Source organism: Streptomyces sp. NPDC005374 (assembly GCF_042872225.1).
Taxonomy (GTDB): domain Bacteria; phylum Actinomycetota; class Actinomycetes; order Streptomycetales; family Streptomycetaceae; genus Streptomyces.
In genome coordinates this window covers 1-56,363 of sequence record NZ_JBIAKA010000016.1, presented here as the reverse complement: position 1 = coordinate 56,363, position 56,363 = coordinate 1, and the positions used below count along the sequence as shown (strand labels likewise).

Annotated in this window: 53 protein-coding genes (1 of these 53 running past the window's edge); 22 read left to right on the top strand and 31 right to left on the bottom strand. The window is 71.3% G+C overall.

Going from position 1 to position 56,363, the window contains the following annotated elements; all coding sequences use genetic code 11:
- Positions 1-939, top strand: partial view of a CocE/NonD family hydrolase gene (locus ACFYRX_RS34095; protein WP_389108271.1) — the 3' portion only. It extends 627 nt beyond the left edge of the window; only the last 939 of its 1,566 coding nucleotides appear in the window; its start codon lies off the left edge, out of view; its stop codon occupies positions 937-939.
- A 170-nt stretch (positions 940-1,109) separates the two neighbouring features.
- On the opposite strand, the gene ACFYRX_RS34090 is transcribed toward ACFYRX_RS34095, so the two are convergent.
- From ACFYRX_RS34090 to ACFYRX_RS34045, 10 genes are all read right to left on the bottom strand, one after another.
- The gene (locus ACFYRX_RS34090; protein ID WP_389108268.1) at positions 1,110-1,856 is read right to left on the bottom strand and encodes an amino acid ABC transporter ATP-binding protein; all 747 of its coding nucleotides are present in this window, start codon (positions 1,854-1,856) and stop codon (positions 1,110-1,112) included.
- Positions 1,857-1,982: 126 nt separating this feature from the next.
- Positions 1,983-2,390, bottom strand: a complete 408-nt coding sequence (locus ACFYRX_RS34085; RefSeq protein ID WP_389108265.1) for a DUF6278 family protein — start codon at positions 2,388-2,390, stop codon at positions 1,983-1,985.
- A gap of 660 nt (positions 2,391-3,050) precedes the next feature.
- On the bottom strand, positions 3,051-3,830 hold the full coding sequence (locus tag ACFYRX_RS34080) for an exodeoxyribonuclease III (RefSeq protein WP_389108262.1): 780 nt from the start codon (positions 3,828-3,830) through the stop codon (positions 3,051-3,053).
- Between the two features lie 30 nt (positions 3,831-3,860).
- Positions 3,861-4,496, bottom strand: coding sequence for an MBL fold metallo-hydrolase (locus ACFYRX_RS34075; protein WP_389108259.1), 636 nt, complete (start codon positions 4,494-4,496; stop codon positions 3,861-3,863).
- 33 nt (positions 4,497-4,529) lie between these two features.
- Positions 4,530-5,831 (bottom strand): 4-carboxymuconolactone decarboxylase, encoded by a 1,302-nt coding sequence (pcaC, locus tag ACFYRX_RS34070; protein WP_389108258.1) that lies wholly within the window; start codon positions 5,829-5,831, stop codon positions 4,530-4,532.
- A gap of 153 nt (positions 5,832-5,984) precedes the next feature.
- The gene (locus ACFYRX_RS34065) at positions 5,985-7,982 is read right to left on the bottom strand and encodes an SWIM zinc finger family protein (protein WP_389108256.1); all 1,998 of its coding nucleotides are present in this window, start codon (positions 7,980-7,982) and stop codon (positions 5,985-5,987) included.
- 650 nt (positions 7,983-8,632) lie between these two features.
- On the bottom strand, positions 8,633-11,488 hold the full coding sequence (locus tag ACFYRX_RS34060) for a DEAD/DEAH box helicase (RefSeq protein ID WP_389108253.1): 2,856 nt from the start codon (positions 11,486-11,488) through the stop codon (positions 8,633-8,635).
- A gap of 110 nt (positions 11,489-11,598) precedes the next feature.
- On the bottom strand, positions 11,599-12,183 hold the full coding sequence (locus ACFYRX_RS34055) for a sugar kinase (protein ID WP_389108251.1): 585 nt from the start codon (positions 12,181-12,183) through the stop codon (positions 11,599-11,601).
- Complete coding sequence (locus ACFYRX_RS34050) at positions 12,180-13,328, bottom strand: ROK family glucokinase (protein WP_389108246.1); 1,149 nt, start codon at positions 13,326-13,328, stop codon at positions 12,180-12,182. Before ACFYRX_RS34050 ends, ACFYRX_RS34055 begins: the two co-directional genes overlap by 4 nt.
- A 119-nt stretch (positions 13,329-13,447) precedes the next feature.
- A complete protein-coding gene (locus ACFYRX_RS34045; protein ID WP_389108243.1) occupies positions 13,448-14,185 on the bottom strand; it encodes a GntR family transcriptional regulator in 738 nt (245 codons plus the stop codon).
- Between the two features lie 130 nt (positions 14,186-14,315).
- On the opposite strand from ACFYRX_RS34045, the gene ACFYRX_RS34040 reads away from it, so the two are divergent.
- Positions 14,316-15,338 (top strand): Gfo/Idh/MocA family oxidoreductase, encoded by a 1,023-nt coding sequence (locus ACFYRX_RS34040; RefSeq protein ID WP_389108240.1) that lies wholly within the window; start codon positions 14,316-14,318, stop codon positions 15,336-15,338.
- Positions 15,339-15,372: 34 nt separating this feature from the next.
- Here the strand turns inward: ACFYRX_RS34040 and ACFYRX_RS34035 are convergent, their stop codons facing one another.
- The 3 genes from ACFYRX_RS34035 to ACFYRX_RS34025 form a co-directional block, all read right to left on the bottom strand.
- Complete coding sequence (locus ACFYRX_RS34035; protein ID WP_389108237.1) at positions 15,373-16,560, bottom strand: cytochrome P450; 1,188 nt, start codon at positions 16,558-16,560, stop codon at positions 15,373-15,375.
- 41 nt (positions 16,561-16,601) lie between these two features.
- Positions 16,602-17,291 carry a response regulator gene (locus ACFYRX_RS34030; RefSeq protein ID WP_389108234.1) on the bottom strand — a complete coding sequence of 230 codons (690 nt, stop codon included), beginning with the start codon at positions 17,289-17,291 and terminating at the stop codon, positions 16,602-16,604.
- 85 nt (positions 17,292-17,376) lie between these two features.
- Positions 17,377-18,636 carry a sensor histidine kinase gene (locus ACFYRX_RS34025; protein WP_389108232.1) on the bottom strand — a complete coding sequence of 420 codons (1,260 nt, stop codon included), beginning with the start codon at positions 18,634-18,636 and terminating at the stop codon, positions 17,377-17,379.
- Positions 18,637-18,805: 169 nt separating this feature from the next.
- On the opposite strand from ACFYRX_RS34025, the gene ACFYRX_RS34020 reads away from it, so the two are divergent.
- Positions 18,806-19,009: a hypothetical protein gene (locus ACFYRX_RS34020; protein WP_389108229.1), complete on the top strand. Its 204-nt coding sequence runs from the start codon at positions 18,806-18,808 to the stop codon at positions 19,007-19,009.
- Here ACFYRX_RS34020 and ACFYRX_RS34015 read toward each other — a convergent pair.
- Positions 18,993-19,379 carry a ribonuclease domain-containing protein gene (locus ACFYRX_RS34015; RefSeq protein ID WP_389108226.1) on the bottom strand — a complete coding sequence of 129 codons (387 nt, stop codon included), beginning with the start codon at positions 19,377-19,379 and terminating at the stop codon, positions 18,993-18,995. The two genes, ACFYRX_RS34020 and ACFYRX_RS34015, sit on opposite strands and share 17 nt — an antisense overlap.
- A 121-nt stretch (positions 19,380-19,500) precedes the next feature.
- Positions 19,501-19,962 (bottom strand): hypothetical protein, encoded by a 462-nt coding sequence (locus ACFYRX_RS34010; RefSeq protein WP_389108223.1) that lies wholly within the window; start codon positions 19,960-19,962, stop codon positions 19,501-19,503.
- A 183-nt stretch (positions 19,963-20,145) separates the two neighbouring features.
- On the opposite strand from ACFYRX_RS34010, the gene ACFYRX_RS34005 reads away from it, so the two are divergent.
- On the top strand, positions 20,146-20,901 hold the full coding sequence (locus tag ACFYRX_RS34005; RefSeq protein ID WP_389108713.1) for a 3-oxoacyl-ACP reductase family protein: 756 nt from the start codon (positions 20,146-20,148) through the stop codon (positions 20,899-20,901).
- Positions 20,902-21,083: 182 nt separating this feature from the next.
- Here ACFYRX_RS34005 and alc read toward each other — a convergent pair whose 3' ends face one another.
- Entirely contained in the window at positions 21,084-22,208 is a 1,125-nt protein-coding gene (gene alc, locus ACFYRX_RS34000; protein WP_389108220.1) for an allantoicase, read from the bottom strand.
- A gap of 38 nt (positions 22,209-22,246) precedes the next feature.
- Entirely contained in the window at positions 22,247-23,587 is a 1,341-nt protein-coding gene (gene allB / locus ACFYRX_RS33995) for an allantoinase AllB (protein WP_389108217.1), read from the bottom strand.
- Positions 23,588-23,836: 249 nt separating this feature from the next.
- Between allB and ACFYRX_RS33990 the strand changes: the two genes are divergently transcribed.
- Together ACFYRX_RS33990 and ACFYRX_RS33985 are read left to right on the top strand one after the other, a co-directional pair.
- On the top strand, positions 23,837-24,631 hold the full coding sequence (locus ACFYRX_RS33990) for an IclR family transcriptional regulator (protein WP_389108214.1): 795 nt from the start codon (positions 23,837-23,839) through the stop codon (positions 24,629-24,631).
- Positions 24,628-25,323 (top strand): DUF6304 family protein, encoded by a 696-nt coding sequence (locus ACFYRX_RS33985; RefSeq protein WP_389108211.1) that lies wholly within the window; start codon positions 24,628-24,630, stop codon positions 25,321-25,323. Before ACFYRX_RS33990 ends, ACFYRX_RS33985 begins: the two co-directional genes overlap by 4 nt.
- A 3-nt stretch (positions 25,324-25,326) precedes the next feature.
- Here ACFYRX_RS33985 and ACFYRX_RS33980 read toward each other — a convergent pair whose 3' ends face one another.
- Positions 25,327-25,638, bottom strand: coding sequence for a DUF5955 family protein (locus tag ACFYRX_RS33980; protein ID WP_389108208.1), 312 nt, complete (start codon positions 25,636-25,638; stop codon positions 25,327-25,329).
- Between the two features lie 178 nt (positions 25,639-25,816).
- On the opposite strand from ACFYRX_RS33980, the gene ACFYRX_RS33975 reads away from it, so the two are divergent.
- Together ACFYRX_RS33975 and aceB are read left to right on the top strand one after the other, a co-directional pair.
- On the top strand, positions 25,817-26,416 hold the full coding sequence (locus tag ACFYRX_RS33975) for an NTP transferase domain-containing protein (protein ID WP_389108205.1): 600 nt from the start codon (positions 25,817-25,819) through the stop codon (positions 26,414-26,416).
- A 184-nt stretch (positions 26,417-26,600) separates the two neighbouring features.
- Complete coding sequence (aceB, locus tag ACFYRX_RS33970; RefSeq protein ID WP_389108202.1) at positions 26,601-28,226, top strand: malate synthase A; 1,626 nt, start codon at positions 26,601-26,603, stop codon at positions 28,224-28,226.
- Here aceB and ACFYRX_RS33965 read toward each other — a convergent pair.
- The 3 genes from ACFYRX_RS33965 to ACFYRX_RS33955 all read right to left on the bottom strand — a co-directional run bounded on the left by ACFYRX_RS33965 (position 28,216) and on the right by ACFYRX_RS33955 (position 31,160).
- A complete protein-coding gene (locus ACFYRX_RS33965; RefSeq protein ID WP_389108199.1) occupies positions 28,216-28,506 on the bottom strand; it encodes a SelT/SelW/SelH family protein in 291 nt (96 codons plus the stop codon). The two genes, aceB and ACFYRX_RS33965, sit on opposite strands and share 11 nt — an antisense overlap.
- Positions 28,503-29,408, bottom strand: coding sequence for a HipA family kinase (locus ACFYRX_RS33960; protein WP_389108711.1), 906 nt, complete (start codon positions 29,406-29,408; stop codon positions 28,503-28,505). Before ACFYRX_RS33960 ends, ACFYRX_RS33965 begins: the two co-directional genes overlap by 4 nt.
- A gap of 222 nt (positions 29,409-29,630) precedes the next feature.
- Positions 29,631-31,160, bottom strand: coding sequence for an IucA/IucC family protein (locus ACFYRX_RS33955; RefSeq protein WP_389108195.1), 1,530 nt, complete (start codon positions 31,158-31,160; stop codon positions 29,631-29,633).
- A 92-nt stretch (positions 31,161-31,252) separates the two neighbouring features.
- On the opposite strand from ACFYRX_RS33955, the gene ACFYRX_RS33950 reads away from it, so the two are divergent.
- From ACFYRX_RS33950 to ACFYRX_RS33940, 3 genes are read left to right on the top strand one after another with little or no spacing between them, the layout of a single operon-like run.
- Positions 31,253-32,740: an IucA/IucC family protein gene (locus ACFYRX_RS33950; protein ID WP_389108192.1), complete on the top strand. Its 1,488-nt coding sequence runs from the start codon at positions 31,253-31,255 to the stop codon at positions 32,738-32,740.
- Between the two features lie 45 nt (positions 32,741-32,785).
- Positions 32,786-34,051 (top strand): VWA domain-containing protein, encoded by a 1,266-nt coding sequence (locus tag ACFYRX_RS33945; protein WP_389108190.1) that lies wholly within the window; start codon positions 32,786-32,788, stop codon positions 34,049-34,051.
- A complete protein-coding gene (locus ACFYRX_RS33940; RefSeq protein ID WP_389108187.1) occupies positions 34,051-34,866 on the top strand; it encodes a hypothetical protein in 816 nt (271 codons plus the stop codon). The genes ACFYRX_RS33945 and ACFYRX_RS33940 overlap by 1 nt, the downstream gene beginning before the upstream one ends.
- A gap of 49 nt (positions 34,867-34,915) precedes the next feature.
- On the opposite strand, the gene ACFYRX_RS33935 is transcribed toward ACFYRX_RS33940, so the two are convergent.
- Positions 34,916-35,542: a winged helix-turn-helix transcriptional regulator gene (locus ACFYRX_RS33935; protein ID WP_389108184.1), complete on the bottom strand. Its 627-nt coding sequence runs from the start codon at positions 35,540-35,542 to the stop codon at positions 34,916-34,918.
- An 87-nt stretch (positions 35,543-35,629) separates the two neighbouring features.
- Between ACFYRX_RS33935 and ACFYRX_RS33930 the strand changes: the two genes are divergently transcribed.
- The 5 genes from ACFYRX_RS33930 (at position 35,630) to ACFYRX_RS33910 (ending at position 41,079) form a co-directional block, all read left to right on the top strand.
- A complete protein-coding gene (locus ACFYRX_RS33930) occupies positions 35,630-36,838 on the top strand; it encodes a pyridoxal phosphate-dependent aminotransferase (RefSeq protein WP_389108182.1) in 1,209 nt (402 codons plus the stop codon).
- Between the two features lie 163 nt (positions 36,839-37,001).
- Positions 37,002-39,263: a hypothetical protein gene (locus ACFYRX_RS33925; protein ID WP_389108179.1), complete on the top strand. Its 2,262-nt coding sequence runs from the start codon at positions 37,002-37,004 to the stop codon at positions 39,261-39,263.
- 12 nt (positions 39,264-39,275) lie between these two features.
- The gene (locus ACFYRX_RS33920; RefSeq protein WP_389108176.1) at positions 39,276-39,668 is read left to right on the top strand and encodes a hypothetical protein; all 393 of its coding nucleotides are present in this window, start codon (positions 39,276-39,278) and stop codon (positions 39,666-39,668) included.
- Positions 39,669-39,795: 127 nt separating this feature from the next.
- Positions 39,796-40,437 carry a hypothetical protein gene (locus ACFYRX_RS33915; protein ID WP_389108174.1) on the top strand — a complete coding sequence of 214 codons (642 nt, stop codon included), beginning with the start codon at positions 39,796-39,798 and terminating at the stop codon, positions 40,435-40,437.
- 219 nt (positions 40,438-40,656) lie between these two features.
- Entirely contained in the window at positions 40,657-41,079 is a 423-nt protein-coding gene (locus tag ACFYRX_RS33910) for an acyl-CoA thioesterase (RefSeq protein ID WP_389108171.1), read from the top strand.
- A 1-nt stretch (position 41,080) separates the two neighbouring features.
- Here ACFYRX_RS33910 and ACFYRX_RS33905 read toward each other — a convergent pair whose 3' ends face one another.
- Positions 41,081-41,476, bottom strand: coding sequence for a winged helix-turn-helix transcriptional regulator (locus tag ACFYRX_RS33905; RefSeq protein ID WP_389108168.1), 396 nt, complete (start codon positions 41,474-41,476; stop codon positions 41,081-41,083).
- Positions 41,477-41,587: 111 nt separating this feature from the next.
- Here ACFYRX_RS33905 and ACFYRX_RS33900 point away from each other — a divergent pair, with 111 nt between their 5' ends.
- From ACFYRX_RS33900 to ACFYRX_RS33890, 3 genes are all read left to right on the top strand, one after another.
- Positions 41,588-43,033 carry an MFS transporter gene (locus ACFYRX_RS33900; RefSeq protein ID WP_389108165.1) on the top strand — a complete coding sequence of 482 codons (1,446 nt, stop codon included), beginning with the start codon at positions 41,588-41,590 and terminating at the stop codon, positions 43,031-43,033.
- A gap of 75 nt (positions 43,034-43,108) precedes the next feature.
- Positions 43,109-43,816, top strand: a complete 708-nt coding sequence (locus ACFYRX_RS33895) for a 2-phosphosulfolactate phosphatase (protein WP_389108162.1) — start codon at positions 43,109-43,111, stop codon at positions 43,814-43,816.
- A gap of 120 nt (positions 43,817-43,936) precedes the next feature.
- A complete protein-coding gene (locus ACFYRX_RS33890) occupies positions 43,937-44,743 on the top strand; it encodes a chitosanase (protein WP_389108160.1) in 807 nt (268 codons plus the stop codon).
- Positions 44,744-44,898: 155 nt separating this feature from the next.
- On the opposite strand, the gene ACFYRX_RS33885 is transcribed toward ACFYRX_RS33890, so the two are convergent.
- The 6 genes from ACFYRX_RS33885 to ACFYRX_RS33860 all read right to left on the bottom strand — a co-directional run bounded on the left by ACFYRX_RS33885 (position 44,899) and on the right by ACFYRX_RS33860 (position 48,850).
- On the bottom strand, positions 44,899-46,278 hold the full coding sequence (locus ACFYRX_RS33885) for an 8-oxoguanine deaminase (protein WP_389108158.1): 1,380 nt from the start codon (positions 46,276-46,278) through the stop codon (positions 44,899-44,901).
- A gap of 41 nt (positions 46,279-46,319) precedes the next feature.
- The gene (gene pucL, locus ACFYRX_RS33880) at positions 46,320-47,249 is read right to left on the bottom strand and encodes a factor-independent urate hydroxylase (protein WP_389108155.1); all 930 of its coding nucleotides are present in this window, start codon (positions 47,247-47,249) and stop codon (positions 46,320-46,322) included.
- A 4-nt stretch (positions 47,250-47,253) separates the two neighbouring features.
- Positions 47,254-47,643: a hydroxyisourate hydrolase gene (gene uraH / locus ACFYRX_RS33875; protein WP_389108152.1), complete on the bottom strand. Its 390-nt coding sequence runs from the start codon at positions 47,641-47,643 to the stop codon at positions 47,254-47,256.
- Positions 47,640-48,158 (bottom strand): 2-oxo-4-hydroxy-4-carboxy-5-ureidoimidazoline decarboxylase, encoded by a 519-nt coding sequence (uraD, locus tag ACFYRX_RS33870; RefSeq protein WP_389108149.1) that lies wholly within the window; start codon positions 48,156-48,158, stop codon positions 47,640-47,642. Before uraD ends, uraH begins: the two co-directional genes overlap by 4 nt.
- Positions 48,159-48,242: 84 nt before the next feature.
- Complete coding sequence (locus ACFYRX_RS33865; protein WP_356590518.1) at positions 48,243-48,551, bottom strand: helix-turn-helix domain-containing protein; 309 nt, start codon at positions 48,549-48,551, stop codon at positions 48,243-48,245.
- A gap of 47 nt (positions 48,552-48,598) precedes the next feature.
- Entirely contained in the window at positions 48,599-48,850 is a 252-nt protein-coding gene (locus tag ACFYRX_RS33860) for a hypothetical protein (RefSeq protein ID WP_389108147.1), read from the bottom strand.
- A gap of 139 nt (positions 48,851-48,989) precedes the next feature.
- On the opposite strand from ACFYRX_RS33860, the gene ACFYRX_RS33855 reads away from it, so the two are divergent.
- Positions 48,990-49,811 carry a TIM barrel protein gene (locus ACFYRX_RS33855; RefSeq protein WP_389108144.1) on the top strand — a complete coding sequence of 274 codons (822 nt, stop codon included), beginning with the start codon at positions 48,990-48,992 and terminating at the stop codon, positions 49,809-49,811.
- Positions 49,812-49,837: 26 nt separating this feature from the next.
- Positions 49,838-50,728, top strand: a complete 891-nt coding sequence (locus tag ACFYRX_RS33850) for a 2-hydroxy-3-oxopropionate reductase (protein WP_389108142.1) — start codon at positions 49,838-49,840, stop codon at positions 50,726-50,728.
- A gap of 669 nt (positions 50,729-51,397) precedes the next feature.
- On the opposite strand, the gene gcl is transcribed toward ACFYRX_RS33850, so the two are convergent.
- Positions 51,398-53,182: a glyoxylate carboligase gene (gcl, locus tag ACFYRX_RS33845; protein WP_389108139.1), complete on the bottom strand. Its 1,785-nt coding sequence runs from the start codon at positions 53,180-53,182 to the stop codon at positions 51,398-51,400.
- Positions 53,183-53,347: 165 nt separating this feature from the next.
- Here gcl and ACFYRX_RS33840 point away from each other — a divergent pair, with 165 nt between their 5' ends.
- Positions 53,348-54,031, top strand: coding sequence for a hypothetical protein (locus ACFYRX_RS33840; protein ID WP_389108708.1), 684 nt, complete (start codon positions 53,348-53,350; stop codon positions 54,029-54,031).
- Positions 54,032-54,681: 650 nt separating this feature from the next.
- Here ACFYRX_RS33840 and ACFYRX_RS33835 read toward each other — a convergent pair.
- The gene (locus ACFYRX_RS33835) at positions 54,682-56,268 is read right to left on the bottom strand and encodes an AMP-binding protein (protein ID WP_389108136.1); all 1,587 of its coding nucleotides are present in this window, start codon (positions 56,266-56,268) and stop codon (positions 54,682-54,684) included.
- Between the last annotated feature and the right edge of the window lie 95 nt (positions 56,269-56,363).

Sequence of the window (56,363 nt, the reverse complement as noted above, 5' to 3'; positions counted from 1 at the left end):
ATCTTCGACAACTTCTATGCGTCGAACCTGTCGAAGGAACAGGACATGATCAATTGGGGGAAGAAACGTTCGGCCGCCACATACGTGGACCAGCTGAACAAGAACGGCGCCGCGGTCATGATGGCCAACGCCTGGGGCGACACGGTCTTCGCGCCCAACCAGTACGCGGACTTCTACGAGAAGCTGACCGGCCCGAAGAGACTGGAACTACGCCCCGGCGACCACGCCACGGCCGAGCTGACCGGCCTGTTCGGCCTGCCCAACGATGTGTGGACCGACACCGGGCGCTGGTTCGACCACTACCTCAAGGGCGACGACAACGGGATCGACCGCGAGGAGCCGGTCCAGCTCAAGTCCCGTTCCACGGGCGGCTACGAGGGCTACCCGGACTGGAAGTCCGTCGGCGCCACGCGGAAGAAGATCGCCCTCTCGGGAACGACCACGATCCACACCAACGTCGACTCGGGCGCGGACGGCGGGATCGTCTTCCTGTCCAGCATCCTCGACCAGATCGCCCAGGCTCCCCCGGTCGCCTCGATCCCCCTGCTGCCCCGCCGCTGGGCCGCCGTATGGCAGTCGGAGAAGTACACGAGCGCCCAACAGGTGCGCGGCACCACGACGTTGCACACGACGGTGACTCCCACCAAGGAGAGCGGCACCCTCGTCGCCTACCTGTACGACGTGGGGCCGCTCGGCCTCGGCAAGCTGGTCTCCAACGCGCCGTACACCTTCCACGGACAGACACCCGGGAAGCCCTTCGGCGTCGGCCTGGACCTGTTCTCCACGGCCTATGACGTCCCGGCGGGGCACCGTCTGGCCCTGGTGGTCGACACGGTCGACCCGCTCTACATCGAGCACAACCCGTCCGGCGCTCAGCTGACCTTCTCCTCGCCGGCGAACGACCCGTCGTACGTGTCGATTCCGCTGCGCGAGCAGTGATCTCCGGCCGGCGCCGGGCGGGTATGGCTCTGTTGACCGCTGCCCCTACGGTTCAAGGGCCGTGGGGGGACCCACACCCGGCAGCGGCACCCCTGGGGGCTCGGTCGCCGTCACCGTGGGGGTGAGCGGACCATCGTAGTCGAGGCTCGAAGGCATGGCCGTGGCTCCTCTCAGTGCTTGAGGATCTTGGAGAGGAAGTCCCTGGCGCGCTCGCTGTCCGGGCTGGTGAAGAAGTCGTCGGGGGCGCGGTCCTCGACGATCCGGCCGTCGGCCATGAACACCACGCGATGGGCGGCCGAGCGGGCGAAGCCCATCTCGTGGGTGACGACGACCATGGTCATACCCTCGCGGGCCAGTTGACGCATGACCTCCAGGACCTCGTTGATCATCTCCGGGTCGAGGGCCGAGGTCGGCTCGTCGAACAGCAGGGCCTTGGGCTCCATGGCGAGGGCGCGGGCGATGGCCACACGCTGCTGCTGACCACCGGACAGCTGGGCGGGGTACTTGTCGGCCTGGTCGGCGAGGCCCACCCGGTCCAGGAGTTCACGCGAACGCCGGTCGGCCTCGTCCTTCCTGCGCTTGCGGACTTTGACCTGCGCCAGCGAGACGTTCTGCAGCACCGTCCTGTGCGCGAACAGATTGAAGGACTGGAACACCATGCCGACCTCGGCACGGAGTCGCGCGAGGGCCTTGCCCTCCTCGGGCAGCGGCTGCCCGTCGAGCGTGATGGAACCGGACTTGATGGTCTCCAGACGGTTGATCGTCCTGCAGAGCGTGGACTTGCCCGACCCCGAAGGGCCGATGACCACGACCACCTCCCCCTTGCCGACGGTGAGGTCGATGTCCTGCAGGACATGCAGCTCCCCGTAGTACTTGTTGACGTCACGCAGTTCGATCAACGGATCGACGACGGCCATGCCCAGCCCTACTCAATCTCAGCTGTGTCGTGGTCGCCGCAACCTATCGAGGCAAGATCGCACGCGGAGAACGACACGCACTTTTCGGGCATTAGCCGTATTTACGCCGAAGCGGCGGCCAGGGATTCACTCCTCGGCCACCTCCGCGTACAGCTGGGACAGCTCCGGCACCCCGCTCGCGGCCCATTCGTGACCGGAGGCCACGACGTCGAACTCACGGCCGGATTCGAGCCGGATCACCGGCTGGCCGTCCGACCGCAGGTCCCAGGCCGCCCCGGGCACGGTGCGCACGATGACCGTGCCGAGATAGAGCCCGGCGTCGTTGCCGAGCCAGAGCAGGATCTCCTCGTCGTCCCGCCAGCCCGGCACCAGTTGGTCGAGTGCCTCCAACGAGGTCGCCGTGTCGTCGAGTCGAACGCCCGAACGGGACGCATGGGAGCGCAAGAGCTCACATTCGGCGAGGAGTTCGGCGATGCCTTCGGGGTCGCGGGCTCCGGGCTTCTCACTCCAACCGCCCAGAAAAGGGATCTTCATACGCCCAGCGTGTCACTCACCCGGCCGCATGCACCACAGGCGCGCGGGCCGTCGTTTCCGGTCGACTTCGCGCCTGGCGCGTTGACCTGCCGCCGATGCCTTCTTGGCTCCACGATGCGCATTTCGTCGCTCACGAGATGGAGGATCCGTCTGTGCGCCGGTATGTCTGGGTCGATCCGGTGATCCTCTCCCTGCTCGCAGCACGGTCTCCGGTGAGCGGCTGGAACCACGGTGAGCAGGCGGACCTCGACGGCTCGGGCGCCTCGCCGTCGCCGCCTGGACGGCGGGGCGCATCCTCAACCATGCAAGCGGCAGCGCCGACTTGGCCGGACCGGCGGGCAGTCGCTCACGACAACGTCCGGACTGCCGGTCAGGGCGTGCGCGTGAGCGGTGGCGGAGACGCGCTCGCTTTTCCGGTGGCGTGCGTGAACATTCCCACGGGTCAACTCGCCGGAACGGCACGGCCGTACGTCGTGACGGTGCCGGTGGTCCGGGACCGCGAGGTGGCGTCGGTACGGCTGCCGGAGGCGGACGGGCCGCATGTGTTCGCGCCGGCCGTGCGGCTTCGACAGCGGGGACCGTCCGCAGCCGGGAGACACCGGTCCTGCCGCGCTGGCGGAGTCTGTGGTCCCGGCGCTGCCGTGAGGCGCGCGGGGGCGTCTAGACGTCCAGGTCGACCACGACCGGCGCGTGGTCGGAGGCGCCCTTGCCCTTGCGCTCCTCCCGGTCGACGTACGAGTCGGTGACGGCCTTCGCGAACGGTTCGTTGCCGTACACCAGGTCGATGCGCATGCCGCGGTTCTTGGGGAAGCCGAGCTGGCGGTAGTCCCAGTACGTGAACGGGTGGTCGTACTTGAGGGGCCGCGGGACCACGTCCGACAGGCCCGCCTCGCGCAGGGCGGACAGGGCGGCGCGCTCGGCCGGGGTGACATGGGTGAGGCCCTCGAAGGCGGCCACGTCGTAGACGTCGTCGTCCGTCGGCGCCACGTTGTAGTCGCCCAGGACCGCGAAGGGGCGGCTGCCCGCGGCGTCGCCCGCGACGGCGGCCCTGAGCGCCTCGAACCACTGGAGCTTGTACGCGTAGTGCGGGTGGTCGACCTCGCGGCCGTTGGGTACGTACACCGACCAGACCCGCACCGGGCCGCAGGTCGCGGAGATCGCACGAGGCTCCGGGGCGCCGTCGTAACCGGGGTCGCCGGGCAGGCCCTTGACGACGTCCTCCAGGCCCACCCGGGAGATCACCGCCACGCCGTTCCACCGGCCGGTCGCGTTCACCGCCGCCTCGTATCCCGCGTCGCGCAACTGGTCGAACGGGAACTGGTCCTCGGCGATCTTGGCCTCCTGGAGGCACAGCACATCGGTGCCGGTGCTCTCCAGCCAGGCCAGCAGCCTCGGCAGACGAGCGGTGATCGAGTTGACGTTCCAGGTCGCGATGCGCATGCCTGACAACCTACCCGGCGGCACTGACACTCACAGTGCCGTGCTCTCCCCCGGCGCGAGACGCAGGTGCTCCGCGCCGCCGAGGGCGCCGATCTGGTTGTCGTAGATCGGGCGGGCGAGGTCGGTGAGGAGGGCGTCGTGGATGTCGTAGGCGCGCTGGGGCCTGACCTCGCGGACGTAGTCGATGACCTCGGAGATCTTGCTCCAGGGGGCCATGACGGGCAGCATCAGCGTCTCGACGGCGTGGTCGGGGACGGTGAGGGCGTCGCCGGGGTGGAAGACCCTGCCGCCGTCGACGAGGTAGCCGACGTTGGTGATGCGCGGGATGTCCGGGTGGATCACGGCGTGCAGTTCGCCGTGGACCTGGACGTCGAAGCCGGCGGCGGTGAAGGTGTCGCCGTGGCCGACGGTGTGCACGCGGCCCGGGAAGGCGGCCGAGATCTTCTCCGCGACCGAGTGCAGCGTCCAGATCTCGGCGGCCGGGTTGGCGTCCAGAGCGGCGCGCAACCGGTCCTCGCTGAAGTGGTCGGGGTGCTCGTGCGTGACAAGGATCGCGTCGGCGCCGAGGGCTGCGTCCTCCTCGCTGAAGGCCCCGGGGTCCAGGACGAGCGTCTGTCCGTCCTTCTCCAGGCGGACACAGGCGTGCGACATCTTCGTGAGCTTCATGGGTCCATCCTGCCTCCGGGCCGGGCGGCGGGCTCAGTCGGTGGGGGTGGTCTCCTCGCGGATGACCTGCTGGGCCACCTTGAACGCGCTGTTGGCCGCCGGGACACCGCAGTACACGGCCGCCTGGAGGAGCACCTCCTTGATCTCGGAGGGCGTGAGGCCGTTGCGCAGGGCGGCCCGGGTGTGGAAGGCGAGCTCGTCCAGGTGTCCGCCCGCGACCAGGGCGGTGAGGGTGACACAGCTGCGCGAGCGGCGGTCGAGACCGGGCCGGTCCCAGACCTCGCCCCAGGCATAGCGGGTGAGGAGCTCCTGGAAGTCGCCGGAGAAGTCGTCGGCCTGCGCCAGCGCGCGGTCGACATGCGCGTCGCCGAGCACCTCGCGGCGGACCTTGATGCCGGCGTCGTAGGGGTCGGGGCGGCCATGGCCCAGCGGCGGTTCGACGACGGCCGGGGCGATCTCGGCGATCGGCACGGGCTGCGGCGGCGCGGCCGTCAGAACGGGCTTGAGCGGGGCCGCGGGGATCGCGGTCTGGCCGGTGGCCGAGTCGAAGGCGGGCTGCCAGGCGGTGGAGAAGTGTCTGACCAGCAGGTCGGTGACGGCTGCGGGCTGTTCTACGGGCACGAGGTGGGAGGCGCCGGGTACGACGGCGAGCCGGGCGTCCGGGATGCCCGCGACCAGGGTGCGGGCCTCGGCGGGTCCTGTGACCTGGTCGTCGGAGCCGGCGAGGACCAGGGTCGGCACTCCGACGCTCGCGAGGTCGGCCCGTACGTCGAACGCGGCGAGCGCCTCGCAGGCCGCGATGTAGCAGCCGGGGTCGGTGGTGCGCACCATCTGCACGGCCCATTCGGTGATCGCGGGCTGAGCGGCGGCGAACCCGGAGGTGAACCAACGGTCCGGCGATGTACGGGCGATGGGATCGAGCCCGTTCGTCCGTACAATCACGCCGCGCTGCCGGAACTCGTCGGCCGTGCCGAAACGCGGCGAGGCGGCGATGAGCGCGAGTGAGGCGAGCCGCTCCGGGTGGCGCAGCGCCAGCTCCATGCCGACCGCACCGCCCAGCGCGCACCCCGCGTAACCGAAGCGCTGCACCCCGAACCGGTCGAGCGTGGCGAGCAGCCGGTCGACGAGGTCGCCCGCGGAACCCACCGGGTAGGCGTGCGCGCCACCGTGCCCGGGCAGGTCGAACCGGAAGACACGCCACTGCTTGACCAGGTCGGGGACCTGACGGTCCCACATGTGCCAGGTCGTGCCGAGTGAGGGACCGAGGACGAGGACCGGGGCGTCTTCCGGGCCGTCGAAGCGGTACTGGAGGGCGGGGGTCGTCGTCTCAATCACGTCAAGCACGCTCTCACATCTCACCCATTCCCACGCCCCTGGGTCGCAGCCCCACCCAAGCCGTCCCACCCTGTGGCGACTTCGCGGAGATCCTCCGCAGGGCGCTTCACATGCCGTTCCTCGGCGGAGCGGCCCGAACGGGCACGGGCGGTGTCAGAGGTCGTTCGGTGTGCCCAGGCCCGTGAGGGCCCCCACGGGGTCCAGGTCCGGGGTGCCTCGGGGCCACCAGTCGTCGTGGCCCGGTTCGGACTCGTAGGCGTACCAGAGGCCGTCTCGGCCCAGGCGGAGCTGGACATGGCCGCGGGGGTGGGTGAGGTGGTTGCGCCGGGGGCGGAAGGCGGGGAGGTCGGCGGCGAGCAGCAGAGGCCTGGCGCGGTCGAAGCGGCCGGCCGGCGGGTCCCAGGGCTCTTCGAGGACGGCGAGGCCCTCGGGGCCGCCCTGACGCCAGGCGGCGACCGCGCGGGCCAGGTCGGCCGGGGTGTGGTCGGTAGCGGTGGCGAGGGAGGCGTAGAGGGCGCGGGTGCCCGCGGTGAGTCCGGAACCGGGGCGGGCGGCGGCGAGCCGTACGGCGTCCTGCCACAGGGTCAGTTCGCCCACGGGGTCCTGGCCGGTGCCGAGCAGGACGTGGGCGCGGGCGGCGGCGTCGGTGGCCAGCTGGTCCAGGGCGAAGGGGTCGGGGCCGCCGGGGGACGCGGGGTACGCCGGTGGCTGCTCCGGGTGCGGAGGAACCGGCAACGGGGCGGGAAGCGGCGGGAGCCGACGGGAGGCGAGGGCTTCACTGGCCCGTACGCCCGGCAGCGGCGCCGGCTCCTTTTCCTGCGCCGCGCGTGCCGCCCGGGTGGCGCTGAGGCGGGACAGGGCGTCGAGCAGTTCGCGTTCGCCCCGGCCGCGCAGCAGGAACAGGACGAAGGGGTCGGCGTCGAGCAGGCGCGCGGTCTGGTAGCAGAGGGCCGCGGCGTGCTTGCAGGGGTGGCCGCGGTCGGGACAGCTGCACTGCGGTTCGAGGTCACCCGGGCCGGGGAGCAACGGCACTCCGCACTCCGCCAGCGACTGGGGCATCTCCTTGTCGAGCAGCGCGGCAATGTGTCCGGTCCGGTCGGCGGCGAGGTCCAGGAACCGGTCCCAGTCGACGTCGCCGAGCGTCCGCAACCGCACCTGTACGCGGTACGGCCGCGGGCGGCTCCCCTGCACGTAGGCGAGCACGAGTCCCGGCGTCACGGTGATCGCGTCCACATGCCCCCGCTCGGCATAACCACAGCCCCGCGACAGCCTCTTGGCGTCCAGGGCGCCCTCCTCCAACGCGGTGACCCAGGCGTTGCCCCACCAGGTGGCGGCGAAGCGGGCGTCCTGCGAGGACCGCGGGGTGAAGGCGGGGAAGGTGCGGCGCAGCTCGTTGTCCCGGTTAGGGGCGGCCATGGAGTGGGGGTGACGGGGGGAGGACGGGGCGGGTACGGGTACCGGGAGGAGCCAGTCCTTGTCGGCTTCGGCTGCGGCGGCGTCGGCTGCGGTGAGGTCGGTGTCCAGGGTCGAACTCCCCTGCCGCGCCACGCCGTTGTCCTCGGGTACCTCCTCCGGCAGGGCCACGTCATCAGGCATCCGGAAGGCGTCGGCCAGCAGCTCCCGCACATCACGGGCCCGGCCACCGGCGGCGGGGCCCGGGGTGCGGGTTCGGTCCCGGGACGCGGTCGGGGCGGTGCGACGCGACCGACGCGCGAGTGCGGCCTCGGCCTCGGCGGCTGACGTATCGGCCCGCTTCTTTCGTGCCGCACGCAACGCTTCGCGGGCGACATCCGCAGGGCGCGATTCGGGACGCCCGGGCTCGCCATCGTGGGCGGCCGCAGCGGGCGGAGCCGTGTCGGCGACCTGATCCGCGTCCCTGCCCGTGGGAGCGGTGGAGGCAGCGGGTCGGGCGCCGACCACGGTCGCGTCAGCCTGGCTTGTGGCCTCGCCTCCGTCTGCGTTCGAGGCACGCCGGGCTGCGACAGCTCCCCGCAGGGCCGCGCGAGCCGCGTCACCGGGTCGCGGCTCCGCGGGGGCGGGCGCCGCGGCTGCGGAAGGGGCCGTGACTGTAGTTGCAGCTGTGGCGGGGGCCGTAACGGCGTTTTCGGGCGCCGCGACCGCAATGCCCCGGCCACGAGACGTCCCCGTCACATCGGCCTGGCCCCCGGGCGCCCCCGTCGCGTCAGCTTGCCCACCAGACGTCCTCGTCCCATCGGCTTGCCCACCGGGCGTGCTCGTCGCGTCGGCTTGCCCACCAGACGTCCTCGTCGCATCGCCTTGGCCCCCGGGCGCCCCCGCCACATCGGCTTGTCTGCCAGACGGCCCCGCCACATCGGCTTGCCCACCAGACGCCCCCGCCACATCGGCTTCCCTGTCAGGCGTCTCCGTCGCATCGGCGTCCGTGGTCGGCCGACGAGCGGCCCCTTCAGCCGCCGAGCAGTCCACTCCCTCTGCGACGGGGCGGCCCGCGTTCTCGGTCCCAGGGCCGCCGGTCTCGCCGGCCCCCTCGGCCGCGAAGCTCCCGGGCTCTCCCGCCCCGGGACCGTCGTCCCCCTCAGCCACAGGGCCCCCTGGCTCCTCCGCGCCCGAACCGCCGGCCCTCTCGGCTGTGAAACTCCCGTCTTCCCTCGCCCCGAGTCCGTCGTCCCCCTCAGTCACCAGGCTCCCCGCACCGGTCACCGCAGATGTGCCCGCTCCCGGTGCTTTCCCGCCGGCCTCCCCGGCGGCCGTCGCCCCGTCCGCCTCGGTCCTCTCCCTTGCCGCCCGCAGGGCCCGGCGGGCGGCGTCGGCGGGGCCCGGGGTCATGTCGGCCTCCTGAGGGAGACGAGGTCGGTCAGCTCGCGGTCGGTGAGTTCCGTGAGGGCGGACTCGCCGGAGCCGAGGATCGCGTCGGCGAGGGCGCGCTTGGCTTCGAGCATCTCGGCGATGCGGTCCTCCACGGTGCCCTCGGTGATGAGGCGGTGGACCTGGACGGGCTGGGTCTGTCCGATGCGGTAGGCACGGTCGGTGGCCTGTTCCTCCACCGCCGGGTTCCACCAGCGGTCGAAGTGGACGACATGACCCGCGCGGGTGAGGTTGAGGCCGGTGCCCGCGGCCTTGAGCGACAGCACGAGGACCGGGATCGCGCCACTCTGGAAACGGTCCACCATGCGTTCCCGCTCCGGCACCGGCGTACCACCGTGCAACAGATCCACCGGTACCGCGCGGGCGGCGAGGTGGGCGGCGATCAGACGGGCCATCCGCACGTACTGCGTGAAGACGATGGCCGACCCGTCCTCCGCGAGGAGGGTGTCCAACAGCTCGTCCAGCAGGGCCAGTTTGCCGGAACGGGCGACCAGTCGCTCGCCCGCCGTCGAGGGGACCTCCTCCTTCAGGTACAGCGCGGGGTGGTCGCAGATCTGCTTCAGCGCACCCAGCAACTTCAGCACCAGGCCCCTGCGCGCGATGCCCTGTGCGGTCTCGATCGCCAGCAACGACTCGCGCACCACCGCCTCGTACAACGACGCCTGCTCGCGGGTGAGCGGCACGGGGTGGTCCGTCTCCGTCTTGGGCGGCAGTTCGGGGACGATGCCCGGGTCGGACTTCTTGCGGCGCAGGAGGAACGGCCGGACGAGCCTGGCCAGTCGCGTGACCGCTTCCTCGTCCTCGCCGTTCTCCACCGCGCGCGCGTGCCGGGCGCGGAAGGACTTCAGGGGGCCGAGGAGCCCGGGAGTCGTCCAGTCGAGCAGCGCCCACAGCTCGGAGAGGTTGTTCTCGACCGGTGTGCCGGTCAGGGCCACGCGCGCGGGCGAAGGGATCGTACGCAGGGCCTTGGCGGTCGCCGAGTACGGGTTCTTGACGTGCTGGGCCTCGTCGGCGACGACCATGCCCCAGGGCTGTTCGGCGAGCCGGGCGGCCGCCGCCCGCATGGTGCCGTACGTGGTGAGGACGAAGCCGCCGTCGAGGTCGTCCAGACTGCGGTCCGTGCCGTGGAAGCGGCGCACGGGGACGCCGGGAGCGAACCGGGTGATCTCCCGCTGCCAGTTGCCCAGCAGGGAGGCGGGGCAGACCACGAGTGTCGGTTCGCGGCGCTTCCGGCGCAGGTGCAGGGCGATGAGGGTGATCGTCTTGCCGAGCCCCATGTCGTCGGCGAGACAGCCGCCGAGGCCGAGGGAGGTCATGAGGTCCAGCCAGGCCAGGCCGCGGAGTTGGTAGTCGCGGAGCGTGGCGTGCAGACCGGGGGGCGGTTCGGCGGGGTGTACGCCGGCCGTCAGGCGGTCGCGCAGGGCGGCGAGCGCACCGACGGGCACCGCCTCCACAGTCTCTCCGTCGACCTCCGCGCTGCCGGTGAGGGCGACGGAGAGCGCGTCGACCGGGTCGAGCAGGCCCAGTTCGCGCTTGCGGGCCTTGCGGACGAGGGCGGGGTCGACCAGCACCCACTGGTCCTTGAGGCGTACGACGGGCCGGTGGGCCTCGGCCAGCGCGTCCATCTCGGCTTCGCTGAGCGGGTCGCCGCCGAGCGCCAACTGCCAGCGGAACTGCAGCAGTTCCTCGCTCTCGAAGAAGCCGGTGCCGTCGGTCGCCGAGCCCGGGGCCGACCGGACCACCGCCGCCGCCGTGAGGTCCTGCGCGAGGTCCCGCGGCCAGTGCACCGCCACTCCGGCCGCCGCGAGCCGGGGCGCGGCCACGCCGAGCAGATCGCCCAACTCGTCGTCGGACAGGGCCAGTACGTCGGGCACGTCCTGTTCGCAGAGCCGGTCCAGCGGCGGCCAGACCCGGGCGGCCCGCCGCACCGCCAGGGCCGCGTCCACGCGTGCGCGTGGTCCGAAGACGGCGTCGGCCTCCCCCGCCCACAGGGCCGCCGCGTCGGTCACCAGGGTCGGGTCGGCGAGGCTGTGCACCTGGACGATCGCGGCTCCGGCACTGCGCACGCCGTCGGCTTCCGCGTCGAACAGGTTGTACGCCGACAGATCCAGCCGGAGCGAGATCCGCACGCCCGCGTCCATGCCGGCGGCGACCTCCGCGGCCCAGTCGTGGGCGTGCGGCAGCCGCTGTGGGGCGCGGGCCGCGAAGGGCCTGCCCGAGGCGAACGGGGCGGCGGGGGTGCGGGGCAGCGTGTCCGCGACGGCGTCCAGGAAGGAACGCACCAGCGCTTCCGGTTCGGGCAGCCGGAGCGGGCCCGGGCCGGGCAGCGGGACCGCATGTCCCTCATGGGGCAGGGCGGCGGCGATCGCCCGCAGGTGGGCGATGTCGTCGGGGTCCAGCGGGCCCGCCCGCCAGGCGTCGTGGCCGGTGGCGGTCAGGCCGGGCAGCAGCCGGCCTCGGGCCGTGAGCCGCAGCGCGTGCAGAGCGGCAGCGCCCCAGCAGGCGGTGGCGGGGTGGGCTGCGGGGTCGCGCCGGGCCCGGACCAGGAGCGGCAGGGCGTCGCCGAGCGGGAGCGTGAACGCGGGGGTGGTCCGCCGCCGGACTCCTGAGCCGTGCGGTCGTACGACTGTGAGCTCGGTGCGTGCAGTGTCCTCGGCGGGCTGCGACGCGCCCTCGGGGTCCCAGAACGCGATGCGGCCCTCACGGGGAAGGGGCGCGGGCAGGAAGACCGCGGCGAACCGGACGGGGACGGTCTCCCCGTGCCACTCGGCCCTGTTCTCGGCGTTCTCGGCCACCATGGCCCTGTCGCTCATACGTCCTGTCACCTCCCGCCCGCGTGTCGGATCAGTCGTCTTCGACTCTACGGGCGGGCTCTGACAATCGGCTCCGGCGACGGGCCGGGGCCCGGTCGTCGGAGCGCCCGTCACGGGACGGTGCGCGAGACGACGTACACCTTGGGGGCGTTCGGCACGGTCAGGTTGACCATGATGTCCTGGGTGGGCGCCGGGTCCTTCTGCGCGTGGGTCAGACCCCACCAGGAGCGCGGGCCGTCGAACTTCCAGCCGCTGACCTTCTGGTCGCGTTCACTGATGGAGATGTCGCCCTTCTTCAGGTCGGCGCGGCTGACGCCCATGCCGGTGAGGAAGGCGGCAAGGCCCGCGTCGGTCGTGCGGAACTGGACGTAGAGGCGGCTGGTCTTCCAGTTGTTGGTCTCGTAGGAGGCGACCAGGTCCGCGGGGTGCGGAACCGGCACCCGGTAGAGGCGGCGCTGGACCTTCGACGGCCAGTCGGGGGTCAGGCCCGTCGCCGAGTACTTCGCCTCCTTGTCCTTGCCGCTGTCGCGACTCTGGTTCGCGGAGATCACCAGATAGCCGGCCGGTACGCCGATGAGCAGGCCGATGATGAGCAGCGTGATGGCCCTGCGGCGGATCATGTGGCGGCGGTCCTCGGTGGGCCGCTCCGGCTCGTCCGGGGACGTCGTCGCCTGGCGCGGCAGGGATGCCGTCATGCGGTGTCCCGGGAGGTCCGGCGGGACTCCACGTACCGCTCGTAGCGCTCGTACCGCTCCACCCGGCGCCGGTTGGCACGCCGGAAGCGGCGTGCGACCAGCCGGGCGAGGTCGGCGGCGCCGACCATGCCGGCCTCGGGGCCCAGCTGGGCGCGGGCGATGCGGGCCTCGGGGCGGTAGCCACGCCCGGTGAGCTGGCGCTTGAACGCGTCCCGCGCGGGGCCGATCAGCAGGTCGTCGGCCGCGCTGACGCCGCCGCCGATGACGAAGCAGGACGGGTCGAGGGCGGCGGCGAGGTTGGCGATGCCGACGCCGAGCCACTGGCCGATGTCCTGGAGCAGCTCGATGCACATCGCGTCGCCCTCACGGGCCAGCTCGGTGATCATCGGGCCCGTGATCTCGTCGATGTTGCCCTTGACGTGCTCGATGATCCCGTAGGCCACCGGGGAATCGGCGGCGGCCAGCTCCCTGGCCTCCCTGACCAGCGCGTTGCCGGAGCTGTACTGCTCCCAGCAGCCGCGGTTGCCGCACGGGCAGCGGTGACCGCCCGGGACGACCTGCATATGGCCGAACTCGCCGGCGACGCCGTACTTGCCGCGCTTGACCGCGCCGTCCTCCAGGATCGCGCCGCCGATGCCCGTGCCGAGCGTGATCATGACGAGGTGGTCCTCGCCACGCCCCGCGCCGAAGCGCCACTCGGCCCAGGCCGCGGTGTTGGCGTCGTTGTCGACCAGGACCGGTACGGCGAGGCGGCCGGCGATACGGTCCCGCAGCGGCTCGTTGCGCCAGGACAGGTGGGGGGCGAACAGGATCCGGTTGCGTTCGGCGTCGACCCAGCCGGCCGCGCCGATGCCCACCGCGTGCACGTCGTGGCGGTCGGACAGGTCCAGGACCAGTTCGACGATGGTGTCCTCGACGACCTTGGGGCTCTTGGACTTGTCCGGGGTCTCCGTGCGGACCTTCTCCAGGATGTTGCCGTCGGCGTCGACGACACCCGCCATGACCTTGGTGCCGCCGATGTCGATGCCCACCGTAGGCACACGGGGTGCGGTCAGGTGTGAGCGGCGTTCCCTCGTGCCGACGGTCCGCAGGGCGGGGGCGCGGCGGGAGCCTATGGGGGCGCTGAAGTTGCCGTAGGTGCTCATCGGCCCTGATTCTGCCGCACGCTCACGCTGGGTGCCGAGCGGGGGAGCAAAGGGGGGTGCGCGATTCGTCGCCGAGTGCGGGGGCGTGGGGGCTGAGCGCGCGGTTCCCCACACAGGCCCTAAGGCCGGACCAGTAGCTGGAATTCGAATGAGTAGCGTGTCGGGCGATAGGTATGTGTGCCGTATTCGACCGCTCGGCCCGTGTCGTCGAAGGTCACGCGCTGCATGGTGAGCAGGGGGGCGCCCTCCTGCTCCGCCAGGCGATTCGCCTCCGCGTCCGTCGCCGCTCTCGCACCGATCGTCTGGCGGGCGCTGTGGAGGGTGATGCCCGCCGTGCGCATCATGCGGTACAGGCCCGTGGCCTCCAGCTGGACAGTGTCCAGGTCCAGGAGTTCGGTCGGGATGTAGTTGATCAGGTACGCCATCGGCTCACCGTGTGCCAGCCGGAGCCGTTCCACCCGGTGGACGTCGCCGCCCTCGGCGACCCCCAGGGCCGCGGCGATCTCCGCGGTCGCCGGGACCAGGGTGTTGACGAGGACCTTCGTCGCGGGCCGCTGGCCGGCCGCCTCCAGGTCGTCGTAGAGGCTGCTGAGCTCCAGCGGGCGCTTGACCTGGCTGTGCACGACCTGGGTGCCGACTCCGCGGCGGCGCACGAGGAGGCCCTTGTCGACGAGCGACTGGATGGCCTGACGGACGGTGGGCCGGGACAGGCCGAGCCGGCCGGCGAGCTCGATCTCGTTGCCCAGCAGGCTGCCGGGGGTGAGGGTTCCGTGCTCGATCGCGGCCTCCAGTTGCTGGGACAGCTGGAAGTACAACGGCACCGGACTGCTCCGGTCGACACTGAGCTCGAGTGTCACAGTCGGGTCTACTTCTGGTTTCGGCACGGGAGCGAGCGTAGCTGCGAGCGTTGTTGACGGGAAGTCGTGTAGTTCGGTTGTCCGGACATACTGATTGACAGGGTGGGGGCTGCGCCCACATTTTGTTCACATGCGCATCGGGGTCATAGGGACGGGCCGCATCGGCACCATTCATGCGAACACGCTCAGCCGCCATCGGGAGGTCGGTTCCTTAATAGTCACGGACGCGAACGGCGCGCGGGCCCAGGAGCTCGCGCAGCGCCTCGGTGAGACCGCGGCCCCCGGCGTCGACGAGATCTTCAAGTGGGGCGTGGACGCCGTGGTGATCACCACGGCCACCTCGGCCCACGCCGAGCTGATCGGCCGGGCGGCGCGCTCGGGGCTGCCGGTGTTCTGCGAGAAGCCCATCGCGCTCGACCTGAACGGCACACTGCACGCCATCGCCGAGGTGGAGACAGCCGGAACGGTTCTCCAGATGGGCTTCCAGCGCCGCTTCGACACCGGTTACGCGGGGGCGCGGGAGGCCGTGCGCTCGGGGCGGCTGGGACGGCTGCACACCGTGCGCGCGCTGACCTCCGACCAGGCGCCGCCGCCGGTCGAGTGGCTGCCGCTGTCCGGCGGGCTGTACCGGGACACCCTGATCCACGACTTCGACATCCTGCGCTGGGTGACCGGGCACGAGATCGTCGACGTGTACGCCGCCGGGTCCGACGCCGGTCCGCCGATGTTCCGGGCCGCGGGCGACGTGGACACCGCGGCGGCCCTGCTCACGCTCGACGACGGGACCCTCGCGACGGCCACGGCGACTCGGCTGAACGGCGCCGGGTACGACGTGCGGATGGAGCTCGCCGGCGAGCTGGACCAGGTCGTGGTGGGCCTGGACGACCGCACGCCCATCGCGTCCACCGAGCCCACCGGGCCACCCGCGGCGGACAAGCCGTGGACGGGGTTCCTGGAACGCTTCGGCCCGGCCTATGAGGCCGAGCTGGCCGCGTTCATCGAGGTGGTCCGGGGCGAGAGAGCGAACCCCTGCGACGGGCGGGAGGCGTTGCAGGCACTGCGGATCGCCGAGGCCTGCGAGGTGTCCCGGCGGGAGCACCGGGCCGTGCGGCTGGCGGAGATCCCGGGCGGCGCGAGCGCGGCCGCGTTCTGAACCCGTCGAGCCGTGACACCCGGCTCGACGAGTCCTACCACCGCACGGGCAGACTCCGCACCCCTCTGATCAGCATCCCCGGCAGCCACTCCCCCGGCGGCCCGTCGAGCGCGAGGGCCGGGGTGCGGTCCAACAGGGTCCGGATCGCCGTGCGGGCCTCCAGACGGGCCAGTGGGGCGCCCAGGCAGTAGTGGATGCCGTGCCCGAAGGCGAGGTGGCCGCGGGGATCGCGCCGCAGGTCGAAGCGGTCCGGGGCCGGGTAGCGGGAGCCGTCGCGGTCGGCCGCACTCAGGCAGATCATCACCGGGTCGCCCCTGTCCACGGCCCGTCCCGCGATCTCCAGGGGCTCGACGGCATACCGGAACGTCGCGTTCTCCACCGGGCCCTCGTAGCGCAGCGCCTCCTCGACCGCGCCGTCGATCAGGCTCATGTCGGCGCGCAGGGCAGCGAGTTGGCCGGGGTGGGTGAGCAGGGTGTGCACGGCGTTGGTGATGAGGTTGACCGTGGTCTCGTGGCCGGCGATCAGCAGGAGGAAGGCCATGCCGCGCAGCTCCGCCGGGGAGAGCCGGTCGCCGTCCTCGGCGGTCGTGCGGATGAGGTCGCCGAGCAGGTCGTCGCTCGGCCCGGCGCACCGCTTGTCCTCGATGAGCTCGGTCAGGTACTCGCCGAGGCGCTGGACGGCGTCGTACGAACTCTCGGAACTGGCGGGGGCCACGACCTCCGTCGACAGCTTGCGGAACTCCGTGCGGTCCATCTCGGGCACGCCGAGCAGTTCGCAGATCACGGTGATCGGCAGCGGGTAGGCGAGGGACTGGACCAGGTCGGCGCGGCCGTGCGGCAGCATCGTGTCGAGGAGGTCGTCGGTGATCTCCTGGATCCTGGGCCGCAGCCGCTCCACCCGGCGCATGGTGAAGGCGCGGGAGACCAGGCCGCGCAGCCGGGTGTGCTCGGGCGGATCGCTGCCCAGCAGATGGCGGCCGATCAGCTCCTCGTCGTGGAACAGCACGCCGATCCTGCGGCCGTCCTTGGCCAGCCGTGGGTCGGCGAGCGCGGCGCGCGCCTCCTCGTGGCCGACGACGAGCCAGGTCGAGTAGCCGGCGTCGGAGCCGGGTGGTCGCACACGGTGGACGGGGCCGAGGGCACGCAACTCGGCGTACACGGGGTGCGGGTCGCCGCGGAACGCGTCGCCGTATCCCCCGAGGTCGATCACTTCTTCAGTCATGAAAGCTCCCCCTTCACCCCGTCAACGTGCGCGGCCGCCGGCTAGTGCCCGGGCCCGCCGGAATCCTGGTCGTCCTCCAGGAGCCCCGCGTCGTACGTCAACAGGGCGATCTGCACTCGGTTGTTGAGGTCGAGCTTGGCCAGGACGCGGGACACGTGGGTCTTGACGGTGGCGACGCTCATGTACAGGGCGGCCGCGATCTCGGCGTTGGACAGGCCCTGGCCCACCGCGACGGCGACCTCGCGTTCGCGGTCGTTGAGGACGGCGACACGCGCGCGTGCACGTGCGCGCCGGGTGTCGGTGGCGGTACCGGCGGCGTGCTCCATCAGCTGGCGGGTGACGGTGGGCGACAGGACCGGGTCACCGGCCGCGACGCGGCGGACGGCGGCGAGGATCTCGGCGGGCCGGGTGTCCTTGAGGACGAATCCCGCGGCCCCCGCGCGCAGGGCGCGCAGCACCTGCTCGTCGGCGTGGAACGTGGTCAGGACGACGACCTGCGGGGCGTCGGGCCGTCCGCGCAGCCGCTCGGTGGCCGTCAGGCCGTCCACGGACGGCATCCGGATGTCCATGAGGACGACGTCCGGACGGGTCCGGTCGACGGCGGCCTCGACCTCGGCGCCGTCCGCCGCCTCACCGACGATCTCGATGTCGTCGGCGCCGCCCATCATCAGGGACAGGCCGGCCCGGACGAGGGGGTCGTCGTCGACGAGGAGCAGTCTGATCGCAGTCATGGGTCTTACGTAATCACGGTGGGGCGGGGTGCAATCACCTTTGCGGGCCGGTGAGTTGCGCCCGCGGGACCCTGCTCCCCGACCGTCAGCCCCACGGCAACCACGCCCGTACCCGGAACGCCCCGTCCGCCCGCGTCCCGTGCTCCAGCTTGCCCCCTGCGAGCGTCGCGCGCTCGGTGAGCCCGATCAGGCCCTGCCCCGAGCCGGGTACGTCCGGCACCTCGCCCTCGGGCGCGGGGTTGCGCACGGTCATGACGAGGCCCTCGCCCGGGCCGCCGCTGACGGTGACCGTGACCTCCGTGCCGGGGGCGTGCTTGCGGGCGTTGGTGAGGCCCTCCTGGGCGATGCGGTAGGCGGTGCGGCCGACGGAGGCGGGCACGGCAGCGGGGTCGGTGACGCGGCTGTCGAGGGTGACCTTCATGCCCGCCTCACGGGACTCGGCGACCAGTGTGTCCAGGGCGGCGAGGGTCGGCTGGGGGCGGCCCGTGTCGTCCTGGTCGCCCGCCCGCAGTACGCCGATGATCTCCCGCAGGTCCTGCAGCGCCTCGTGCGCGCTCTCCCGGATGACGCCGGCCGCCCGCGCGACCTCCTCCTCGGGCGCGTCCGGACGGAACTCCAGGGCGCCCGCGTGCACGCTGAGCAGTGTCAGCCGGTGCGCGAGCACGTCGTGCATCTCCCGCGCGATGGCCTCGCGGGCCAGCCGCTGCGCCTGCTCGGCCCGCAGCGCCGCCTCCGTCTCGGCACGCCGGGCGCGGTCGCGCAGGCTGAACATGAGCTGCCGTTTGGCCCGCACCAGCAGGCCCCAGCCGACGGTCGCGGTGATGAGTACCGCGGCGAGGACGACCGTGACGACGTAGGGCAGCTCGGCGTCGGGACGCAGCCGCAAGGAGAGCGGCACCAGGGCGATGTTGAGGCCGGCGAGCCAGGCCACATGGCGGAAGGGGCGGTGTACGGCGAGCGTGAACAGGGCGATCATGCAGGCGCCGCCGGCGGTGTCCGAGAGCACCCCGATCGGGACCGTGGCCACGGCGAGGCCGAGCGGCCAACGGCGGCGCAGCCACACGGCGGCGCAGGCGGCCGCGCCCAGCAGTTGGTCGAAGGTGGCGGCGGAGTGCGTCACATGCGGGTTGTCGTTCACCGCGTCCGCGCCGATCATGCCGATGCCGACGGCGAGCAGGAAGCAGGAGAAGTCGACCATCCAGTCGCGCGCGGTGCGTCGGGGCCGCCGTCCGGGCCGGGCGGCCGCGGGGTAGAACTCGTGGATCACCGCGGACGGCAGCAGCCAGCGTCGGCCGGGAAAGGCCGGGGGTTCGGGAACCGCTTCGTCACCGCTCACGGTCGACAAATCTACGCAGTGAGGGCCCGTCGCACCCGCCCGAGACCGGGATCAGCGACCAAAGTCGCGGCACCTCAGACTTTCGGCGCGGACGCCTCCGTAAGTCGATGCTTTCGCGGAAGGGGGCTCGCCCCGCGGCCGATGTTCTGTGGGGGGTCCGCGGGGCGAGGGTCTCTCCATGAAGCAACTGCTCGAACTACTCGGTTTCCTCGCCCTGGTGCAGGGCGGGGCAGGGCTGCTGCACGAGTTCACCGACTGGCACATCGGGCTCGTCCAGCGGATCGGTTTCCTCGACGGCTACGAGGTCTACGCGAGCGTCGCCCTGATCGTGCTGGCGTTCGCGCTGTTCGCCGCCGCGGACGCTCTCAGCAGCCGTAGTTGACCAGGTTGAACGTCACGTAGTGGTCCGCCGTGTAGTAGTCCTCCTGGGTCCGTTGACCGGTGACGATCCGGCGCGCTCCACGCGTGGAGGAACCGGGCGTGATGACCGTGTACTCGTGGTAGTAACTGCTCGACTGGCTCGGCAGGACGCCTTCCCGGTTCTGGAAGACGACGCCGTCCTGCGAGTAGGGGTAGGGGCCGCCCTCCTCGATCAGGTCCAGGGTGTCGTGGGCCTGGGAGGGCAGCTTGGTGTAGCAGACGCTGCCGACCGCGGCGGCCGCCGGGGTGGCGGTGACGGTGCCGCCGACGAGGAGAGCGGACAGGACGGCGGCCGCGGCGCCGATACGAGTGATCCGTGGGGGGAATCTCATGCCCTCATGATGACGCGCGTAGACCGTGGCATGTCAATGACAACTCCGGAGAATTTCCCGTCAAGTCCGATGAGTTTTCAGGGAGTTAACCTGACCCACCGCGTCTTCACGAAGCTCGGGATCAGGACCGGCTGCGGGCGAGGTCCAGCTGGTCGAGGAATGAGTCCATCGCGGTCTGGGCGTCGATGCAGTCGGTGAGGTCGACTCCTCCCTGGCCGGCCTTGACGTTGCGCAGGCAGTGCGAGGCGGTCGTCTGGACCTGGTCGAGGGCGTCCTTCCACTCGAGCTGAGTGAGCTTGTCCGGCAGCTCGCCGTACGCTCTCGCCGCCTTCACGTCGTCGAGCACCTGACTGCAGCGCGAGGCGATGCCCGCGTCCGCGCCGGTCGAACCGCCGCTGTCCTGGACCAGGGTGCGCACGTCCTTGGCGATGGTGAGCATGTGCTCCTGACCGCCGTCCTTGGACCAGCTCGCCAGCGTCTTCTCGTCCTCGGAGCAGCCGGCCAGGGGGGCGAGCAGCAGGGTCGCGCCGACGGCGACGAGAACGCCTCGCACGGCGGGACGCGAGCGGATCGACAGGTTCATGGGATTCCCTCTCCATTGCTTTTTCATGTGCGCTCCCCCTCCGCGACGGCCTCGTGCGACCGGCCGATTCGCCATGATCCCGAACCGCGGCTCCGGGTTCATCGGGGAAATCACTGACTTCTCCGGCCTCGCCTGAGGCCGGTGTCCGAGGACCGCCAGCGGTCCGGTGTCCGGGCCGGTGGGATGGACGTCATGACAACGACTCACGGAACTCTGGACGGCAAGGTCGCGCTCGTCACCGGCGGCAGCCGGGGTATCGGCGCGGCCACCGCGCTGCGACTGGCGCGGGAGGGGGCGGATGTGGCCCTGACGTATGTGAGCGGCAAGGAGGGGGCCGCGGATGTCGTACGCCGTGTCGAAGCACTGGGGCGCCGGGCCGTCGCCCTGCGTGCCGACTCCGCGGACGCGCAGGAGGCGGCGGGGGCGGTGCGGCGTACGGCGGAGGCGCTCGGCGGGCTGGACGTGCTGGTGAACAACGCGGGCGTGGGCGTGCTCGGCCCGTTGGACGGACTGTCCCTCGCGGACGTCGACCGGGTGCTGGCCGTCAACGTGCGCGGGGTGTTCCTGACCTCGCAGGAAGCGGCAGCGCACATGCGTCCGGGCGGCCGGATCGTCACGATCGGCACCTGTATGACCCAGCGCGTGCCGGGGCCCGGCGGGACCCTGTACGCGACGAGCAAGTCGGCCCTGATCGGCCTGACGAAGGCCCTCGCGCGCGAGCTCGGTCCACGGGGGATCACGGCGAACATCGTCCACCCCGGTCCCACCGACACCGACATGAACCCGGCAGCGGGGCCGTTCGCGGCGGGGCAGACCGCGATGACCGCGCTGGGGCGGTTCGGGACGGCGGACGAGGTGGCGTCGATGGTGACGTATCTGGCCGGGGCGGACTATGTCACCGGCGCGGAGTTCGCCGTGGACGGCGGACACGCGGCGTAGGTCAGGCGCGGCCTGAACTCGGCGGGCGGCAGCGACAGGCGCTGTCCCGCCGGATTCCGGAACTCGACGCCGGGGCTGACGGGTTCACGCGCGGTGAGCCCGTGAACCCGTGAGCCCGTGAGCCCGTGAGCCCGTCAGCCCGTGAGCCCGTCAGCCCGTCAGCCCGTCAGGGGATCCCTGGCTCAGCCGCCCAGTTCCTGGTGCCTCGCCGACAGCGCCGCCGAACCGCCCTCCGTCAGCGACCCGAACAACCGCAGGCGCGAGATCCCGCCGTCCGGGAAGATGTCCACGCGTGCGTGCGTCGCCACCGCCGGGTCCGGCAGGACGAAGCGGTGGTTGGTGTCGGGCTGGAGGCGGGTGCGCGGGAGGATTTCCTGCCAGTCACCGCCCTCGCCGCTGCCGCCGTCGCGGACCGACACCGATGCCCAGCCCGCGCTGTTCCCCTTCAGATACGCCGTGTCGATCTCGATCGCCCGGATGCGCGACTGGGCCGCGAGACGGTAGCGGATCCAGTCGTTGCCCTGGTCCCGGCGGCGCCGCGTCTCCCAGCCGTCGTCCATCTTGCGGGAGCGTCCCGGCTGGATGGTGTTGGACGCCGGCGAGTAGAAGAGGTTCGACGCGTCCTCGGCCCTGCCGCCGTTCTCCAGGGCGACCACGTCGAAGGTGCCGAGGACCGCAAGCCACTCGGGGTCCGGGACGACCTCGCCGTGCACGCGCAGGCGGGCGATGCCGCCGTCCGGATGCTGGTTGACCCGCAGGTGCGTGAAGCGCTGCTCGAGCGATACGGCGAAACCGTTCGCCGCGTGGCCGCCGACCTGTGTACGCGGGACCAGCGTCGTCCACTTCACGTCGTCGCCCAGCAGCTCCTCCGGGGACGGTGAACCGGGAACGGACGTGCCCTCGACCGACACCGCCTGCGGGTAGTTGCCGCGGAAGTGCGCCGTGTCGACCACGATCCCCCGGATCACGCCGGGCGCACCGAGCCGCACCAGCGCCCAGTCGTGGTCCTCGGCCGTCGGCCAGGGGTGCCCGGCCGAGGCACCCCGGCGGCGCCGCGTCTCCCAGCCGTCCATGATCTTGCCCTTGTGCCCGAAGTGCTCGGGGTCGAACTCGGCCCGCCCGGGCACCAGCAGGTTCTCGCGCTGGGCGAAGAACTCGTCGTTGGCGGCGATGACTCCGGCGCCGAGCGTCCGCGCGGCGAGGTCCGCGTACTGGGTGAAGGGGAAATCGGCGGTGCGGTAGTCCGCGTACGGGTCACCGCCTCCGTAGGGGTTCGCGTCGCCGGTGAAGCTCGGGATCGCCGTCACGTATGCATGCCTTTCGGGAGTGGGCCGGTGCGGGTGGATCAGGGCCTGCGGGTGAGCAGTTGGCCCTTCGGGGATGTGAACTCGCCGTCCGTGACGATGCGTTCGCCGCGCAGCCAGGTCGACTTGACCACGCCGTACAGGGTCCTGCCCGCATACGCCGTGACACGGTTGCGGTGCTGGAGGGCCGCCGGGTCCACCGTGAAGGTCTCGTCCGGCGCGAGGACCGCGAAGTCGGCGTCACGACCGGCCTCGATGGCACCCTTGCGCGTGTCCAGACCCACCAGTTCGGCCGTACGCCCCGACATCCAGCGGACGACGTCCTCCAGCGAGTGACCGCGCCTGCGGGCCTCCGTCCAGACCGCGGACAGGCTCAGCTGCAGGCCCGAGATGCCGCCCCACGCCGTCGCGAAGTCGTCCGTCTTGAGGTCGGCCGTGGACGGCGAGTGGTCGGTGACCACGCAGTCGATGGTCCCGTCGGCGAGCGCCTGCCACAGTAGGTCCTGATTGGCGGACTCGCGGATGGGCGGGCAGCACTTGAACTCGCTCGCGCCGTCGGGGACTTCCTCGGCGGTGAGGGTGAGGTAGTGCGGGCAGGTCTCGACGGTGACGCGGACACCGTCGGCCCTGGCCTCCGCGATCAGCGGCAGGGCGTCGGAGGACGACAGGTGCAGTACGTGCACGCGCGCGTCCAACCGCTTCGCCTGGGCGAGAAGTTGAGCGATGGCCGTGTCCTCGGCGTCACGCGGGCGGGAGGCCAGGAAGTCGGCGTACCTCGGTCCGCCCTGCTGCGGGGCGGCCGCCAGGTGGTGCGGGTCCTCGGCGTGCACGATGAGCAGGCCGTCGAAGGAGGCGATCTCGGCCAGGGACCGGGCGAGCCCGTCCTGGTCGAGATGCGGGAACTCCTCCACACCGGACGGCGACAGGAACGCCTTGAAGCCGAAGACACCCGACTCGTGCAGCGGACGCAGGTCCTTGACGTTGTCAGGCAGGGCGCCGCCCCAGAAGCCGACGTCGATGTGCGCCTTGTCCGCGGCGACCGCCCGCTTGGTGCGGAGGTGGTCGACCGTCGTCGTGGGCGGGAGGGAGTTGAGCGGCATGTCGACGAGGGTGGTGATGCCGCCGGCGGCCGCCGCGCGCGTGGCGGTCCAGAAGCCCTCCCACTCGGTGCGGCCCGGGTCGTTGACGTGCACATGAGTGTCGACCAGGCCCGGCAGCAGGACGTCGTCGCCGAGGTCCTCCAGGCGGGCCGTGTCAGGAACGAGGGCGTCGTACGGCAGTACGGCCGTGATCCTGCCGCCGGCGACCGCGACCGATGCGGCCCGCGTCCCTTCGGGCGTGATGACGCGCGTCGAGCGCAGCACCAGTTCGGTGTCGGACACCCGGACCCCTCTCTGCCGTCGTTAACTTCCGCGTAACGGAATTCAACTTTCTGTTGAAGGAGTCTTCACTCCCGTTCGGGTGCCGTCAAGGGCACACTTCCTCACAGTGCACCCGATGCCGGATCCCTGGACGTTTCCACAAAGCGGAATTAGGATTCCAGCAAGCAGAACGTAGCTACGCACCAGCGGGGAGTCAACCGCCTGCCGGGTAGGCTTCTGCCCTTCCGCCAGCCCCGAAAGGAACGCGCCGTGCCGACGTCCAGCGCCAGCACCAACGACTCCGCCAGGTCCGCCGGTGGCGGGGTCCAGTCCCTCGAGCGCGCCTTCGACCTGCTGGAGCGAATGGCGGACGCGGGCGGAGAGGTCGGGCTGAGCGAACTGTCCGCGAGCAGCGGACTGCCGCTGCCCACCATCCACCGCCTGATGCGGACGCTCGTGACCTGCGGATACGTCCGCCAGCAGACCAACCGTCGGTACGCTCTCGGCCCGCGCCTGATCCGCCTCGGGGAGTCGGCCTCCCGGCTGCTCGGCACTTGGGCCCGCCCCTATCTCGCCCGCCTGGTCGAGGAGACCGGCGAAACGGCCAACATGGCACTGCTCGACGGCGACGAGATCGTCTACGTCGCCCAGGTGCCGTCCAAGCACTCGATGCGGATGTTCACCGAGGTCGGCCGACGCGTCCTGCCGCACTCCACGGGCGTCGGCAAGGCGCTGCTCGCCCACACCCCCGACGACGAGGTGCGCGCGCTCCTCGCCCGGACCGGCATGCCGGCCGCGACGGACAAGACGATCACCACGCCGGACGAATTCCTCGCGGCCCTGGAGGCGGTGCGCGGCCAGGGGTACGCCGTCGACGACAACGAGCAGGAGATCGGCGTCCGCTGCCTCGCGGTCTCGGTGCCCAACTCCCCCACCGCCGCAGCCATTTCGATCTCCGGCCCGGCGGGACGGGTCACCGAGGCGGCCACCGAGAAGATCGTCCCGGTACTGCAGCAGGTGGCCGAGGAGCTGTCCGCGGCGCTGGCGAGCCAGAACCCGGCATGACGGCCCTTCAGCACTGGCCGGGGCGGTACACCGACCGGCACGGCACCGAGGAGATCGCCTTCGAGTCGGACGGCCGGGAGCTCATCCGTACGACGATCAGGGGTGTCCGCTTCGAGAGCGAATCGATGGACGACCTCGGCGCGATGACCGGCGAGCCACCCGAGCAGGCGTTCTCGTTCTTCGACGGCGCGCTGTGCTCCTGCCTCCTGGAATGGGAGGTGCCGATACCGATCGAGGTCCGGGGATGCGGCGTTCGGCCGGGGGTGCTGCGCTGTGCGCTGCGGCTCGGGGGCCCGGCGGGCCCGGGGCGCGGCCTGGACGAGGAGACTCTGACCACCACCCTGCTCCTCGACGGGTACGAGTTCCGCAACGCCGACGGTCAGGGGGACCTCGAGACCGCGCTGCACGACATCCAGAGAAAGCTGCCACGGGCGGCTCGGATGAGGGCCTGCGTCTCGTGCGCGTGGTCCGACTACAACCCCGCCGGCAATGGGTTCATGGCGGGGCTGGCCTGCTTCCGCGACACCAAGGACCGCTACCGGCAGGTGGACGGCAAGCACGGCCCGACCAGCATCTTCACGCTCTGGCAGGACCTCACCGAGTTCGTCCAGGAGACCTGGCTGTGCAAGGAGTTCGAGCACCGCACCCCGAAGGCCGGATACCGCGGATCCTTTCCGGCCTCCCAGCTGTAGCGCCTAGCGCCGCGGTTCCCCGAACAGTTCCACCGCGTCACGTACCGCCGACAGCCCTCGCGACAGCGCGCTGACCGAGCCGATCGCCGCGGCGATGAGCAGCAACGACCGCCGTAGCCGCGGAGCTTCGGGCTCGCCGTAGAGCGTCATGGCGGCCAGCGCGGCGAGTTCGTCCTCGGCGATGCCCCGGTCGGGGAACTCGGCCGGGTGCGCGGCGAGTTCGCGGCGCAGCCGGGACACCGCGGTCCGCAGTTCCGCCACTCTCGGATCGTTGTCGCTGCCGGTCACTGGCCTCTGCCCCAAGCTCCGCAACACAGCTTTCCCCCTCGCACGCCGTAGTGCGCCCCAGCATTGTGAAGCCCCTGCGGTGTTGGTCGGACGCCGAGGGACGCGGGTCAGTAAACGCCACCGAGTGCGCCGGGCGCCACTGCGGGGACCGAAATTAAGCCCGTTGAAACACGGCGTACTCCGGCGCGTCAGGTATGCAGGACGCATGACGGAGAACAAACAGCAGGTCGCCGGGCTGCTTCTCGCGGCGGGCGGCGGGCGGCGGCTCGGCGGGCGGCCGAAGGCACTGCTCGAACACCGGGGCCGCCCACTCGTCGAACACGCGGTCGGCGTCCTGCGCGCGGCCGGCTGTGCCCGGGTGCACGTGGTCCTGGGGGCCGCCGCAGCGGTCGTACGGGAGCGGGCGGAACTCGGCGACTGTGTGCTCGTGGAGAACCCGGCGTGGGCCGACGGCATGGGGTCGTCCCTGCGGGCCGGGCTCGACTCGCTGGCCGGTACGGGGGCGCGGGCGGCGCTCGTGTCCCTCGTCGACCAGCCCGGTATCGGAGCGGAGGCCGTGCGCCGGGTGCTCGCCGTCCACGAGAGCGACTCCTCGCTCGCCTCGGCCGCCTACGACGGCGTACGCGGCCATCCCGTCCTGTTCGGCTCCGCGCACTGGGCCGGGATCATCGCGACTGCGACCGGGGACCGGGGGGCACGCGCCTATCTGAAGGAGCACGAGGGCACGCTCACGCTCGTCGAGTGCGCGGACGTGGCCGAGCCCTACGACATCGACACGGCAGCCGATCTGGCGCACCTTGAGTGAGCGCGTTGGCACCGAGCGCCACATTGGCTCGACCCGGAGAATCTCGACATCAACAAACCATTGAACTTCCACAATGAGGAAACTAGTATCCACTGTTCAGAAGCGTCCTCCCCGTGTGAAGGGCGCCGACCGCGTACCCGGTTCGACTGGCACCCGGTGCCACCGCTGAAGGAAGTGACAGCTCATGTCCGCACCAGCGCCGTCCCCGCTGGCCATCGTCGACGCCGAGCCCCTGCCACGTCAGGAGGAGATCCTCACCGAGGCGGCCCTCGCCTTCGTGGCCGAGCTGCACCGCCGGTTCACGCCCCGGCGTGACGAGCTCCTCGCCCGCCGCGCCGAGCGCCGCGCCGAGATCGCCCGCACCTCCACGCTCGACTTCCTCCCGGAGACCGCCGCGATCCGCGCGGACGACTCCTGGAAGGTGGCCCCCTCCCCCGCGGCCCTGAACGACCGCCGGGTCGAGATCACCGGCCCCACCGACCGCAAGATGACCATCAACGCCCTCAACTCCGGTGCCAGGGTGTGGCTCGCGGACTTCGAGGACGCCTCGGCGCCTACCTGGGAGAACGTCGTCCTCGGTCAGGTCAACCTGGCCGACGCGTACACCCGGAACATCGACTTCACCGACGAGAGGTCCGGCAAGTCGTACGCCCTCAAGGCCGACGAGGATCTTGCCACCGTCGTCATGCGCCCGCGCGGCTGGCACCTCGCCGAGCGGCACCTCGTGGACGCGAACGGCGCCCAGGTGCCCGGCGCGCTCGTCGACTTCGGGCTGTACTTCTTCCACAACGCCCAGCGCCTGATCGACCTCGGCAAGGGCCCGTACTTCTACCTCCCGAAGACCGAGTCGCACCTCGAAGCCCGCCTGTGGAACGACGTGTTCGTCTTCGCGCAGGAGTACTGCGGCATCCCGCAGGGCACCGTCCGCGCGACCGTCCTCATCGAGACGATCACGGCCGCGTACGAGATGGAGGAGATCCTCTACGAACTCCGCGACCACGCCTCGGGGTTGAACGCGGGCCGCTGGGACTACCTGTTCTCCATCGTGAAGAACTTCCGTGACGGCGGCTCCAGGTTCGTCCTGCCGGACCGCAACCTGGTCACGATGACGGCCCCGTTCATGCGCGCGTACACCGAACTCCTCGTCCGCACCTGCCACAAGCGCGGCGCGCACGCGATCGGCGGCATGGCGGCGTTCATCCCGTCCCGCCGGGACGCCGAGGTCAACAAGGTGGCCTTCGAGAAGGTCCGTGCCGACAAGGACCGTGAGGCGGGCGACGGCTTCGACGGCTCCTGGGTCGCCCACCCGGACCTGGTCCCGATCGCCATGGAGTCCTTCGACAAGGTCCTCGGGGACAAGCCCAACCAGAAGGACCGGCTGCGCGAGGACGTCCACGTCGAGGCAGCCGACCTCATCGCGGTCGACTCGCTGGACGCCAGGCCGACGTACAACGGGCTCGTCAACGCCGTCCAGGTCGGCATCCGTTACATCGAGGCGTGGCTGCGCGGGCTCGGTGCGGTCGCCATCTTCAACCTCATGGAGGACGCGGCCACCGCCGAGATCTCCCGCTCGCAGATCTGGCAGTGGATCAACGCGGGCGTCGAGTTCGAGAACGGCGAACGCGCGACCCCGGAGCTGGCCCGCAAGGTGGCCGCCGAGGAGCTCTCGAACATCCGCCAGGAGATCGGCGAGGAGGCCTTCGCGGCCGGTCACTGGCAGCAGGCCCACGACCTGCTGCTCCAGGTCTCCCTCGACGCCGACTACGCGGACTTCCTGACGCTGCCGGCGTACGAGCAGCTCAAGGGCTGACGTCGTCGGAGGTCCTGTCCGAGTGGCCCAGGGACTTTCCCGGGGCCACTCGGTCGCGTACGGCCTGCTTCACCGCCGTCGGCTCCGGGAAGCCCTGCTCGCGCCGGTCCCAGACGACCTCGTCGTCGACGCGGACGACGAAGACACCGCCCGTGCCCGGCTTCAGGGCCAGTTCCGTCAGTTCGGTCTCGAACGTCGTGAGCAGTTCCTGGGCCAGCCAGGCCGCGCGGGGCAGCCAGCGGCACTGGGTGCAGTACTCGATCTCGACACGGCCACTCATCCGAGGTGCACCGACCAATCCTGTTCCGCGGCCGGTTTGCCGTGCAGGTCGGGGACCCGCTTCAGCCACGTGGGCCGGCCTTTCTCCGTCCTCGCCGCGCGAAGGGCCTCTTCGGCGGCGAGTTCATCCCGGGTGGGGAAGTCGGTGGGGAGCCAGGCCTCGGAGGCCCGCACGCGCGCGTGGAGGTACGTCACGTAGGCCTCGCGTGCCTGGTCCGGGGTCGCGAAGTCGGTGAGCCAGGCGTCGGGGACCTCGGCGACGACCCGGCGCAGCAGGTCCTCAGTGACCGCGGCCGCCAGCTCCGCGTCGGCGGCGCGCACGTCGGGGCCGTAGTGGCCGAGCGCGTGGTGGCGGAAGTCGTACGCCTTCGTCGGATCGGACCCGTCCCAACGGTGGTGGAAGACGAGGGCGGCGCCGTGGTCGATCAGCCACAGGCGCGGGGGCGCGATGCCAAGCGTCGGCCAGATCATCAGGTTCGAGCTGTGGACCGTACGGTCGACGTTCACGGTCAGGGCGTCGAGCCAGACGATACGGCCGGCCTCCAGCGGGTCGACCGGGAACGTCCCGGCGATCTCCGGGGTGAGGTCGCGGGCGCCCGGCAGGTAGTCCATGCCCAGGTTGAGACCGGCGCTGGCACTGTGCAGTTCACGCACCTCCTGGTGCGGCTCGCTGTCGGCGATCGCCGGATCGAAGTGCACGAGGACCAGCTCGGGAAAGCGCAGCCCCAGCGCCCGCGCCAGCTCGCCGACGATCACCTCGGCGACCAGCGCCTTGCGGCCCTGCGCGGAGCCGGTGAACTTCACGACGTAGGTGCCCAGGTCGTCGGCCTCGACGACTCCGGGCACGGAACCGCCGGAGCGCAGGGGCTCGACGTAGCGGATCGCGGTGACCTCTCTCAGCACCGGGAACCGCCCGTCGTCGGCCCTGCGGGGAATCCGGGGAGTGCGACTGGCATGCAGTGAGCATAATGACCGGGCCTCACCTCGCACCCCACCCGTGCCCCCGCCCCCGCTCCCCCGCCGGACGGCGACCTGCTGCTCACCGTCGGCCGCGATGCCTGCCGTCACCGATCTCACCACGGGCACCTGGCCGGCGACCGAACCGATGTGACGCCGACCGGTACCTCACGCGCCGACCAACGGGTTCGGCAGGGGCAGGTAGCGGGCGTCCGCCCCGTCCGCGCCCGTCCACCTCAGCAGCAGGTTCGTCTTGCCGGGGAGGGTGGGCGAGGTGAGCAGGGCGGCCGCTTCGGGGAGGTCGTGGCGGGCGAGTTCGCGGCGGGCGGCGGGCCAGGGGTCGAAGCCGGGGTGCCGTTCGGCGAGGACCGCGGCGACCTCGCACAGGTGGTTCACGACCAGGCAGTACACCAGCCGCTCCCACCCGGCCGCGCGCGGGACGTCCGCCGGCAGCTTCACGCCCTCGGCGTCCCGGAACAGCGCCTGCACGGGCATGCCGTCGGCGTCCACGGCCACCAGCGTGTTCTGCAGGTGTGCTTCGAGTACGACACCGTGGTCGCCGAAGGCCGCGAGGGCGGGCGGGACCACCGCACCCAGGTACGCCTGCCACCAGTCCGCCGGATCGGCGGTGCCGTCGAGCGGGTTGCCCTCGAACCCCTCCACGAGGGCCGCGGCGAGCAGCGGGGTCGTCCCGGGGCGCACCCGGTCGTGCAGGCCGTCGCGGACCAGGACGGCGAGTTCCTCGAAGGCGAAGTCGGCGGTGCGGTAGCCGCGGTCGCTGAGCCAGGCGGCGGGGCGTGGGCCGGGGCTCGCGGCGAAGGCCTTCACGACGGCTTCATCCGTACGGCGGAGTTTGAGCAGGTCGTGGCGCCAGAGCCGGCGGATGTCGTTCGTGATGCGGACGTCCAGACTGAACTTCAGGAAGAGGTCGTGTTCGGGGGCGTACACCGTGCGGATCGCGGCCGTCGGCCAGGTCTCGAACCCGGTCGTGCCGAGGCGGATCAGACGTCCGTCCGCGAAAGCCTCCGCGAAGGCCTCCGCACAGGCCTCGACGCGGTCCACCAGGTCGAGCTGCCAGGGATGCGCGGGCAGCAGACGATAGCCGGGCGGGGCCTCCCCGAGCGCGTCGAGGGCCGAGGTGTCACCCTCCTCGACGACGGTGTCCTCGCGCAGACCGAGCAGGACCAGCGGGAAGCGGGCGTGGGCCTCGGGGGCGTACGGCAGCCAGGCGGCGACCGGGCCACCGCCGCGGGCCTTGGGAGCGGGGTGGTACGGGTGGCCGGTGACGAGGCACTGCTCGGAGCGCAGATACGGGTCCTCGGGTGCCGCGACCCGGTCCCGGGCCGTGAGCAGGGCAGCCACCGCGTCCCGGCTGTCGGTCATCTCGGCGGGCAGTTCGTGGTTGGACACGCCGGTGTGCCGGGTCAGTTCCTCGGCGACGAGCTTCACGAGTTCGGCGTGGCCGACGCGCCGCCAGCCGCCCGCCGTGTACACCTCTGGCTCGGCGGGCCGCCGCTGTCCCAGTACCCGCAGCAGCCGTCCGCCGGGAAGCCGGTACACCGGGCGTTCGCCGGGTTCCGGGAGCGGCTCGGCCACCTCGCGCAGCAGGCAGTTGAGCAGGGGTGCCGCGGCGTAGGCGTCGGCACGGTGTGCGACGGGGACGTCGGCCTGCGGGGGCGGGAGATCCACGCGATCCACTCGTTCTCTACGGTTCATCCGGGGCGGCGACGATCAGTATGTCTGCCGTCACCACCCCACCGTGCCACCACTCGTACCCGAGGAGTCCGACCGTGCACCGTCCCTCCGCCGCCGAGGCCCGGTTCGCCGCAGAGCTGGCCGTCGTACACCCCGGCCTCACGGCGCGGTACGCGGCAGAGCTGCCCGGCGCACGGGCGGCCGTGCTGACCCGGCTGTGGCGTGGGCTCACGCACGAGCCGCTGCCCTGGATCACGGCACGGCGGGCGGGCGGGGAGGGACTCGCTCTGCGTCTCTCGGACGGGCGCCGGCTGCACGGACCGCACCCGGACCCGTATGCCACGGCCCCCTACGTCACCGTCGTCCGCCTCGACCAGGTCGCCTACGACGATCCGGCGCGTCTGATGACCGACCTCGGCGTACCGCACGGCGCGGACCTCGCGGTCGAACTCGCGGACAGCGTGGCCTCGTTGGCGCTGTCGAGGTCGGGGCAGCCGGCCCGTCCGGGGAAGTGGCCGACGTCCGACTGGGAGTGGGAGCAGCGGATCGTGGACGGGCACCCGTACCACCCCAACTGCCGTTCCAGGCCCGGTTTCTCGGTGGCGGAGCAGTTGGCCTACGGTCCCGAGCACCGGCCGCTGGTGCGGCTGGGGTCCGTGCCGGTGCCGGTGGACGAGTGCCTGGTCACGGGTGCGTGGCCGTCGCAGATGCGGGACGGGGGGCGGCTGTTGCTGCCCGTGCATCCATGGCAGGCGGAGCATGTGCTGAAGCGGCCGGTCACCGAGGGTCCGGGCGCGCACCCGCTGATGTCCCTGCGCACCCTCGCCCTCGCCGACGGGCCGCAGCACGTCAAGACCGCGCTGAGCGCCCGTCTGACATCCTCGGTGCGGGACATCTCCGGCTACTCGATCAGCATGTCCGCGACGCTCTCCGAGTTCGCGGAGACACTGTCGCCGCGCATGGACGGCCTGCTGCACTTCACCCGCACCCTGGGTGCCGTGACCGCGGGCTCCCCCGATCTGGCCGCCGTGGTGCGGGAATCCCCCCAGGTGTACGGCGACCGGGTCCTCCCGGTGGCGGCCCTCGCCACCACCGATCTGCCGAACTCCCCCGTGTGGCTCGCCGAGTTCGCCCGGCTGGCGCTCACTGCGGGGCTGCGGCTGCTGGAGCTCGGGGTCGCCCTGGAGGCGCACGGCCAGAACCTCCTCGTCGTCCTGTCCGAGTCGAACGCGCCACTCGGGCTGGTCTACCGGGACCTCGCCGACATCCGGATCAGCCCCGCGCGGCTCGCCCGGCACGGCATCCCGGTCCCGCCTCTGTCCGGACGGGTCGTCACGGACGACGAAACCACCCTGCGGCGCAAGCTGTTCGGCTCCCTGGTCGCCGGAGCCCTCGCGGCCACGGCGGGTTCGGCGACGGCGTTGCGCGGGGCACTGGAGATCGCCGTACGGGATCTGCCGCGCACCCCGGATCTGGCCGCGCTGCTCGAGCAGCCGCTGCCCGCGAAGGCGTTGACGCTGATGCGGCTGTCGCCGGGGACGCCGGGCGACCAGTGGACCGCACTGCCCAACCCCCTGCTCTGAGCGGCCGTTTTGGAGCCCGGCACACCTGATCAATAGGATCCGGCGATGATCACAAGTAAACGGCTGGCGGCAGGAGTGTGCGTCCTGCTCACCGCCCTGACGGCCGGGATCGCCTTCCCGGTCGCGGCGGTCGCCGGTGAACCCACGGGCCAGGCCGCGCCGCAGGTCGATCTCGTCCTCGACGTGAGCGGCTCGATGCGGACGACGGACATCGACGGCGGCACCCGGATGGCGGCGGCGAAGCAGGCCTTCAACGAGGTGCTGGACGCGACGCCCGAGGAGGTCCAGCTCGGCATCCGGACCCTCGGCGCCAACTACCCGGGCGACGACCAGAAGACGGGCTGCAAGGACACCGCCCAGCTCTACCCGGTCAGCACGCTGAACCGCACCGAGGCCAAGTCGGCGGTGGCCACCCTCTCCCCCACCGGCTGGACCCCGATCGGCCCCGCGCTGCTGAAGGCGGCCGGTGACTTCACGAAGGGCGACGGCTCCAAGCGGATCGTGCTGATCACGGACGGCGAGGACACCTGCGCCCCGCTCGACCCGTGCGAGGTGGCCCGTGAGATCGCCGCGAAGGGCGTCGACATGACCATCGACACCCTCGGTCTGGTCCCGAACAGCAAGATGAGCCGGCAGCTCAGCTGCATCGCCGAGGCGACCGGCGGCACCTACACCTCGGTGGAGCACGCCGACGAACTCACCGACAAGGTCAACCAGTTGGTGGACCGGGCGGCCGATCCGGTGGTGACGCCGGTGGCCACCGAGGGCACCGACGCCTGCACCGACGCGCCCGCGCTGAAGTCCGGTCTTTACACCGACCGCGAGGAGTTCGGCCGGCAGCGCTGGTACCGGGTGGACGTGAACCCCGGTCAGGAGCTGCGGGCTTCGGTGAGCGTGGGGGCCGACCGGACCGTGAATCCCTCGTACGGGGTGCTGCTGCGGGCGGTGACCGTGCACGGCCGGGAGATCGTGCGCGGTGAGGCGGCGGGCAACGGCCGCTCCGACATGATCTCCACGGGGCTCAGGTATCCGAAGGCGGAGAGCGACGAGGACGACGCGGCGGCCGAGACGGTGTGTCTCCAGGTCACCAACTCCTTCTCGGCGGCCGCCGGGGTGAAGACCACCCCGGGGCTGCCTCTGGAGCTGACCGTCGACGTGGTGGACGGGCCGTCGAAGGCGAGCGACGTGGCCTCCTTCGGCCTCGGGCGCGGCTGGTGGCTGCTCGGCGCGCTGATCCTCGCCGGGTTCGTCGCCGGTCTGCTGTGGGGCTGGCTGTCACGCTGGCGGCTCGCGGTCTGGAGGACCAACTGATGCGGATCACACGTACGGTGGGCGCCGCGGCGCTGCTGCTCGGGCTCGCGGTCTCCCCCGCGGTGGCCGACTCGACGCCCTCGCCCACGGATTCGGCCTCGACGGACAGTGCCGCTCCCACCCTGGCGGGCACGTCCTTCCGTGACGCGACGGAGATCGAGCAGGGCCAGACGGCCACGGCGAGCGGCTCCGCGGGCGACTACCTGTACTGGTCGTTTCCCGCGGACTCGGGCCAGCGCCCCACCGTCAAGGCGACGGTGAAGCTGCCCGAGACCCACGCCACCGAGACCTGGCAGGTCGACGTCTACGACGGACTGCGGCGCCGCCAGTCCTGCCAGTACGGCGCCCAGACCCGGACCGCCGCCCCGGACGCGTCCTCGGTGGAGCTGGCCTGCACGCTGCGCACGGTCCGCGCCTGGTCGGAGGCCTGGGCCAACGACCCGCTGCCGGGCACGTACTACGTCCGGCTGACGGTCGTCGGCCTCTCGACCGCCGACCTGGGCCTTCCGGTCGGCACCGAAGTACGGGTCGACTCCAAGGACATCGGTGGTTCGGCCGCGGTGGACGGTTCGCTGGCCGAGCCGCTGGTGCCGGGGATCGCGGTGAAGTCCGAGGCGGAGGACGACGGTTCGCAGGACACCAAGTCCGCCGTGCTGTCCGCCATCGAGCCCGAGGACGGCTGGTCCTCCGGCTGGTGGTCCGACCGTTGGCTGTGGACGGCGGTGGGCGGTGCGCTGGCCGCACTGGCGGGGGTCGGCGGATATGCGCTGACGCGTGGATCGGGACGGCCGTCCCGGGTGCCGCCGGGAGCCTGACCCGGCGTCCGACATCGAGAAGGCCCGCTCCGGCGGGCCTTCTTCACGTTCACGCCTCGCGCAGCGCCTTGGCGATCGTGCCGTCGCCGGTCACCTCGACCCGCCCGCCCCGCACCGCGTCGGTCAGGCTCAACTCCCCCCGGCCGACGGCCCCGCAGGTCTCGGCGTCCATGACCAGCCGGGCGTCCGGCTCTCCGGGGGCGGGTCCGTCGCCGTACGCCGGGCCCTCCTGCGCTCCGACGTGCAGATGGAAGTCGCCCTCCTCCAGGCGGACTTCGACGAGCCCTTCGCCCTCGAGCGAGCGCAGCAGGGGCAGGGCGAACCAGTGCGCGCGTACGGCGTCGGTGGGCCGCCGTTCGCCGAGTTCGGGTCCGCCCCAGGTGCCGAGGGCCTGGAGCACCGGCAGCAACTCGCGTCCGCGCGGGGTGAGTTCGTACACGTAGGCCGCGCCGGGCGGGGGGAGTCTGCGCCGCGTGGTGAGGTCGTCGCGCTCCATGTCCTTCAGCCGTGAGGCGAGTACGTCCGTGCTCACGCCGGGCAGGTCGGCGTGCAGGTCCGTGTAGCGGCGCGGGCCGGACAGCAGTTCCCGGACGATCAGCAGGGTCCAGCGGTCGCCCACGACGTCGAGGGCACGGGCCGCGGAACAGTACTGGTCGTAGCTTCGACGTGGTGACATGCGACGCAGTCTAGACAAGTGGTTGGACTTTCCAAGCTGCTACTTGGTAAAACCAAGCAACACAGGAAACCGGAGAGGCGGCAGCGCATGGAGTTCCGGCAGTCGAGCAAGCTCAGCGAGGTCTGTTACGAGATCCGCGGCCCGGTGATCGAGCACGCCGACGCGCTGGAGGAGGCGGGCCACAGCGTGCTGCGCCTCAACACCGGCAACCCCGCACTGTTCGGCTTCGAGGCGCCGGAGGAGATCCTCCAGGACATGATCCGGATGCTCCCCCAGGCGCACGGCTACACGGACTCCCGGGGCATCCTCTCCGCCCGCCGCGCGGTCGCCCAGCGCTACCAGACCCTGGGCCTGGAGGTCGACGTCGACGACGTCTTCCTCGGCAACGGCATCTCCGAACTGATCTCGATGGCCGTACAGGCGCTGGTCGAGGACGGCGACGAGATCCTCATCCCCGCCCCGGACTTCCCGCTGTGGACGGCGGTGACAACTCTCGCCGGGGGCAAGGCCGTTCACTACCTCTGCGACGAACAGGCCGACTGGTACCCGGACCTGGACGACATGGCGGCCAAGATCACGGACCGCACCAAGGCCGTGGTCATCATCAACCCCAACAACCCCACCGGCGCGGTCTACCCCAAGGAGATCATCGAGGGCATCCTCGCCCTCGCCCGCCGGCACGGCCTGATGGTCTTCGCCGACGAGATCTACGACCAGATCCTGTACGACGACGCCGTGCACCACTCGGTCGCGGCGCTCGCCCCCGACCTGGTCGTGCTGACCTTCTGCGGCCTGTCGAAGACGTATCGGGTGGCCGGCTTCCGCTCCGGTTGGCTGGTGGTCACCGGCCCGAAGCAGCACGCGAAGAACTACCTGGAGGGCCTGACCATGCTGGCCTCCATGCGGCTGTGCGCCAACGCGCCCGCCCAGTACGCCATCCAGGCCGCACTCGGCGGCCGGCAGTCCATCAACGACCTGACCGCCCCGGGCGGCCGGCTGTACGAACAGCGCACCGTGGCCTGGGAGAAGCTCAACGAGATCCCCGGCGTCTCGTGCGTGAAGCCCAAGGGCTCGCTGTACGCGTTCCCGCGTCTGGACCCCAAGGTCCACAAGATCCACGACGACGAGAAGTTCGTCCTGGACCTGCTGCTCCGGGAGAAGATCCAGGTCGTCCAGGGCACCGGCTTCAACTGGCCGGCGCCGGACCACTTCCGCATCCTCACGCTGCCCCACGCGGAGGATCTGGAGGCGGCGATCGGACGGATCGGACGGTTCCTCAGCGGGTACCGGCAGTAGCCGGTGGGGTTACCGGGATTCACGGTCACGGAGAGCGGGGATGCCATAGGGTACGGCCACTGATCCCAGGGGTCGGGGGGATCGGGGGATGGGGGAACCCCAGATGTTCTTGCCCGGTCGGCGTGCGTCGCGCACGCCCTCTGCGTTACGCGGCCGTCTCACCGTGCTGGTCCTGCTCGTGGTCCTCGCGGGCAGCCCGTGGGTGCAGAAACCTGTGTGGGATCTCTACGACGAGGAGTTCTACCGGCAGCTGCGGACCGACGAAGAGCCCCTGCGCTGGCTCCTGGAGGCGGCGTTCCTGCCGAACTGGGCGTTCTCCTCCGAGCGGTACGGCAGCACCTCGGCGCTGGTCGTGAACGATCTCGCCGTCCTGGTACTGCTCGCGGCCCTCGTCCTCCTCGCGCGGCGGCTGTCGGCCCGCGGCACGTCGCGCCTGCTTCGCTGCCTCGTGGTGGGAGTGCTGGCCTCGGCACTGGCCAACCTGTCGTGGTGGGGCATGCACGAGGCCTTCGTCGACGACGTGGTGCTGACACCGGCCGACACGCTCGTGAAGGACCTGCTGCGCAGCGCCCTCCTCTTCGGCCTGGCGGTCGGCGCGCTGCTCGCGCTCCTGACCTCCGGTCTGCCGGGAAGAGCTGCCCCGGGCTCCGTCGGCGCCGGGGTGGCGCCGCTCCGCCGCTGGAGAGAGGGAGGGCCCGGTATGACGACCGCGCCGGTCCGCATGCCGGTCGGAAGCGCGCCGGGTGACGTCACCCGGTACCTGTGCGCCGGGGCCTACGTCGACGAGGGCTTCGCCGACCGGGTGGTGGAGGACCTCCTCGCCGACGAGGCCGGTGCCGTGGCCGCCTCGCCCGGCGTCGATCTGGTGACGGTGGCACGCCACTGTCTGACGGCCCAGGAGATGCGGCACCACCGTGATCTGCGGCTGACCGCGGCCTTCGGCCTCGTGGCACTGCTCGCTCCCCTGTGGCTGGTCTTCGTCGCGGTGCTCCTGTCGGCCACCCGGCAGCCGGCCGGACGGCCGAGTCTGGCCACCCGCGGCCGCCACCAGCCGGAGGGCAGGGCGCTGGTGGGCACCGGGATCGCGGCCGGCGTCGCGGTGCTCCTCGCCTTCTCCTTCGGCGTGGTCGTCTCGTCCCTGCCCACTCCCGGCTTCGTGAGCTGGCTGCTGGGCTCCTACCTCGCGGGGGTGCCGGCCGCGCTCGCCTACATCGCGGCGGTGGCCTTCGCCTACGTCACGGTCGTACGCCATGACCTGGACGTCGACCGGCTGCTGCGCACCACCATGACCCGCGAGGCGTTCGCCCGGCAGCCCCGTCCGACCGTGCCGCGGCGCAAGTGGATGGCCGGGCGGCTCACGGCCATCAGGGAGGCGCAGGACGGGAACGTCACCGTGTACAGCGGGTACGCGCCCTTCGTCGGCTACTCGAAGGCCGCCTCGCAGTGGCCGCTCGCCGTGCCGCTGTTGCCGGCCGAGGACTCCGTCGGCGGGGTTTCGCGGCCCGTCGTGCCGGAGCCGTTCACCGTCACCGAGCTCGTCGACCACGTCCGCGCGCGCCTTCGGGCGACCGGCGCGCGCGGCCCGGCCGACGGGGCGGCGGCTGGTGCAGAGGCCCTCGGGTCCCTCGTCATCGAGGACCGGATCTTCGCGAGCGGCACGAGTGTCGGTGACGACGAGCGGTTCATCCGGACCACGAGCCTCGCCCCGGCCGCCCGGCTGTCGGCCGAGGAGGTCGAGCGGATCGTGGAGCGTCCGACGGGTGCGGTCCGCCACTTCCTGGCGGTGCATGTGCCGCTGTGGGGCGGGGACGTGGTGCCGAGCGTGTTCCTGCACTTCTCCACCGCGGGCGGAACGCTCCACCTGTACTGCAGCAACCACGTGCTCGGCCCCGTACGGGCGGACTACCACGTCGTGGACCGGCTGCGCGGCCCCCTGACCGCCGACGCCCGACGAGGAGTGCTGCTGGACGCCGTCTCCCGCACCGGCGGGGCCTTCTTCGCCGCCCCGCTCCGGGCGCTGCGCCAGGCCCGCTTCGAGGACCGGCACAACAGACGCATGACGGACGAACTCAAAGCCCTGGAGCAGGACCCGGTCTACGACTTCGGCGCCCGGATCAGCGTCCGGGAACTGGCGCTGAGCCCGGACTACCACAACTACTTCCAGGTCGTGGACGCCGCGCGGATCACGTCCCTGGTGGAGCGCCACACCCTCGCCGCGATCCGCGAGTTCCTCGACGAGCGCGGCTACGACACCACCGACTTCCGCGCCCAGCAGCAGACCATCCTCAACCAGGGCCTCATCCAGCAGGGCGGCACGAGCATCATCGGCAACCAGGCGATCGGCACGGGCGCGACCGCCACACAGAACGTCCCGCAGCAGTCCGGTGCGGCCGCCCCGAGCGCCGCCGGCGGTTCCGGCAAGTAGGAGGTCCGCATCATGGGCAACGACGACAGGCGCCAGGACCCTCCGGTCAACAACGGCGTCATGATCAGCGGCGGCACCCACTACGTGGGCAACCAGGCCGTGGGGCAGGGCGCCCAGGCGTTCTCCGGCTCGGTCTCCTTCCAACCGCAGGACGCCGAGCGCACGGCCGAACTCCTCGCGTACGTCGAGCGGTTGCTGGAGGAGCACCGCGCGGCGCTCACCGACCCCGACGCCACCGCCAGGGAGGTACGCCGGCTGCGCGAGGAGCTCGACGAGGCCGAACCGCAACCCACGGTCCTGCGGCGGGCCCTGGACCGCCTCAACGAGTTCGTCCAGCCCGTGACACCGCTCGTGGTCGCGGTGGGACAGCTCGCCCAGTCGGTACAGGGGCTGCCGGGGATCTGAGGGTCGGGGTGTGCACGCCGGTGATCACGGAGGGGGATGTCAGACCCGGGCCGTAGTCTTCGAGTGGGCTGATCGCGGGAGCAGGTCAGCCCTTCGACCAGGCCGCTCACCGGGGAGGTGTCCCGTCATGACCCGACCGCCCACCGCCGCGCAGCGGCGTGTCATCGACGCCGCCGATCCCGTCACCGGGCGGCTGAAGGGCACCGCGGCCCAGCTCGACGCCCTGGTCAGGCACGGCCTGGCCTTCCGGCATCCGCGGCCGCCGCACGACCACTTCCTGACGCCGGCCGGGCACCGCGTACGGGAGACGGCGGTGGTGGCACCCGAGCAGCTCGAGCAACCCGCCGCCCCGGCCACCGCCGGTGTGTTCGCCGCGCACGTCGGCGGCACGGAGGACCGCGTGGACACGGCCACCGGTCCGGCCCGGCTGCGTGAGGTGCACAGTGCCTGGCAGGGACTGCTGGAGCTGCGCCGGATGACCCACGCGGACGGGGCCACCGACCGGCCGTGCGCCTGGGAGCGCGCCCACCTGGTGCAGGCGGCCGCGCTCGCGCTGGAGGCGGCCGGACACACACCGGAAGCGGGGGGCTCGCCCGGGTACCGGGTCCGTGCGACCCCGCAGCCGGAGGCCGTCGCCGTGCACGCCCCGGACGCGGAGACGCTGCGGGCCTGCGCGATCACACTGGAGGGCGCCGGCTGGCAGGTCGGCGAGTACACACAGCCACGGACCAGAGCCCGGTACGTACTGGCCTCACCGCGCCGGGTGTAAGAGCCTGTGTCACATCCCCGGTCGGATCAGCGCACGTCGTCTGGTGCGTGCGATCGCAAGGCGCCGGAGTGTCCTCGTAGCGGAGCTACTAGGACATTTCGGCAACGCGGCGAGCGTGCGTGCCAGGCGGCGGGCGCCCGGCCGGGGATGTGACACAGGCTCTAAGGCACACATGCCAGGATCGGTCCCGCAACTGCCGTGGTACGAGAGGGGATTGACGTGAGCGAGCCGTATTCCGTGCCGGTGATCGTCCGCGGATACGAGACGGACGTGCAGGGCCACCTCAACCAGAGCGTGTACCTCAACTACGCGGAGCACGCCCGCTGGTCACTGCTCGAGGCCGCCGGGATCACCCAGGCCGCCCTCATCGGCAGCGGGGTGGGCCCGGTGGCGCTGGAGACCACCATCCGCTACCGGCGGGAGCTGCTCGCGGGCGACGAGGTCGAGGTGACCTGCGGCTTCGAGTGGGGCGAAGGCAAAACGTTCCGAATACAGCAGACGATCCGCAAGAAGGACGGCACGGTGGCCGCCGAGATCACCGCGGTCGGCGGCCTGCTGGACCTCGGGGAGCGGCGACTGGTCGCGCACCCCGACGAGGTCTTCAAGGAACTGGCCGCCGACCCGAGCCTGTTCGGCCTGTAGGTCAGACGGGTTCCGGTTCACGCTCGGCGTCGTAGCCCGCCCGCGCCTCGGCGATGTAGACCCTGTTGCGCTCGGCCCAGTCGGTCAGGCGCTGCAGGGTCTCGTGCAACTCGCGGGCGACCGGGGTGAGTTCGTACTCGACCCTGGGCGGCACCGTCGCGTGGACGGTGCGGGTGACGAGGCCGTCCCGCTCCAGGTTGCGCAGGGTCAGGGTCAGCATGCGGCGGCTGATGCCCTCGATGCTGCGCTCCAACTCGGTGAAGCGGATGGGGCCGTGGGCGGCCGCGACCAGGATCTGCACGCTCCATTTGCCGGAGACCCTGTCAAGAACCTCTCGCACCGGGCACGCGTGCGCGTTCACGACCTGGACGGTAACACCGGTGTTCCTCTGGGACATCGGACTGCCTCCTTACGCCGCTCTCCATGGTCACTGACGATGTTCCCCGTTACAAGTCGTGCACCTGACGCACTTGTCGGAACCTATGGAGAAGGCGGAGGCCACATCGCCATGACGGCCATCATCGAGCGCCCTGCGCGAGCGTCGCACCGAACGTACTCCCGCTGGACGGCCCTTGTCGTGCTGTGCGCGGGAACCCTCATGACCGTCCTGGACGGCAACATCGTCACGGTCGCCATGCCGGCTGTCCAGAGCGACCTCGGCTTCTCGGGGCCGGGGCTGGCCTGGGTGGTCAACGCCTATCTGATCCCGTTCGGCGGGCTGCTGTTGCTGGCGGGCCGGCTCGGCGACCTGGTCGGCCGCAAGCGGATGTTCACGGCGGGGCTCACCGTGTTCACGGTGGCGTCCGTGCTGTGCGGGGTGGCCACGGACCGGGGCATGCTGATCGCGGCACGTGCCCTGCAGGGCGTGGGCGGGGCGATGACCTCGGCGGTGGTGCTCGGGATGCTGGTCGCGCTGTTCCCCGAACCGCGTGAACGGGCCCGTGCGATCGCGGTGTTCAGCGCGGTCGGTGCCGCGGGCGGGGCGCTGGGCACGTTCCTCGGCGGGGCGTTGACCCAGGCGCTGAACTGGCACTGGATCTTCCTGATCAATCTGCCGATCGGCATCGTCGCGCTGCTGGCCGCCGTCCGCGTGCTCGACCGGGAGGACGGCGAGGGACTCGGCCGGGGTGCCGACTACCCCGGCGCGGCACTGGTGACCGGCGCGCTGATGCTCACGGTGTACATCATCGTCGGCTCCGGCGACCGCGAGGTGACGACCACGCTCCTCCTCGCGGCGCTCTCCCTGGCCCTGTTCACGGCGTTCACCCTCCGCCAGGCGCGTACGGCCCGCCCGCTGCTGCGGTTGCGGCTGTTCGGCTCCCGGCTGCTGTCCGGCGCGAACGCCGTCCAGATCCTGATGATCGCGACGATGTTCGGCTTCCAGTTCCTCGGCGCTCTGTACATCCAACGCGTCCTGGGATTCGGCGAGTTGCTCACCGGCACGGCCTTTCTGCCGGCGCCGATCGTCATCGGTGTGCTGATGCTGGGGCTGTCCGCGCGCACCATCGGGCGGTTCGGCCCGTACCGGGTGCTGCTGGCGGGGCTGGCCCTCATCGTGGCCGGAATGGCCCTTCTGAGCCGGGCCCCCGCCGACGGCTCGTACCTCCTGGACGTCCTTCCGCCGCTGCTGTTGCTGGCCGTCGGATTCGCGGCGGCGATGCCCGCACTGACCGGTCTCGCCATGTCGGGGGCCCGGGAGGAGGACGCGGGTCTGGCGTCCGGCTTGTTCAACACCACGCAGGTGGTGGGAGGTTCGCTGGGGCTGGCGGTGCTGACGGTACTGGCGGCGAGCCGGACGGACGGATTGCTGGCCGGCGGGGCGGAGGCGGTGTCGGCGACTGCCGAGGGGTACCAGCTGGCGTTCCGGGTGGGGACGGGGATCGCGATCGGGGCGCTGGGGTTGGCCGCGGCCGTGTTGCGGCCGGGCGCACGAGGGGGACGCGGGCGGGGATAGACGCCTCCGGATGTGCCTCACTGTGCCGCCCTGCCGCCGTGGACCGTCGGCGGGGCGTGCGCGATCATGATCCGAATGGACTCCCGATTCCTTGGTATCGCCGATCTGCAAGGCGCCCGAGCCCCGTCCGTGGCGGTCGTGGTCGACGTCATGCGTGCCTTCACCGTGGCCGCCTGGGCCTTCGCCCGGGGGGCGGAGAAGATCGTCCTTGCCGGGTCGCTGGACGAGGCCCTTGCGCTGAAGGCCCGCCAACGGGACTGGGTGGCGCTCAAGGACGGCCCGCCCGCGCCCGGGTTCGATGCCGTCAACTCGCCGGGGCTGCTGCGATCCCTCGACCTGGATGGACGGACCGTCGTGCAGAAGACCACGGCCGGGACGGTCGGGGCCCTGGCGGTGAAGGAGTCGCCGCTGGTGCTGTGCGCCGGTTTCGTGGTGGCGGAGGCGACGGCCCGGCTTCTGCGGACGCGCCGGAGTGACAGTGTCACGTTCGTGGTCACCGGCGAGGACGGGCAGGCCGAGGAAGATCTGGCGTGTGCCCAGTACATCGCCCAGAGGGCCACCGGGGCAGGGACGGACGCCTCCGCGTTCCTCCGCCGCGCCGCCGGGTCACGTGCCGCAGCCGAACTGACGGAGGGGGTGCGTCAAGGAGTCCATCCCGACGACGTCGCGCTCTGTCTCGAGGTCGACCGGTTTCCCTTCGCCATGGTGGCGGCCCCGGAGGACTCGCTCATGGTCCTGCGTCCACACGTGGTGTCCGCGCAGACCGACGTCGACCAGGTCTGACGGCACGTTTCACGCACCCGAACGCCTCGGCAGCGCGCTTACGGTGGACGCGTGACCAACGAATGTGCGGCTGACGCCGGGCGATCGACTCCCCTTCACAGCGCCTTATTTGGAGACCACGTGGCCCTCCTGTCCGCCGCCGCACGCCGTACCCTGCTCGCCGCTCTGCGAGCCGGGGTGCTGAGTACCCGGTGGTCGTCCGCCGGGGCCGCGGGCCCGACCGGGCTCGACATCCCGGCCAAGAAGGACATCGCGATGCGGCTGGTGTCCAGCGCGGAGAACTCCTCGCTGGACTGGGAGGCCCAGTACGCGTACATCGAGGACATCGGGGACGGCCGGGGCTACACCGCAGGCGTCATCGGTTTCTGCTCCGGTACGGGCGACATGCTGGCGCTGGTCGAGCTCTACACGGAACGAGAGCCCGACAACCCCCTTGCCTTCCATCTCCCCGCTCTGCGCGCGGTGAACGGCACGGACTCTCACGAGGGACTGGACCCGGACTTCCCCTCGGCCTGGCGCGAGGCGGCCAAGACCTCCGTGTTCCGGGAGGCGCAGCGGGACGAACGGGACCGCGTCTACTTCGACCCGGCGGTCGCGCGTGCCAGGAAGGACGGGCTCGGCACGCTCGGCCAGTTCGTGTACTACGACGCGATGGTCATGCACGGGCCCGGCTCCGACGCCCTCAGTTTCGGCGGCATCCGCAGCCGGGCCCGCGAGAGCGCCGACACCCCCGCGGCCGGCGGCGAGGAGACCGGGTACCTGCACGCTTTCCTGGACGCGCGGGTGTGGGCGATGCGGCAGGAGGCGGCGCACCGTGACGTGAGCCGCGTGGAGACGGCCCAGCGGGTGTTCCTGGAGGCGGGCAATCTCGACCTGGACACGCCCCTCAAGTGGAGGGTGTACGGGGACACTTACGAGATCGACTGAGCGGGGAGAGCAGATTCGCCTCCACCCCGAGCGCGACCGTTCCGGGACGCGTGTGTCCGACACGCGCCCCGGCACAGCCGCCGTGGGACCCGGAACCCGGGTCCACGGCCGCCGGCCGGGAGCCGTCCCTCCCGACCGGAGCTCTGGTGGACCGGTCAGCCCTGCGCGGCGATCCGTGCCAGGCGCTGGGCCTGTTCGCGCGTGGAGCGGGCGATGGCGTCCTCGTCGACGTGCAACAGGCGGCCGTTCTCGACGATCTGACGGCCGTTCACGAACGAGGCCGTGACCGGTGCGGCCGCGCCGAAGACCAGTGCGGTCACCGGGTCGGCGATCGAGGCGTGCGCGAGGGTGTCGAGTTTCCACAGCACCAGGTCGGCGAGCTTGCCGGCCTCCAGGGAACCGGTCTCGGCGGCGCGGCCCAGTACCTGGGCGCCGCCGTACGTCCCGAGGCGCAGGGCCTGACGGGCGTTGAGGGCCGCCTCCCGGTGTGCTCCCAGGCGGTTGATGAGCAGCGCGTTGCGCAGTTCGGTGTGGAGTTCGCCGGACTCGTTGGACGCCGTGCCGTCGACGCCGAGCCCGACCGGGACGCCGGCCGCGAGCATGTCGGGGACGCGGGCGATTCCAGCGCCGAGGCGGGCGTTGGACGAAGGACAGTGGGCGACACCCGTCTTCGTCCGGGCGAACGCGGCGATGTCGGAGTCGTTCATGTGGACGCAGTGCGCCATCCACACGTCCTCGCCGAGCCAGCCGGTGGACTCGAAGTAGTCGGTCGGGCCCATGCCGAACAGTTCCTTGCAGAACTGCTCCTCCTCGACGGTCTCCGAGCCGTGGGTGTGCAGGCGCACACCGAGACGGCGGGCCAACTCGGCACCCTCACGCAGGAGTTCGGTGGAGACGGAGAACGGCGAGCAGGGCGCGACGGCGACCTGGGTCATCGCGTCGAAGGAGGAGTCGTGGTGCTCCCTGACGGTGGCCTCGGTGGCGGCGAGGGCGCCTTCGAGGGTCTCGACGGCGAAGTCCGGGGGCAGGCCGCCGTCCTTCTCACTGCGGTCCATGGAACCGCGGGCGAGGGTGAAGCGGACACCCGTCTCGCGGGCGGCACGAATGATCGCGCCGGACAGGTCCCCGGAACCGGCGGGGAAGACGTAGTGGTGGTCCATCGCGGTGGTGACACCACCGCGGGCCAACATCGCCAGGGAGCCCTGGGCGGCCGAGTACACCATCTGCTCGTCGATGCGCGCCCAGGTCGGGTACAGCGCGACGAGCCAGTCGAAGAGGTTGTGGTCGGTGGCCAGGCCCCGGGTGATCCACTGGTAGTAGTGGTGGTGGGTGTTGACCAGGCCTGGCGTCACGAGGTGGCCGGTGGCGTCGATACGGCGGACGACGTTCTCCAGGCCCTCGGGAGCCCGGCCCGCACCGAGCGACTCGATGCGGTTGCCGGCGATGACGACGTACCCGTCCGCGTACTCGGTGTCGTTCACGTCGACGGTGGCGAGCGAACAGTTCTCGATGACAATGCGCTGGGCGGCTGCCATGGTTCTTCCTTCTTGGTTCCGGGGCAAGGGCACAGCAGGACTCACAGGTTGGTCAGGTCCACCGGGATCCGCGGCTCGACGCCGTCCCTGAGGACCGTCGCCTCGATCAGGCCGTAGGGCCGGTCGGCGGCGAAGTACACGGCACCGTCCTCGGTGGCGTTCTTGAGGCCGAAGGGCTCCAGGTCGACCAGGAAGTGGTGCTTGTTCGGCAGCGAGAAGCGGACCTCGTCGATCTCGTCCCGGTTCTCGATGATCCGCGAACCCATCTGGTAGAGGCTCTGCTGGAGGGAGAGCGAGTACGTCTCGGCGAAGGCCTGGAGCAGGTGCCTCTTCACCTGCTCGTAGGACTCCTCCCAATCGGGCATCGGCTGCTCGTCGTCGGACCAGTCGAAGCGCCAGCGGGCGGAGACCTCGGTGGCCAGGATGCGGTCGTACGCCTCGGGCAGGGTCGTGTACTTGTCCTTGACATAGCCCCAGAACTCGGAGTTGGTCGAGTTCATGACGGTCAGGTCCTTGAGCCCGGAGACGACCTCCCAGGCGGAGCCGTCGTACGTGATCTGGGTCAGACGGGTCTCCTGGCCCTGGCGGACGAAGGAGTGCTCCTCCTGGCCGGCCGCCTCGATCCGCTCCCAGGCGTACTCCTCGATGCGGATCCGCGCGGTTTTGATCGGTTCCTGGCTCGTCACGAAGTGCCGGGCGAGGTGGATGCCGAACTGTTCGGCGGACTCGATGCCGTGTTCCTTGGCGAACGCGTACACCGTGTTCTTGGTGGTGTCGGTCGGCAGGACGTTGGCGTTGGAGCCGGAGTAGTGGACCTCCTCCATGTCGCCGCTCAGCGACACCGAGACGTTGAGGTCCTTGATGTGGTGGGTGGCGCCGTCCCGCGTGATCTTGACGACCCGGTTCTCGGCCTTGCCGTACTGGTTCTGCCCCAGGACCACGGGGCGGGCAGGGCGGGGGTTGACGGTCATGTAGCTAGCTCCCTCGGTAAACGGAGTAGCCGAACGGGTTGAGCAGCAGCGGTACGTGGTAGTGCTCGCCCGGCTCGACGGCGAACGTGATCGCCACCTCCGGGAAGAACGCACCGCTGTCCCGGTTCGCGGGGGCGTCCTGCTGCGCATCGGCTTGCCTGGTGGAGAAGTAGGGTTCGACCTCGAAGTCGAGCCGTACGTGGGTGGTTCCCTGCGGCAGCGCCGGCAGGTCCTTGCACCGCCCGTCGGCGTCGGTCGCGGAGCCGCCGAGCGTCTGCCAGTCGGCATCCCGGCCGCTGCGGGCCGCGAGTGCGACGGCTACGCCCGCGGCGGGGCGGCCGACACTGGTGTCGAGGATGTGCGTCGACACCGAGGCGGTGGTGCTGGTGCTCATACTGATCGGTCCTCTTCGACGATGCGGGCGAGCCGGATGCGATTGATCTTGCCCAGCTCGGTGCGGACGATCTCGCGTTCCCGCTCCGGTGAGTTGCCGATCCGCTCCTTGACCGCCTCGCGCATCTGCTCGCCGGTGAGACCGGTGGCGCAGATCAGGAAGACATGGCCGAACCGCTCCTGGTACGCCAGGTTCAGATCGAGCATCTCCGCCTTGAGGCCTTCGGAGGCGCCGGCCATGCCGCGCTGCTCACGAGCCGAGGTCGGGTCCCCGGGCTTGGGGCGGCCGATCGGCGGGTGGCCGGCCATGGCCTCGGCGAGGTCGTCGGCGGTCAGCTCGCCCATGGCGGTGTCGCTGGTGGTGTACAGGTCCTCGACGGTCGCGTAGGGGCGGGCGGCGAGCAGACGCCGAACCCACGCCGTCGAGGCGCACGCCTCGAGGAGGACGGCGTGGGCCGCGTACTCCTCCAGGACGTTGAACCGGGCCAGGCCGGGGGACGTGGAAGTCGAAGTCACGGGAGTCAGCTAACGCCCCCACGCGACATCACGTCAACACTTTGTTGAAAATTCGGGGTTACGAAACCCGGCTGCATGAGCCGCCTACGCTTTGTCCCGGTTCAGGTAGTTGTAGACCGTGAAGCGGCTCACCCCGAGGGCGCTCGCCACGGTCTCCACGCCGTGCCGTACGGAGAAGGCGCCGCGCGCCTCCAATATCCGTACGACCTCCTGCTTGGCCTTGCGGTCCAGGTCGGCGAGCGGCTTGCCCTGCTTGCGCTCCATGGCGGCCAGGATGTGATCGAGGGAGTCCGCGAGTTGCGGCAGCCGTACGGCGACCACGTCGGCGCCCTCCCAGGCGAGCACGACGTCGTCGGGTCCGGCCTCGTCCGGCGGGAGCATCTCGCCGCCCATGGCGTCGACCAGCGGCTTGACCGCCGCGATGAACGGCTCGTCGGTGCTCACGCGTCGGCCTCCCCGAGCACGTTCACCTGGAGGGAGATCCGGGTGGCACCGGCGGCCAGGGTCCTGCGCAGCAGGGCGTCCACGGCGGTGAGCACCTCGTCGGAGCCGCCTTCGGCCGTGTTGCCGAACGGGCCCACGTCCACCGCGTCCAGTTCGGCCGCCTCGATGACCTCACGGGCCACGAGCGCGTGCTCCGGGGCCTCGTCCAGGTCGAAGGGTTCGGTCGTGAACTCCACTCTCAATCGCACGCGCACAACCTAACCCGAGGTGCCGTTTTCCGTCGGGCCCTCTTGACAACGCCTTCGACCCGACGGCAATCTTCCAATAAGCAGAAACTAACTTCCGCATTATGGAAATCTTCGACACGGAAGGGAGCGCCGGGACCCCATGGGATTCACGGAGCAGCGCTTCAACGTCAACCTGTCGATCCTCTTCACGGAACTCCCGCTCCTGGAGCGCCCGGCGGCAGCCGCCGCGGCCGGCTTCACCGCGGTCGAGCTGTGGTGGCCCTGGATCGACACGCCCACCCCCGAGCAGTCGGAGCTCGACGCTCTCAGGAAGGCGATCGAGGACGCGGGCGTCCAGCTCACGGGCCTGAACTTCTACGCCGGCCGACTGCCGGGCCCCGACCGCGGCGCCCTGTCGCTCCCCGGCGAGGAGTCGGAGAAGTTCCGCGCCAACATCGACGTGGCCGCCGGCTTCGCCCACTCCCTCGGTGCCACGGCGCTCAACGCCCTCTACGGCAACCGCGTCGACGGCGTGGACCCGGCCGAGCAGGACGCGCTCGCCCTGCGGAACCTCGTCCTCGCGGCCCGCGCGGCCGACCGGATCGGCGCGATCCTCCTGATCGAGGCCCTCAACAAGCCCGAGTCGCCGCGGTACCCGCTGGTGTCGGCCCCGGCGGCGGTCGGCATCGTCGACAAGGTGAACGGGGCGACGGGCCTGGACAACGCGCGCTTCCTCATGGACCTCTACCACCTGTCCATGAACGGCGAAGACCTGCCGGCGGTGATCGAGGAGTTCACGCCGAAGACCGGCCACGTCCAGATCGCCGACAACCCCGGCCGCGGAGCCCCCGGCACCGGCTCGCTCCCCCTGGCGGACCTCCTCGACCGGCTCCGCAAGGCGGGCTACGACGGCTGGGTCGGCCTCGAGTACAAGCCGGGCGACCGCCCGAGCGCCGAGGCCCTCGACTGGCTCCCCCGCTGACCCTCTTCCGGAAAGGCATCCCCATCATGAGCAGTCTCCCCAAGATCGCCTGGATAGGCCTCGGCATCATGGGCTCGCCCATGTCCGAGAACCTGGTCAAGGCGGGTTACGACGTCACCGGCTTCACCCTCGAACAGGACAAGCTGGACCGCCTGGCCGCCGCCGGTGGCCGTACCGCCGGTTCGATCGCCGAGGCGGTGCGGGACGCCGACGTCGTCATCACGATGGTGCCCGCCTCTCCGCAGGTCGAGGCCATCGCGTACGGTCCCGAAGGCATCCTGGAGAACGCCCGCGCCGGTGCCCTGCTGATCGACATGTCCTCCATCACCCCGCAGACCTCGGTCGACCTCGCGAAGGCGGCCTCCGCCAAGGGCATCCGCGTCCTGGACGCGCCCGTGTCCGGCGGTGAGGCCGGCGCGATCGAGGCCGTGCTGTCCATCATGGTCGGCGGCGAGCAGGCCGACTTCGACGAGGCCGAGCCGGTCTTCGAGGCGCTCGGCAGGACCATCGTGCTGTGCGGTCCGCACGGCTCCGGCCAGACCGTGAAGGCCGCCAACCAACTGATCGTCGCCGTGAACATCCAGGCGTGCGCCGAGGCCGTGGTCTTCCTGGAGAAGTCGGGCGTGGACCTCAAGGCCGCCCTCGACGTCCTGGGCGGCGGCCTCGCCGGCTCGACCGTACTGACGCGCAAGAAGGACAACTTCCTCCAGCGCGACTTCACGCCGGGCTTCCGCATCGACCTGCACCACAAGGACATGGGCATCGTCACCGACGCCGCCCGCAACGTCGGCGCGGCCCTGCCCGTCGGCGCCGTCGTCGCCCAGCTGGTCGCCAGTCTGCGCGCCCAGGGCGACGGGGGCCTGGACCACTCGGCGCTGCTGCGGACCGTGGAGCGGCTCTCCGGCGCCCAGGTCTGATCCCGACTTCCGGTCCGCGGCGGCGCTGACATCTGTCCTGTCGCGCCCAGGTGCCGCCGCGGACCGGAACCCATACCCACACGGGGACTGAGACTCCCTGTCCGCACCCAGCGCGCCGGGCGACCCGGATGAGGGGTGATCGTCCGGTGCCGGGTGCGGGCAGGGGATGGACCGCGGCGGTGGGCGAGCCAGTGCGGTGGTGAAGGCGCCGGGCCCCCTTCTTCGACCTGAGGGAAGGGTGCGTACCGGTTCCGTCGCCGCCGCCGCGGTCCCGGCATTGCCGGGGGCGCAGGACACGGAGGGTTCCGTGTCCTGCGCCTTTTGCCGTTTGGCGGATGCGGGTGCGTCGTGGCTTGTCGCGCAGTTCCCCACGCCCCTGGGTGGGTTCAGTGAGGGCCTGCCCAGCTGTACCCACCTGTCCGGGGGCGCCGGGAACTGCGCGACAAGCCCCCACCGGCCCGCAGCGGACTGCTACGGAACCTCAAATCAACCTCTGAACATGGGTCAAGGGGCTTCAACTCGACCCCGCCCCGGGCACATTCTCTACACGTGAGGCCGGCCGGCACGGGGGCGGCGGGCCGCACGACGGGGGACGGCATCGGGGGAGCCGGGCACGAGAAAGGGCGGTCCCACCAACACGGTGGGACCGCCCTTCCGTTGTGCCCGGTGTCAGACCGTGAGCGGACGGATCGACGTCGGCGCATGGCCCGGCTCCGTCGCGAGCTCCTCGAACTCCACGACGTTCCCTATGTCGTTGGTCGTCGACATGGAGATGTTGGTGACGCGTTCCAGGATGGCCTCGACGACGACCGGGACCCGGAACTCGGCGGCGAGCTTCTTGGCCTGATCGAAGGCGGCACCGAGCTCGGCCGGGTCGGTCACCCGGATCGCCTTGCAGCCGAGGCCCTCGACGACCTTGACGTGGTCGACGCCGTAGAGGCCCAGTTCCGGGGAGTTGATGTTCTCGAACTCCAGGTTGACCTGGAAGTCGATGTCGAAGGCGCGCTGGGCCTGGCGGATCAGGCCGAGGTAGGAGTTGTTCACGAGGACGTGGATGTACGGGATCCGGTGCTGGGCTCCGACGGCCAGCTCCTCGATCATGAACTGGAAGTCGTAGTCACCGGAGAGGGCCACGACCTGCGCCTCGGGGTCGGCCTTGGCGACGCCCAGCGCGGCCGGGATCGTCCAGCCGAGAGGGCCCGCCTGGCCGCAGTTGATCCAGTGGCGGGGCCGGAAGACGTGCAGCATCTGCGCGCCGGCGATCTGGGAGAGGCCGATCGTGGAGACATACCGGGTCTCCGCGCCGAAGGCCCTGTTCATCTCCTCGTAGACGCGCTGCGGCTTGATCGGGATGTCGTCGAAGTGCGTACGGCGCTGGAGGGTCGCCTTCCTCTCCTGCGCCGAGGCCGCCCACGCCGAGCGGTCGGGGAGCCGACCCGCCTCCTTCAACTCCCTTGCCACCTCGACGAAGAGGGCCAGGGCGGCCTTCGCGTCCGACGCGATGCCGTAGTCCGGTGCGAAGATCCTGCCGATCTGGGTGGGCTCGACGTCGACGTGGACGAAGGTCCGGCCCGCCGTGTAGACGTCCAGTTTGCCGGTGTGCCGGTTGGCCCAGCGGTTGCCGATGCCGAGGACGAAGTCGGACTCCAGGAAGGTCGCGTTGCCGTAGCGGTGCGAGGTCTGCAGGCCGACCATGCCGGCGTTCAGCTCGTGGTCGTCGGGCAGGACGCCCCAGCCCATGAGGGTCGGGACGACCGGGATGCCGGTCAACTCGGCGAACTCGACGAGGAGTTCGCAGGCGTCGGCGTTGATGACACCGCCGCCGGCGACGATCACCGGGCGTGCGGACTCGTTGAGGAGACCGAGCGCCTTCTCGATCTGCGGGCGGGTCGCGGCCGGCTTGTAGACCGGCAGGGGTGCGTACGTCTCCGGGTCGAACTCGATCTCCGTCAGCTGGACGTCGATGGGGAGGTCGATCAGCACCGGTCCCGGGCGGCCGGAGCGCATGAGGTGGAAGGCCTGCTGGAAGACGCCGGGGACCTGGGCCGCCTCCAGGACGGTGACGGCCATCTTGGTCACCGGTCCCGCGATGGAGGCGATGTCGACGGCCTGGAAGTCCTCCTTGTGGATCACGGCGGTCGGGGCCTGACCCGTGATGCACAGGATCGGGACGGAGTCGCCGGTCGCGGAGTACAGGCCGGTGATCATGTCGGTGCCGGCGGGCCCCGACGTGCCGATGCAGACACCGATGTTGCCCGGGTGGGTGCGGGTGTATCCCTCGGCCATGTGCGAGGCGCCCTCGACATGGCGGGCGAGGGTGTGATGGATGCCCCCGGAGGCCTTGAGTGCCGCGTAGAAGGGGTTGATCGCCGCGCCGGGGACACCGAACGCGTCCGTGACACCTTCACGCCTGAGGATCTCAACTGCCGCGCGGGCAGCGGTCATTCGAGCCATGGAGTACTCCTGCTTCGGCTGTCGGATGCGTACTCCCGTCGCGCCCCGCGGCGAGTACTTCCTTATTGTGGAATTAGTTTTCTACTATCTGGAAGTAATGTAGGTGGGTGGGTGAAGACCGTCAAGAGCGGGACAACCGGGCACGCCCTGGAGGACGATGAGGCCATGTCCGAGAGCGTGTCGGTGCGCTGTCCGGTCTGCCGGAGCGAGCACCTCTACGCGGCGCCGTCGTACCCGTGCGAGTGCGGCGCCCCGGTCCACCCGGCGCTGGACCGGCATGGCGCGCCCGTGGCCGTCACCCACCAGGTGTGGGACGAGGCGTGGGTGACCGTGGAGTGCGCGGTGTGTGGCCGCACGGCGCAGTGGCCGCAACCGGAGTTGGGCTGCGCCTGCGGGACGGTCCTGCGGATGCCGTTGGCCGACGGTACGAGTCCGGGCCCGGAGGCGGATCCGGCCGCGCCCGCCGCCGCTCCCCCGCGTCGGGCCTTCCAGCCGATCACGATCCGCACCGCGCGCGACGCGGTCACCGTCGCCGCGCTGTATCTGCGCTGGCTCGGCTACCAGGACATCCGGCGCGCGGACCAGCGCCCCCCGTCCGGCATCGGCCTCGCCGCGCGCGGTCTGCTCGCCCAGGTGGATCCGACCGTACGGCCCGCCTCACCGCGGGACGTGGAGTGCCTGTGGCTGACGGCCATGACGGAGTCCGCGCACTGCGTGTACTTCTCGCTGGCCGGCTACACCACCGAGGCCCGCGCCCGCGCCGACTCCCTCGGCGTCCCCCTGTTCGTCCTCGACCTGACGGGCACCCCGCAGCCGGTGAACGGCCTGGCGGACGAGTTGGGCGCGTAGGCCTCCGGCGGGGCGGGCGGGCACATCCGGGGGCCGTGCGGGCCAGGGCGAGTCGTGCGGGCACATCCGAGGGGGCAGCCCCGAGCCCGGCCAGCAACTGCGGGCGGACGGCGGGCTCGGCCCCGCACCGGATCCAGGGCATTCTCAGCCGCCTGGCAGGCGGGGCGGGTCGTGCAGGCCGGGGCGGGCTGGCCGAGCCGTGCGGGGCGGGCCGCCGGCCCTCAGGGGTTGGGCCGAAGTTGGAGCCACAATCCGTCTCCGACGGCCGCCCTTCGCGGTCAGGCCGGCGGGTGGGTCCACACGAAGGCGGTCCTGGCAGGAGGACGCCCACAAGGCGGGCTTACGCTCAGTCGACAGCGTCGGCCTTCAGCGGTTCGGTCGGAGCCGCGCCCGTCTCCGACGTCGGCCCAGCACGGCCAGCCCGGCGGGCGGGGCCGCAAGAAGGTGGTCCGGGCGGGCACTCCCACGAGGCAGACACCGCCGCCCTTCAGCGGGGGCCCGCGCCGGGACCACGGCCGATTCGCACGCCGCGCCGGGCGGGCGCACGGAACAGACCGGCGTCCCGGCGGACACCACCCGGCCCCGGCGTCTCGGCCCGCCGGAGCCAGAACCGCTCCCCCCCGCCACGCCGGGCGAACAGCGCCGCCCCGTCACCCCTCCCCGTACGTCTCCCGCAGTTCGATCTTGCGGACCTTCCCGGAGACCGTCATCGGGAAGGCGTCCAGGATCCGCAGCCGGCTCGGGATCTTGTAGTGGGCCAGCCGCCCTTCGCAGTAGGCGCGCAGTTCCTCCAGCGTCGGCGGGGTCGCCGGGTCGCGCGGGATGACGCAGGCCAGGACCTCCTCGCCGTAGCGCTCGTGCGGTACCCCGACGACCTGGACGTCCGCGATCTTCGGGTGGCCGTAGAGGAACTCCTCGATCTCGCGCGGGTAGATGTTCTCGCCGCCCCGGATGATCATGTCCTTGATGCGGCCGACGATCTCGACATAGCCGTCCTCGCGCATCATGGCCAGGTCGCCGGTGTGCATCCAGCGTCCGGCGTCGACGGCCTCCGCGGTCTTCTCCGGCTCGTTCCAGTAGCCGAGCATCACGCTGTAGCCGCGGGTGCACAACTCCCCTGCCGTCCCCCGGGGTTGGGTGGTCCCGGTCGCCGGGTCGACGACCTTGACCTCGATGTGCGGCAGGACGCGGCCGACCGTTCCGGTGCGGTGTTCCAGGTCGTCGTCCCTGCGGGTCTGGAGGGACACCGGGGACGTCTCGGTCATGCCGTAGCAGATGGAGACCTCCGCCATGTGCATCTCGGCGACCACCCGCTTCATCACCTCCACCGGGCACGGCGAGCCCGCCATGATGCCGGTGCGCAGGCAGGAGAGGTCGTACGTCGCGAAGTCGGGGAGGTTCAGCTCGGCGATGAACATGGTCGGGACGCCGTAGAGCGAGGTGCAGCGCTCCTGCTGGACCGCGCGCAGGGTGGCGGCGGGGTCGAAGGACGGGGCGGGGATGACCATGCAGGCGCCGTGGGAGGTGGCGGCGAGGTTGCCCATCACCATGCCGAAGCAGTGGTAGAAGGGCACCGGGATGCAGATCCGGTCCTGCTCGGTGTAGGCGATCAACTCCCCCACGAAGTAGCCGTTGTTGAGGATGTTGTGGTGGGAGAGGGTGGCGCCCTTGGGGAAGCCGGTCGTGCCCGAGGTGTACTGGATGTTGATGGGGTCGTCGCAGGACAGCTCCGGGTACTCGGCGGCGCGGCCCCCGCGCTCCAGCAACACGTCCCAGCTCGGGTCGCCGAAGTACACGACCTGCCGCAACTCCCGGCACCTGCCCCGCACTTCGTCGATCATCGCCCGGTAGTCACTCGTCTTGTGACTGAGGGATGCGAAGAGCAGGGAGACGCCCGCCTGGTTGAGGACGTACTCCACCTCGTGCGTGCGGTACGCCGGGTTGATGTTCACCATGATCGCGCCGATGCGGGCGGTGGCGTACTGGACCAGCACCCACTCGGGGCAGTTGACCGCCCAGATCCCCACCCGGTCGCCCTTGGCGATGCCGCCGGCCATCAGGGCCCGCGCCAACTCGTCGACGTCCGCGCCGAATTGCTCGTACGTCCAGCGACGCCCCGAAGGCACGTCCACGAGCGCCTCGCGGTCCGGCCAAGTGGCCACCGCCCGGTCCAGGTTGGCACCGATCGTGTCGCCGAGGAGTGCGGTCCCGCCGGTCCCATGGGTGTACGAGGTCACCGGAAGTCCTCCTCGCGGTACTCGGCGGCCGACCCGGCTGCCGTGGCCTCGCGCAGTTCGATGCGGCGGATCTTGCCGGAGACGGTCTTGGGCAG

Bases quoted from the DNA above. Each gene is read 5' to 3' on its own strand.
- ACFYRX_RS34090 (WP_389108268.1), bottom strand. From the start codon at position 1,856: ATGGCCGTCGTCGATCCGTTGATCGAACTGCGTGACGTCAACAAGTAC.
- ACFYRX_RS34085 (WP_389108265.1), bottom strand. From the start codon at position 2,390: ATGAAGATCCCTTTTCTGGGCGGTTGGAGTGAGAAGCCCGGAGCCCGC.
- ACFYRX_RS34080 (WP_389108262.1), bottom strand. From the start codon at position 3,830: ATGCGCATCGCGACCTGGAACGTCAACTCGATCACCGCTCGTCTGCCG.
- ACFYRX_RS34075 (WP_389108259.1), bottom strand. From the start codon at position 4,496: ATGAAGCTCACGAAGATGTCGCACGCCTGTGTCCGCCTGGAGAAGGAC.
- ACFYRX_RS34060 (WP_389108253.1), bottom strand. From the start codon at position 11,488: ATGAGCGACAGGGCCATGGTGGCCGAGAACGCCGAGAACAGGGCCGAG.
- ACFYRX_RS34055 (WP_389108251.1), bottom strand. From the start codon at position 12,183: ATGACGGCATCCCTGCCGCGCCAGGCGACGACGTCCCCGGACGAGCCG.
- ACFYRX_RS34050 (WP_389108246.1), bottom strand. From the start codon at position 13,328: ATGAGCACCTACGGCAACTTCAGCGCCCCCATAGGCTCCCGCCGCGCC.
- ACFYRX_RS34040 (WP_389108240.1), top strand. From the start codon at position 14,316: ATGCGCATCGGGGTCATAGGGACGGGCCGCATCGGCACCATTCATGCG.
- ACFYRX_RS34035 (WP_389108237.1), bottom strand. From the start codon at position 16,560: ATGACTGAAGAAGTGATCGACCTCGGGGGATACGGCGACGCGTTCCGC.
- ACFYRX_RS34030 (WP_389108234.1), bottom strand. From the start codon at position 17,291: ATGACTGCGATCAGACTGCTCCTCGTCGACGACGACCCCCTCGTCCGG.
- ACFYRX_RS34020 (WP_389108229.1), top strand. From the start codon at position 18,806: ATGAAGCAACTGCTCGAACTACTCGGTTTCCTCGCCCTGGTGCAGGGC.
- ACFYRX_RS34015 (WP_389108226.1), bottom strand. From the start codon at position 19,379: ATGAGATTCCCCCCACGGATCACTCGTATCGGCGCCGCGGCCGCCGTC.
- ACFYRX_RS34010 (WP_389108223.1), bottom strand. From the start codon at position 19,962: ATGAACCTGTCGATCCGCTCGCGTCCCGCCGTGCGAGGCGTTCTCGTC.
- ACFYRX_RS34005 (WP_389108713.1), top strand. From the start codon at position 20,146: ATGGACGTCATGACAACGACTCACGGAACTCTGGACGGCAAGGTCGCG.
- ACFYRX_RS33985 (WP_389108211.1), top strand. From the start codon at position 24,628: ATGACGGCCCTTCAGCACTGGCCGGGGCGGTACACCGACCGGCACGGC.
- ACFYRX_RS33975 (WP_389108205.1), top strand. From the start codon at position 25,817: ATGACGGAGAACAAACAGCAGGTCGCCGGGCTGCTTCTCGCGGCGGGC.
- aceB (WP_389108202.1), top strand. From the start codon at position 26,601: ATGTCCGCACCAGCGCCGTCCCCGCTGGCCATCGTCGACGCCGAGCCC.
- ACFYRX_RS33965 (WP_389108199.1), bottom strand. From the start codon at position 28,506: ATGAGTGGCCGTGTCGAGATCGAGTACTGCACCCAGTGCCGCTGGCTG.
- ACFYRX_RS33945 (WP_389108190.1), top strand. From the start codon at position 32,786: ATGATCACAAGTAAACGGCTGGCGGCAGGAGTGTGCGTCCTGCTCACC.
- ACFYRX_RS33940 (WP_389108187.1), top strand. From the start codon at position 34,051: ATGCGGATCACACGTACGGTGGGCGCCGCGGCGCTGCTGCTCGGGCTC.
- ACFYRX_RS33935 (WP_389108184.1), bottom strand. From the start codon at position 35,542: ATGTCACCACGTCGAAGCTACGACCAGTACTGTTCCGCGGCCCGTGCC.
- ACFYRX_RS33930 (WP_389108182.1), top strand. From the start codon at position 35,630: ATGGAGTTCCGGCAGTCGAGCAAGCTCAGCGAGGTCTGTTACGAGATC.
- ACFYRX_RS33920 (WP_389108176.1), top strand. From the start codon at position 39,276: ATGGGCAACGACGACAGGCGCCAGGACCCTCCGGTCAACAACGGCGTC.
- ACFYRX_RS33915 (WP_389108174.1), top strand. From the start codon at position 39,796: ATGACCCGACCGCCCACCGCCGCGCAGCGGCGTGTCATCGACGCCGCC.
- ACFYRX_RS33905 (WP_389108168.1), bottom strand. From the start codon at position 41,476: ATGTCCCAGAGGAACACCGGTGTTACCGTCCAGGTCGTGAACGCGCAC.
- ACFYRX_RS33900 (WP_389108165.1), top strand. From the start codon at position 41,588: ATGACGGCCATCATCGAGCGCCCTGCGCGAGCGTCGCACCGAACGTAC.
- ACFYRX_RS33895 (WP_389108162.1), top strand. From the start codon at position 43,109: ATGGACTCCCGATTCCTTGGTATCGCCGATCTGCAAGGCGCCCGAGCC.
- ACFYRX_RS33885 (WP_389108158.1), bottom strand. From the start codon at position 46,278: ATGGCAGCCGCCCAGCGCATTGTCATCGAGAACTGTTCGCTCGCCACC.
- pucL (WP_389108155.1), bottom strand. From the start codon at position 47,249: ATGACCGTCAACCCCCGCCCTGCCCGCCCCGTGGTCCTGGGGCAGAAC.
- uraH (WP_389108152.1), bottom strand. From the start codon at position 47,643: ATGAGCACCAGCACCACCGCCTCGGTGTCGACGCACATCCTCGACACC.
- ACFYRX_RS33865 (WP_356590518.1), bottom strand. From the start codon at position 48,551: ATGGGCGGCGAGATGCTCCCGCCGGACGAGGCCGGACCCGACGACGTC.
- ACFYRX_RS33855 (WP_389108144.1), top strand. From the start codon at position 48,990: ATGGGATTCACGGAGCAGCGCTTCAACGTCAACCTGTCGATCCTCTTC.
- ACFYRX_RS33850 (WP_389108142.1), top strand. From the start codon at position 49,838: ATGAGCAGTCTCCCCAAGATCGCCTGGATAGGCCTCGGCATCATGGGC.
- gcl (WP_389108139.1), bottom strand. From the start codon at position 53,182: ATGGCTCGAATGACCGCTGCCCGCGCGGCAGTTGAGATCCTCAGGCGT.
- ACFYRX_RS33840 (WP_389108708.1), top strand. From the start codon at position 53,348: ATGTCCGAGAGCGTGTCGGTGCGCTGTCCGGTCTGCCGGAGCGAGCAC.